This is a genomic window from Vibrio sp. V43_P6S15P86, from assembly GCF_009904725.1.
Lineage (GTDB): Bacteria > Pseudomonadota > Gammaproteobacteria > Enterobacterales > Vibrionaceae > Vibrio > Vibrio diabolicus.
On the sequence record NZ_WXWT01000233.1, the window covers coordinates 1 to 54,868 of the forward strand.

General features: G+C 45.7%; 54 protein-coding genes. 19 read left to right on the plus strand and 35 right to left on the minus strand.

Going from position 1 to position 54,868, the window contains the following annotated elements; translation table 11 throughout:
* Positions 1-106 precede the first annotated feature (106 nt).
* From CAG69_RS10150 to CAG69_RS10170, 5 genes are all read left to right on the plus strand, one after another.
* Positions 107-1,111 carry an ornithine carbamoyltransferase gene (locus tag CAG69_RS10150; RefSeq protein ID WP_012841385.1) on the plus strand — a complete coding sequence of 335 codons (1,005 nt, stop codon included), beginning with the start codon at positions 107-109 and terminating at the stop codon, positions 1,109-1,111.
* Positions 1,112-1,210: 99 nt separating this feature from the next.
* Entirely contained in the window at positions 1,211-1,306 is a 96-nt protein-coding gene (locus tag CAG69_RS10155; protein ID WP_031780631.1) for a hypothetical protein, read from the plus strand.
* Positions 1,307-1,393: 87 nt separating this feature from the next.
* Positions 1,394-2,323 (plus strand): aspartate carbamoyltransferase, encoded by a 930-nt coding sequence (gene pyrB, locus CAG69_RS10160; protein ID WP_005397473.1) that lies wholly within the window; start codon positions 1,394-1,396, stop codon positions 2,321-2,323.
* Between the two features lie 15 nt (positions 2,324-2,338).
* A complete protein-coding gene (gene pyrI, locus CAG69_RS10165; protein WP_005381086.1) occupies positions 2,339-2,800 on the plus strand; it encodes an aspartate carbamoyltransferase regulatory subunit in 462 nt (153 codons plus the stop codon).
* Between the two features lie 128 nt (positions 2,801-2,928).
* The gene (locus CAG69_RS10170) at positions 2,929-3,318 is read left to right on the plus strand and encodes a RidA family protein (RefSeq protein ID WP_005381087.1); all 390 of its coding nucleotides are present in this window, start codon (positions 2,929-2,931) and stop codon (positions 3,316-3,318) included.
* 85 nt (positions 3,319-3,403) lie between these two features.
* On the opposite strand, the gene CAG69_RS10175 is transcribed toward CAG69_RS10170, so the two are convergent.
* The 8 genes from CAG69_RS10175 to mlaF all read right to left on the minus strand — a co-directional run bounded on the left by CAG69_RS10175 (position 3,404) and on the right by mlaF (position 8,845).
* Positions 3,404-4,129 (minus strand): 1-acylglycerol-3-phosphate O-acyltransferase, encoded by a 726-nt coding sequence (locus tag CAG69_RS10175; protein WP_005381088.1) that lies wholly within the window; start codon positions 4,127-4,129, stop codon positions 3,404-3,406.
* Between the two features lie 146 nt (positions 4,130-4,275).
* Complete coding sequence (gene murA, locus CAG69_RS10180) at positions 4,276-5,541, minus strand: UDP-N-acetylglucosamine 1-carboxyvinyltransferase (protein WP_046873610.1); 1,266 nt, start codon at positions 5,539-5,541, stop codon at positions 4,276-4,278.
* A gap of 9 nt (positions 5,542-5,550) precedes the next feature.
* A complete protein-coding gene (gene ibaG, locus CAG69_RS10185) occupies positions 5,551-5,805 on the minus strand; it encodes a BolA family iron metabolism protein IbaG (protein ID WP_005396230.1) in 255 nt (84 codons plus the stop codon).
* Between the two features lie 3 nt (positions 5,806-5,808).
* The gene (locus CAG69_RS10190; protein ID WP_005396231.1) at positions 5,809-6,129 is read right to left on the minus strand and encodes an STAS domain-containing protein; all 321 of its coding nucleotides are present in this window, start codon (positions 6,127-6,129) and stop codon (positions 5,809-5,811) included.
* Positions 6,129-6,767, minus strand: a complete 639-nt coding sequence (gene mlaC / locus CAG69_RS10195) for a phospholipid-binding protein MlaC (RefSeq protein WP_161444059.1) — start codon at positions 6,765-6,767, stop codon at positions 6,129-6,131. Before mlaC ends, CAG69_RS10190 begins: the two co-directional genes overlap by 1 nt.
* 2 nt (positions 6,768-6,769) lie before the next feature.
* Entirely contained in the window at positions 6,770-7,258 is a 489-nt protein-coding gene (gene mlaD / locus CAG69_RS10200; RefSeq protein WP_005381099.1) for an outer membrane lipid asymmetry maintenance protein MlaD, read from the minus strand.
* A gap of 2 nt (positions 7,259-7,260) precedes the next feature.
* Positions 7,261-8,052, minus strand: coding sequence for a lipid asymmetry maintenance ABC transporter permease subunit MlaE (mlaE, locus tag CAG69_RS10205; protein ID WP_005396234.1), 792 nt, complete (start codon positions 8,050-8,052; stop codon positions 7,261-7,263).
* Positions 8,042-8,845, minus strand: a complete 804-nt coding sequence (mlaF, locus tag CAG69_RS10210; protein WP_005396235.1) for a phospholipid ABC transporter ATP-binding protein MlaF — start codon at positions 8,843-8,845, stop codon at positions 8,042-8,044. The genes mlaE and mlaF overlap by 11 nt, the downstream gene beginning before the upstream one ends.
* A 358-nt stretch (positions 8,846-9,203) precedes the next feature.
* On the opposite strand from mlaF, the gene CAG69_RS10215 reads away from it, so the two are divergent.
* From CAG69_RS10215 to mgtE, 11 genes are all read left to right on the plus strand, one after another.
* Positions 9,204-10,184: a calcium/sodium antiporter gene (locus tag CAG69_RS10215; protein ID WP_161444093.1), complete on the plus strand. Its 981-nt coding sequence runs from the start codon at positions 9,204-9,206 to the stop codon at positions 10,182-10,184.
* Positions 10,185-10,213: 29 nt separating this feature from the next.
* Complete coding sequence (kdsD, locus tag CAG69_RS10220) at positions 10,214-11,185, plus strand: arabinose-5-phosphate isomerase KdsD (RefSeq protein ID WP_161444061.1); 972 nt, start codon at positions 10,214-10,216, stop codon at positions 11,183-11,185.
* Between the two features lie 86 nt (positions 11,186-11,271).
* Positions 11,272-11,835 (plus strand): LPS export ABC transporter periplasmic protein LptC, encoded by a 564-nt coding sequence (lptC, locus tag CAG69_RS10225; RefSeq protein ID WP_005381106.1) that lies wholly within the window; start codon positions 11,272-11,274, stop codon positions 11,833-11,835.
* Complete coding sequence (lptA, locus tag CAG69_RS10230; protein ID WP_005381109.1) at positions 11,816-12,310, plus strand: lipopolysaccharide transport periplasmic protein LptA; 495 nt, start codon at positions 11,816-11,818, stop codon at positions 12,308-12,310. Before lptC ends, lptA begins: the two co-directional genes overlap by 20 nt.
* A 1-nt stretch (position 12,311) precedes the next feature.
* Complete coding sequence (gene lptB, locus CAG69_RS10235; RefSeq protein WP_005381111.1) at positions 12,312-13,037, plus strand: LPS export ABC transporter ATP-binding protein; 726 nt, start codon at positions 12,312-12,314, stop codon at positions 13,035-13,037.
* A 50-nt stretch (positions 13,038-13,087) separates the two neighbouring features.
* Entirely contained in the window at positions 13,088-14,557 is a 1,470-nt protein-coding gene (locus CAG69_RS10240; RefSeq protein ID WP_005396241.1) for an RNA polymerase factor sigma-54, read from the plus strand.
* 24 nt (positions 14,558-14,581) lie between these two features.
* Positions 14,582-14,869 (plus strand): ribosome hibernation promoting factor, encoded by a 288-nt coding sequence (hpf, locus tag CAG69_RS10245; RefSeq protein WP_005381114.1) that lies wholly within the window; start codon positions 14,582-14,584, stop codon positions 14,867-14,869.
* Between the two features lie 2 nt (positions 14,870-14,871).
* Positions 14,872-15,318, plus strand: a complete 447-nt coding sequence (gene ptsN, locus CAG69_RS10250) for a PTS IIA-like nitrogen regulatory protein PtsN (protein ID WP_005381116.1) — start codon at positions 14,872-14,874, stop codon at positions 15,316-15,318.
* A 14-nt stretch (positions 15,319-15,332) separates the two neighbouring features.
* Entirely contained in the window at positions 15,333-16,196 is an 864-nt protein-coding gene (rapZ, locus tag CAG69_RS10255; protein WP_109170274.1) for an RNase adapter RapZ, read from the plus strand.
* 2 nt (positions 16,197-16,198) lie between these two features.
* Complete coding sequence (locus CAG69_RS10260) at positions 16,199-16,474, plus strand: HPr family phosphocarrier protein (RefSeq protein WP_005396244.1); 276 nt, start codon at positions 16,199-16,201, stop codon at positions 16,472-16,474.
* A 148-nt stretch (positions 16,475-16,622) separates the two neighbouring features.
* Positions 16,623-17,981, plus strand: coding sequence for a magnesium transporter (gene mgtE, locus CAG69_RS10265; RefSeq protein ID WP_006742352.1), 1,359 nt, complete (start codon positions 16,623-16,625; stop codon positions 17,979-17,981).
* A gap of 61 nt (positions 17,982-18,042) precedes the next feature.
* Here the strand turns inward: mgtE and pmbA are convergent, their stop codons facing one another.
* Positions 18,043-19,386 (minus strand): metalloprotease PmbA, encoded by a 1,344-nt coding sequence (gene pmbA / locus CAG69_RS10270; RefSeq protein WP_005396252.1) that lies wholly within the window; start codon positions 19,384-19,386, stop codon positions 18,043-18,045.
* 110 nt (positions 19,387-19,496) lie between these two features.
* On the opposite strand from pmbA, the gene yjgA reads away from it, so the two are divergent.
* Entirely contained in the window at positions 19,497-20,024 is a 528-nt protein-coding gene (yjgA, locus tag CAG69_RS10275) for a ribosome biogenesis factor YjgA (protein WP_005396253.1), read from the plus strand.
* Between the two features lie 87 nt (positions 20,025-20,111).
* Here the strand turns inward: yjgA and CAG69_RS10280 are convergent, their stop codons facing one another.
* Positions 20,112-21,074, minus strand: coding sequence for a D-2-hydroxyacid dehydrogenase (locus tag CAG69_RS10280; RefSeq protein WP_161444063.1), 963 nt, complete (start codon positions 21,072-21,074; stop codon positions 20,112-20,114).
* 93 nt (positions 21,075-21,167) lie between these two features.
* Positions 21,168-21,920 carry a bifunctional tRNA pseudouridine(32) synthase/23S rRNA pseudouridine(746) synthase RluA gene (gene rluA / locus CAG69_RS10285; RefSeq protein WP_161444065.1) on the minus strand — a complete coding sequence of 251 codons (753 nt, stop codon included), beginning with the start codon at positions 21,918-21,920 and terminating at the stop codon, positions 21,168-21,170.
* Between the two features lie 342 nt (positions 21,921-22,262).
* Between rluA and CAG69_RS10290 the strand changes: the two genes are divergently transcribed.
* Positions 22,263-23,528 (plus strand): NRAMP family divalent metal transporter, encoded by a 1,266-nt coding sequence (locus tag CAG69_RS10290; RefSeq protein WP_031780527.1) that lies wholly within the window; start codon positions 22,263-22,265, stop codon positions 23,526-23,528.
* 108 nt (positions 23,529-23,636) lie between these two features.
* Here the strand turns inward: CAG69_RS10290 and rapA are convergent, their stop codons facing one another.
* Positions 23,637-26,546, minus strand: a complete 2,910-nt coding sequence (rapA, locus tag CAG69_RS10295) for an RNA polymerase-associated protein RapA (RefSeq protein ID WP_161444067.1) — start codon at positions 26,544-26,546, stop codon at positions 23,637-23,639.
* Between the two features lie 561 nt (positions 26,547-27,107).
* Here rapA and CAG69_RS10300 point away from each other — a divergent pair.
* Positions 27,108-28,484, plus strand: a complete 1,377-nt coding sequence (locus tag CAG69_RS10300; RefSeq protein ID WP_006742346.1) for a PhoH family protein — start codon at positions 27,108-27,110, stop codon at positions 28,482-28,484.
* A 66-nt stretch (positions 28,485-28,550) separates the two neighbouring features.
* On the opposite strand, the gene tldD is transcribed toward CAG69_RS10300, so the two are convergent.
* From tldD to pilO, 23 genes are all read right to left on the minus strand, one after another.
* Complete coding sequence (gene tldD / locus CAG69_RS10305; RefSeq protein WP_047009150.1) at positions 28,551-29,996, minus strand: metalloprotease TldD; 1,446 nt, start codon at positions 29,994-29,996, stop codon at positions 28,551-28,553.
* Between the two features lie 11 nt (positions 29,997-30,007).
* Positions 30,008-30,829 carry a carbon-nitrogen hydrolase family protein gene (locus tag CAG69_RS10310; protein WP_161444069.1) on the minus strand — a complete coding sequence of 274 codons (822 nt, stop codon included), beginning with the start codon at positions 30,827-30,829 and terminating at the stop codon, positions 30,008-30,010.
* Positions 30,830-30,862: 33 nt separating this feature from the next.
* Positions 30,863-34,744, minus strand: a complete 3,882-nt coding sequence (locus CAG69_RS10315; RefSeq protein WP_161444071.1) for a YhdP family protein — start codon at positions 34,742-34,744, stop codon at positions 30,863-30,865.
* A gap of 12 nt (positions 34,745-34,756) precedes the next feature.
* Positions 34,757-36,226 carry a ribonuclease G gene (gene rng / locus CAG69_RS10320; protein ID WP_005381138.1) on the minus strand — a complete coding sequence of 490 codons (1,470 nt, stop codon included), beginning with the start codon at positions 36,224-36,226 and terminating at the stop codon, positions 34,757-34,759.
* Positions 36,227-36,244: 18 nt separating this feature from the next.
* Complete coding sequence (locus tag CAG69_RS10325) at positions 36,245-36,814, minus strand: Maf family nucleotide pyrophosphatase (protein WP_161444073.1); 570 nt, start codon at positions 36,812-36,814, stop codon at positions 36,245-36,247.
* Positions 36,815-36,818: 4 nt separating this feature from the next.
* Positions 36,819-37,307 carry a rod shape-determining protein MreD gene (gene mreD / locus CAG69_RS10330; protein ID WP_161444075.1) on the minus strand — a complete coding sequence of 163 codons (489 nt, stop codon included), beginning with the start codon at positions 37,305-37,307 and terminating at the stop codon, positions 36,819-36,821.
* Positions 37,297-38,196, minus strand: coding sequence for a rod shape-determining protein MreC (mreC, locus tag CAG69_RS10335; protein ID WP_005396268.1), 900 nt, complete (start codon positions 38,194-38,196; stop codon positions 37,297-37,299). Before mreC ends, mreD begins: the two co-directional genes overlap by 11 nt.
* A 150-nt stretch (positions 38,197-38,346) precedes the next feature.
* Positions 38,347-39,390 carry a rod shape-determining protein gene (locus tag CAG69_RS10340; protein ID WP_005381144.1) on the minus strand — a complete coding sequence of 348 codons (1,044 nt, stop codon included), beginning with the start codon at positions 39,388-39,390 and terminating at the stop codon, positions 38,347-38,349.
* Positions 39,391-39,541: 151 nt separating this feature from the next.
* On the minus strand, positions 39,542-43,597 hold the full coding sequence (locus tag CAG69_RS10345; RefSeq protein WP_237668063.1) for a DUF6701 domain-containing protein: 4,056 nt from the start codon (positions 43,595-43,597) through the stop codon (positions 39,542-39,544).
* An 8-nt stretch (positions 43,598-43,605) separates the two neighbouring features.
* Complete coding sequence (locus tag CAG69_RS10350; RefSeq protein WP_161444077.1) at positions 43,606-44,040, minus strand: MSHA biogenesis protein MshP; 435 nt, start codon at positions 44,038-44,040, stop codon at positions 43,606-43,608.
* Positions 44,030-44,791 (minus strand): PilW family protein, encoded by a 762-nt coding sequence (locus tag CAG69_RS10355; protein WP_161444079.1) that lies wholly within the window; start codon positions 44,789-44,791, stop codon positions 44,030-44,032. Before CAG69_RS10355 ends, CAG69_RS10350 begins: the two co-directional genes overlap by 11 nt.
* Positions 44,791-45,366 (minus strand): type II secretion system protein, encoded by a 576-nt coding sequence (locus CAG69_RS10360; protein WP_161444081.1) that lies wholly within the window; start codon positions 45,364-45,366, stop codon positions 44,791-44,793. The genes CAG69_RS10355 and CAG69_RS10360 overlap by 1 nt, the downstream gene beginning before the upstream one ends.
* Complete coding sequence (locus CAG69_RS10365) at positions 45,363-45,842, minus strand: type II secretion system protein (RefSeq protein ID WP_048626843.1); 480 nt, start codon at positions 45,840-45,842, stop codon at positions 45,363-45,365. Before CAG69_RS10365 ends, CAG69_RS10360 begins: the two co-directional genes overlap by 4 nt.
* Positions 45,843-45,957: 115 nt before the next feature.
* Positions 45,958-46,191: an MSHA biogenesis protein MshA gene (locus CAG69_RS10370; RefSeq protein ID WP_161444083.1), complete on the minus strand. Its 234-nt coding sequence runs from the start codon at positions 46,189-46,191 to the stop codon at positions 45,958-45,960.
* A 67-nt stretch (positions 46,192-46,258) separates the two neighbouring features.
* The gene (locus CAG69_RS10375; RefSeq protein WP_161444085.1) at positions 46,259-46,759 is read right to left on the minus strand and encodes a type II secretion system protein; all 501 of its coding nucleotides are present in this window, start codon (positions 46,757-46,759) and stop codon (positions 46,259-46,261) included.
* 291 nt (positions 46,760-47,050) lie between these two features.
* Positions 47,051-47,512, minus strand: coding sequence for an MSHA biogenesis protein MshF (locus CAG69_RS10380; protein ID WP_161444087.1), 462 nt, complete (start codon positions 47,510-47,512; stop codon positions 47,051-47,053).
* A 3-nt stretch (positions 47,513-47,515) separates the two neighbouring features.
* Positions 47,516-48,739: a type II secretion system F family protein gene (locus CAG69_RS10385; RefSeq protein WP_005397400.1), complete on the minus strand. Its 1,224-nt coding sequence runs from the start codon at positions 48,737-48,739 to the stop codon at positions 47,516-47,518.
* Positions 48,740-48,747: 8 nt separating this feature from the next.
* Complete coding sequence (locus CAG69_RS10390; protein WP_005397401.1) at positions 48,748-50,472, minus strand: GspE/PulE family protein; 1,725 nt, start codon at positions 50,470-50,472, stop codon at positions 48,748-48,750.
* A complete protein-coding gene (locus CAG69_RS10395) occupies positions 50,469-51,563 on the minus strand; it encodes a tetratricopeptide repeat protein (RefSeq protein WP_202600750.1) in 1,095 nt (364 codons plus the stop codon). Before CAG69_RS10395 ends, CAG69_RS10390 begins: the two co-directional genes overlap by 4 nt.
* A complete protein-coding gene (locus CAG69_RS10400; protein ID WP_124009113.1) occupies positions 51,560-52,405 on the minus strand; it encodes an ExeA family protein in 846 nt (281 codons plus the stop codon). Before CAG69_RS10400 ends, CAG69_RS10395 begins: the two co-directional genes overlap by 4 nt.
* Positions 52,406-52,449: 44 nt before the next feature.
* The gene (gene mshL, locus CAG69_RS10405) at positions 52,450-54,093 is read right to left on the minus strand and encodes a pilus (MSHA type) biogenesis protein MshL (protein ID WP_046873589.1); all 1,644 of its coding nucleotides are present in this window, start codon (positions 54,091-54,093) and stop codon (positions 52,450-52,452) included.
* Positions 54,094-54,113: 20 nt separating this feature from the next.
* Complete coding sequence (locus tag CAG69_RS10410) at positions 54,114-54,446, minus strand: hypothetical protein (RefSeq protein WP_046873588.1); 333 nt, start codon at positions 54,444-54,446, stop codon at positions 54,114-54,116.
* The coding region (gene pilO, locus CAG69_RS10415; RefSeq protein WP_161444091.1) for a type 4a pilus biogenesis protein PilO at positions 54,439-54,868 on the minus strand (430 nt) is incomplete at its 5' end. The genes pilO and CAG69_RS10410, both read right to left, overlap by 8 nt.

The window sequence follows — 54,868 nt, forward strand, 5'->3', positions numbered from 1 at the left end:
GCATCAACCTTTTTTAGTTTTACATAAAAATAATTATTCACAAATAAAGCATTTATATGTTTTAATGCATTCTATTAATTCAATCACACGTACTAAGGGACGAGCTATGGCTTTCAATTTACGTAACCGCAACTTTTTGAAGCTATTGGATTTCTCAACCAAAGAAATCCAGTTCTTGCTCGAACTGTCTGCAGAGCTAAAAAAAGCAAAATATGCAGGAACAGAGCAGAAGACACTTCAAGGTAAAAACATTGCACTCATCTTTGAGAAATCTTCGACTCGTACCCGATGTGCGTTTGAAGTCGCAGCTTTTGATCAAGGCGCTCAAGTCTCTTACATCGGCCCTTCTGGTTCTCAGATTGGCCATAAAGAATCAATGAAAGACACCGCACGCGTCTTAGGTCGCATGTATGACGGCATCGAATATCGCGGCTTTGGCCAATCCATTGTTGAAGAGCTTGGCACTTATGCTGGTGTTCCAGTGTGGAATGGTTTGACTGATGAGTTCCACCCAACCCAAATCCTTGCCGATTTCCTTACCATGCAAGAGCACGGACGCGGTAAGCAGCTGCATGAAATGACCTTCGCTTACCTAGGCGATGCACGCAACAATATGGGCAACTCGCTCATGGTGGGTGCCGCTAAAATGGGCATGGATATTCGCCTTGTCGCGCCAAAAGCGTTCTGGCCTGAAGAAGATTTGGTGGCAACTTGCCAAACTATCGCGCAGCAAACTGGTGCAAAAATCACATTAACTGAAAGCGTGGAGGAAGGCGTGAAGGGTTGTGACTTCCTTTACACCGATGTTTGGGTATCTATGGGTGAATCCGCTGAGGCATGGGATGAACGTGTGGCTTTAATGACACCATATCAAATCAATATGGACGTGATTAAGCAAACGGGTAATCCACATGTGAAATTCATGCACTGTCTTCCGGCTTTCCACAATGATGAGACCACCGTCGGCAAAGAAGTCGCTGAAAAATACGGCATGAAAGGCCTTGAAGTAACAGAAGAGGTATTTGAGTCAGAATACTCCATCGTATTCGACGAAGCTGAAAACCGTATGCACACTATCAAAGCCGTGATGGTAGCAACATTAGGAAGCTAAACTAGCAAGCCAAAACAGCCGCTAAAAACCATGATGTAATCGCTTGCGCTCACGAAAGTTAAGCGTATAATGCTCGGCAATTTGTCTGAGGATTAAGAAATGACCAAGCTAATTGCCGACATGAAAACGCGATTTGCTCTAGCTAAGCGACTACGCTTACGTGGTGTTATTTTCGTTAATTCTATTGAATTTTAAAACCTCCCCATTTGGGGAGGTTTTTTTATGTCCAAAATTCCTTTAGGCAATTTGGATGTAGTCATCAATGTTATAGGGAAGAAGATCATGGCGAACTCGCTTTACCAGAAGCACATCATCTCTATTCCAGAGCTTTCACGCGAAGAACTGGAACTTATCGTAGAAACAGCAGGTAGCCTTAAAAAAGCACCTCGACCAGAACTGATTAAAAACAAAGTCGTTGCCAGTTGTTTCTTTGAACCATCAACACGTACACGTTTATCGTTTGAAACAGCGATTCAACGCATTGGTGGTGACGTGATTGGCTTTGATAATGATGGTAATACCTCTCTGGCGAAAAAAGGCGAAACACTCGCAGATTCAGTACAAGTCATCTCTTCTTACGTCGATGCCTTTGTGATGCGTCATCCACAAGAAGGCGCCGCTCGCTTGGCCTCTGAATTTTCAAATGGCGTGCCAGTGATCAACGCGGGCGACGGTGCAAACCAACACCCAACTCAAACGCTACTCGACCTATACACCATCGCGGAAACACAAGGACGTCTAGACAACCTGAACGTCGCATTCGTCGGTGACCTAAAATATGGCCGCACAGTGCACTCATTGACTCAAGCCTTAGCAAAGTTTAACAACATCCGCTTCTTCTTTGTTGCACCAGAAGCATTGGCAATGCCAGATTACATCTGCGAAGAGCTAGACGAAGCTGGCATTCAATATAGCCTGCACACGGACATGGAGAGTGTGATTCCTGAACTGGATATTCTGTACATGACGCGCGTACAGAAAGAACGTTTTGACGAATCGGAGTACGCGCACATTAAATCGGCGTATATTTTGACAGCTGCATTACTCGAAGGGGCGCGCGAAAATCTAAAAGTACTCCACCCACTACCACGTGTGGATGAAATCACAACCGATGTTGATAAAACGCCTCATGCTTACTTCTTCCAGCAAGCTCAAAATGGCGTATACGCTCGCCAAGCACTGTTGGCGCTTGTTCTAAACGAAACACTGTAATCGAGGAGAAAACCCATGGCTAAAGAAACTCAATTGCAGGTAGAAGCAATCAAAAATGGCACGGTCATCGACCACATCCCTGCGCAAATCGGCATTAAAGTATTAAGACTGTTCGATATGCACAATTCATCACAGCGCGTTACGATTGGTCTGAACTTGCCATCATCGGCACTCGGTCATAAAGATCTACTGAAAATAGAAAATGTGTTTATTAATGAAGAGCAAGCGAGCAAGTTGGCGCTGTATGCTCCTCACGCGACCGTGAACCAAATCGAAAACTATGAAGTGGTGAAAAAGCTCGCGTTAGAGCTTCCAGAGCGCATCAATGATGTCTTCGAATGCCCAAATTCAAACTGTATTTCTCACAATGAGCCAGTAGAAAGCAGCTTTAGCGTATTCGAAAAGAAACAAGAAATCCGCTTAAAGTGTAAGTACTGCGAGAAAGTCTTCTCACGTGAGATCGTAACCGAACGATAAACACACCGTACGACTAGGCGTGATACGTTTAAAATACCCCGCAATGTCGGGGTATTTTACTCTTTACCTACCACGGGTTTAGAGGCAAACTGAGAATCTTTATTCCCTACAACTGATGGAAAAATCAAATGACGAAAGTACTTCACACTGAATCTGCACCAGCAGCAATCGGTCCTTACGTTCAAGGCGTAGATCTAGGTAACATGGTTCTTACTTCAGGCCAAATCCCAGTAAACCCAGCGACAGGTGAAGTGTCTGCTGATATCGCAGAGCAAGCTCGTCAGTCTCTAGAAAACGTAAAGGCTGTGGTTGAATCTTCAGGCCTTAAAGTGTCAGATATCGTGAAGCTAACGGTTTTTGTTAAAGACCTAAACGACTTTGGCACGGTGAACGAAGTTTACGGCAAGTTCTTTGATGAGCACGGCGTAGCAAACTACCCTGCACGCTCTTGTGTAGAAGTGGCTCGCCTACCAAAAGATGTTGGCATCGAAATTGAAGCAATTGCAGTTCGCAAATAATTGCACTTGCTGACAAACATAAAAAAACGGGTAGCTCAGGCTACCCGTTTTTTATTGTCTTTTCGTGATGATATCGCAGTAAAACTTAAGCAGCATTACGCTGTTTGACTTCTTCATCTAACGATTCAAGCTTCTCTTTCATCTGTTCACGACAGATATTCGCTAGCTCGCGAATGCCCTCTTTACCATAGCCTTCTGTACTGATTGGAGGTAGCATTTCAACAATCACATGACCATTGTTCCAACGGTTCAGCTTAATTTTATTCGTCGAGCTACATACGATAGGAATGATTGGTACGCCTGCTCCAATTGCCGCATGAAAAGCACCTGTTTTGAATGGCAGCAAACCACGCCCACGAGAACGCGTGCCTTCAGGGAACATCCACACCGAAACATCACTTTCTTTCATGCTGCTCACTACCTGATCGATAGTACCTTTTGCTTTCGAGCGATTCGCTCTGTCAATCAGGATGTTACCCGTAAGCCAGTAAAGCTGACCAAACAGTGGCATCCAAGCCAAGCTCTTTTTACCTACTGTCACAACTTTCGGGGTCACAGCAGCAGAAACAGTAAACATGTCCCAGTTGTTCTGGTGGTTAGCAATGTAAACATGTTGGCCGCGTGAATACGCATCTTCAGGGATACGCAGCTCTAACTTAATCCCAAATACACGAGACATCTTGGCAAACAAGCGGCCAAAAGTGAAAACGTGCTTAGGGTTTCGGGGGCTTAATAGGCAGTAACCACAACCACCAATAAACATAACAATCGCAAAGATAGCGACAGCAAATACACGTAACAGTGCAATCATTCTTGTTCTCCAGGAACCGGCTTTTGCCAGATACAGCTATTAATTTCTCTCTTTCCATAAAGGATAACTATGGTCATGAGAGTGATATAAAAAAGCCGAAACTCAGGTTTCGGCTCTCTTGATATCCAAGTTACCTGCGGTGCAGTTTAACTTGCCTCGCTCACTCGCTCAATATTTGCGCCAAGTGCAGCCAGTTTATTTTCGATTTTGTCGTAACCGCGGTCGATATGGTAAATACGATCAACGATGGTTTCGCCTTTAGCAATACAGCCCGCAATTACCAAACTAGCCGAAGCTCGTAGGTCGGTTGCCATGACTTGCGCACCACTTAATGACTCAACATCACCACAGATAACGGTGTTGCCTTCAATCTCGGCTTTCGCGCCCATACGCATCAATTCTGGTACGTGCATAAAGCGGTTTTCAAAGATAGTCTCAGTGATCACGCCGCCGCCTTTCGCCATCATGTTCAGTAGCGTAAATTGCGCTTGCATATCGGTCGGGAAGCCTGGATGCGGCGCTGTACGTACACTCACTGCTTTCAGCTCGCGATCAGTCATATCAACTGAAATCCAATCTTCACCCGTTTCGACAAGCGCGCCAGCTTCTTCTAGCTTGGCTAAAACCGCTTCAAGCAAATGAGCGTTAGTGTTACGACATACCACTTTACCGCCAGATACCGCGGCAGCGACAAGGAATGTTCCCGTCTCAATACGGTCGGCGACCACGTTGTGCTTACAACCACCTAGGCGCTCAACACCTTCAATTGTGATCGTATCTGTACCTGCACCAGAAATTTTTGCACCAAGCTTATTTAGGAAATCCGCTGTGTCTACAATTTCAGGTTCACGCGCCGCGTTGTCTAACGTTGTAGTGCCTTCAGCAAGTGCTGCAGCACACATGATGGTGATCGTCGCGCCTACGCTGACTTTATCCATCACGATGTGCGCACCTTTTAGACGACCATCAACCTCAGCTTTAACGTAACCATCTTCAAGCGTAATCGTTGCGCCAAGCTGCTCTAGGCCAGAAATATGCAGATCAACAGGACGAGCACCGATAGCACAACCGCCAGGTAGAGAAACCTGACCTTGACCAAATCGCGCTACGAGCGGACCCAAAGCCCAAATAGAAGCACGCATGGTTTTCACCAAATCATACGGTGCGCAGTATTCAGTAATGCTACTTGGATCGACGTGAACAGAACCATTACGGCTTACTTTCGCGCCTAAACGCTTAAGCAGTTCCATGGTTGTATCGATATCACGAAGGTGTGGCACGTTTGCCACTTCTACAGGCTCTTCCGCCAAGATAGACGCAAATAAAATCGGCAGTGCTGCGTTTTTTGCACCGGAAATGGTCACTTCACCAACGAGTGGTTTATCTGACCCAATAACTCGAAACTTTTCCATCAATAAACCTTAAAGCGACATCAGTTTCTTATCACGAGCCCACTCTTCTGGTGTGAACGCTTTAATTGATAATGCGTGAATGTCGTTACGCTGGATGTATTCCATCAGAGGACCATAAATTAACTGCTGCTTCTTAACGCGGCTCATTCCATCGAAACAAGCATCAACAGCAACCACCTCATAGTGGCTACCTTCACCTTTTACATGCACTTCTTGAAGGTTTAGTGCTTCTTCTAATAACTGTTGTACTTTTGCGCTATCCACAATTTACCCCTGATAATTCTGTATGTGTTTGGCCACTAAAGATTCAACATTGCTCAGTTGAAACAAAGTGCGCAGTTGCGCCGGCACGAAACTGAGCATTATATGACAGTTTTGCTTTTTTGCATGCTCTAATAAGTGGATTAACATCACCATTCCTGCAGAGTCGACGCGCTCTATCTCTTTTAACGAGCATTCCAGCTCAGCTTGAGCTGGTTGCCATTGCTGAGCATACGCCCACAATGAGGGTACTGTATCTCTATCAAGTGCCCCTGTTAGCTTAAGAATGTTTTGATCTAATTGCCACTGAGCGGGAGTCTGGGCCATTATTTCTTCGCCTCAAAGCGAACCGGCTCCGCAGCTAATTTTTCTAGATCTTTCGCGACAGATAAAATGCCTTCTTGACGAATTTTGCTATTCCATTCTGACTGTTTGCTAGAGAGTAAACTGATGCCTTCCGCAATCATATCGAACGCTTCCCACTCACCAGATTTGTTGTCTTTACGCAATTTGAACTCAAGTTTGATGTTTGGACGCGGAGTATCGATGATATCAACTTTAATGCTTGTAATACGCTTAGAGTCATCAATGCTAGGCTCAGGACCAAACTCAATTTTTTGGTCAGAGTATTGCGTCAACACTTGTGCATAAGACGCAATCAGGTACGCACGAAATGCATCGATAAACTCAAGTACATCTTCACGCTTAGCACCTTTTAAGTTTGGACCAAGAAGTTTTAACCCTGCATAGCGGTAGTTGACGTAAGGCATTAGCTCTTCTTCAACGATCACTTTAAGTAAATTTGGATCTTGTTTGATTTTCGGCTGTTCGGCTTTCAATCTTTCGAACGTGACTTCAGCTACCTGCTTCATCATCTTATAAGGTTCAGTTTTATCCACCTCTGCTGCTGTTGCTCCAAAAACGCTAAACACAGCACAAACTGAAAGTAGTAATCTCGCTAACATAGTTATTCCTTACTTGAGTCGTCTGAACCACCTACGCTGTATAGTACTTGGCCAATTAAGTCTTCAAGCACAAGCGCCGATTTGGTGTCTTCGATGGTATCACCATCCACCAGCATGACTTCATCATCAAAAACGAAGCCAGGTACTAAACCAATGTATTGCTCACCAATCAGGCCAGATGTCAAAATTTGTACGCTCGACGTCTCTGGGAACTGATTGTATTTGCTATTGATAGATAGTGTTACAACTGGCAATAAGTTGTCTGGGTTAAGCGAAATACTACTTACTCGACCAATCACAACGCCCCCCACTTTTACGGGCGAACGAACTTTTAAACTGCCAATATTATCGAACTCGGCTTTGAGGGTGTAAGTATCACCAGAGCCAATGCTTTTTACGTCAGCAACTTGAAAAATCATCACAAGAATCGCGCAAATTCCCGCTAATACAAAGCTGCCAACCCATAATTCAGTTTTACGTGTTTGTTGCATGATTAATTCCCAAACATCAATGCGGTCAGTACAAAGTCTAGTCCTAGTACTGCTAAAGAAGAATGCACAACAGTGCGCGTAGTTGCTCGGCTGATCCCTTCCGAAGTTGGAATAGCATCATAACCGTTAAATAGAGCGACCCAAGTAACCGTAATTGCAAACGCAAAGCACTTGATCATACTGTTACCAATATCCTGTCCTAGTTCAACTGAGGACTGCATCGCTGACCAAAAACTGCCATGGTCAACACCTTTCCAGTCAACACCAACAAGCTGGGCGCCCCAAATACCCACCGCCATGAAAATCATAGCCAGTAATGGCATTGAAATAGCACCAGCCCAAAAACGTGGCGCGATCACTCTTTTCAAAGGATCTACCGCCATCATTTCAAGGCTAGAAAGTTGCTCCGTCGCTTTCATCAAGCCTATTTCTGCAGTTAACGCAGAGCCTGCACGACCAGCAAACAGAAGTGCAGTGACAACGGGCCCTAATTCACGTAGCAATGAGAGCGCCACCATTTGCCCCAAACTGCCCTCTGCGCCGTAATCCACCAGCACAACATAGCCTTGTAGGCTCAAGACCATACCAATGAACAACCCAGATACGACGATAATCGCCAGAGACTGGACGCCTACGGAATAAAGTTGTTTAACGAGCAGAGGAAAGCTTTTGAGCGGTTGTGGCTTAGTAAACAGTGCCCCAATCAGCATGAAAGTCGCACGACCAAATGCTCCGCAGATGGAGAGCGTTCGTCTACCTAGTGAGGCGACAAAATGCATAAAGTTATCGACCATCAAATAAGTCCTTTTCGATACTTTGAGAAGGGAAGCGAAACGGCACAGGACCATCTGCATCACCTTGTAAGAACTGCTGAACGCGAGGGTCAGGATTCTGATTAAGCTCTTCTGGTGTGCCAAAAGCGATAATTTTGCCATCGGCCATCAGATAAACCCAATCGGCAATACTCATCACTTCAGGCACGTCGTGAGAAACGACTATCGAAGTTAAACCTAACGCTTGATTTAGATTACTAATGAGCTCAACCAAGACACCCATGGTGATTGGGTCTTGTCCGACAAATGGTTCATCGTACATGATTAAATCAGGATCCAGGGCGATCGCACGCGCCAATGCAGCGCGTCTTGCCATGCCACCCGATAGCTCGCTCGGCATCAATTGTGCCGCGCCGCGTAGACCGACGGCTTCAAGCTTAAGCAACACCATGGTACGAATCAGCTCTTCAGATAAATTCGTATGCTCTCGCAATGGGAAGGCGACGTTATCAAAGACATTCAAATCAGTGAATAAAGCTCCTGATTGAAACAACATGCTCATTTTCTTTCGAGCATGGTAGAGTTTTTTACGCGAGAGAGAGGGAATATTGTCGCCATCAAACCAGATCTCTCCTTGCTCGGGATACAACTGACCACCAATTAAACGCAGCAGTGTAGTTTTACCTATTCCCGATGGTCCCATAATGGCCGTCACTTTGCCCTCAGGAACATGCAGATCAATACCATCAAAGATCTTGCGCTCTCCCCGTGAAAAAGTGAGGTTGTTCACGGTGACTAAATCGTTGTTCGACATATCATCTCTTCTACTGTCGGAGCGTTGCAACTCACGGCATCATCAACCAGACACACAACGGAGTTGAATTTCACGTTTAATAAAGTAACGTCGGTACATTTATTAGGCTGCAATCATAAGCACATTGGCTTTGAATTTAAAGCACTGTTCAATTAAATAAAGTCGAGTATATACCTGCAATTTTTTGTGGATTACGATCAAATCAGCGCAAAGTGTTTAAATCCTAGACAAGAATTGCTGATTTAAATGAACGACATTTGCATACATTTTCGTTACTAACCTTTAATTTATTCGTCGTTTATCTTCCATTTTAGGCCGCAAAAGGTCAAAATTAGCGGTTATTCATTTTACTTATTTAATACTTAGGAATTCTCATGCTCGAGCCGTAGCGTTGCTTATAGTCGGTCTTGTTTTGCTCGTATGGAGTGCAGATAAACTTGTTTTTGGTTCTGCAGCGATAGCCCGCAACGTCGGTATTTCACCTCTTGTCATCGGCATGACAATCCTTGCGATGGGCTCTTCTGCGCCAGAGATGATGGTTTCTGCAACCGCAGCCTGGGACGGAAAAACCGATACTGCAGTGGGTAACGTTTTAGGCTCAAACATCGCGAACATCGCGTTAATCCTAGGTATTACAGCACTCATCAAGCCTCTGTCGATTAGCTCCGCGGTCATCCGCCGGGAACTGCCATTAATGATTGCTGTAACAGTACTCGCCGGTATTCTGCTTTGGAATAGCCATCTCGGTTTTTATGAAGGTGTCTTATTGTTTGTACTCTTTGGGGCATTTTTATTTGCTATGTTGCAGATCAGCCGCAAAGAACAAAAATCAGGTGATGTTTTTCTTGATGACCAAGAGTCAGAGATCCCAGAAGGCGTCAGCAACCCTAAAGCGATCATGTGGGTGGTTATTGGCCTGATACTGCTTCCTTTGGCAGCAAGCATGCTAGTGGATAACGCGGTGATTATTGCAAAGTATTTTGGCATGAGCGATCTTGTCATCGGTCTGACTATCATTGCCATCGGTACTAGTCTACCTGAGCTCGCAGCATCGCTTGCTGGTGTTTTAAAAGGTGAAGACGACATGGCCGTCGGTAACATTATTGGCTCGAATGTGTTTAATATTCTGGCCGTAATGGGCATTCCTGGCATCATTAATCCATCGGTACTGAGTGAGTACGCGATGGGACGTGACTTCTGGGTCATGTTAGGCGTTTCACTGTTACTTGTCGCGATGTGTTTGGGTAAATCACGCAGTATTAACCGTATTGAAGGTGCAATCTTGTTTGCATGCTTCCTAGGTTATCAAGTGTACTTATTCGCAAACATGGCCGCTTAATTACCACGATAAATAAGTAGAGAACTGATATGTCCAATCAATTTGATTTTCGCGCTGCTGCTAAACAAGTTCTTGATATCGAAGTTGCTGCTCTGCAAGAGCTGGATACCTACTTTGATGATCAATTTGAGAAAGCGTGCGAACTGATCCTTTCCAACAGCGGCAAAGTAGCCGTTATGGGTATTGGCAAGTCAGGCCACATTGGTAACAAGATTGCTGCGACTCTGGCAAGCACGGGGACTTCTGCGTTTTTCGTTCACCCTGGCGAAGCTGCACATGGCGACTTGGGCATGATCAGCCCTGGAGATATTGTGCTCGCAATTTCTAACTCTGGTGAGTCAAACGAAATTCTGTCTCTATTTCCGGTATTAAAACGCCTGAACATCAAGATAATTAGCATGACAGGCAAGCCAGAATCCAATATGGCAAAACTGTCTGACTTGCACCTGCAAATTACGGTACCTCAAGAAGCTTGTCCGTTAGGCCTGGCGCCAACTAGCAGTACGACTGCCACATTAGTGATGGGAGATGCATTAGCCGTAGCTCTGCTTCAAGCTCGTGGTTTTTCTGCCGAAGATTTTGCCCTATCTCACCCAGGTGGTGCACTGGGGAGAAAACTGCTACTTAAGTTGTCTGATATTATGCACTTTGGAGAAGCGTTACCTAAAGTTTCTCCTGACGCATTAATTCGCGATGCCCTGCTTGAAATTTCAGAAAAGGGGTTAGGCATGACAGCCATCGTCGATGAGCACGATGCTATGCTTGGTATATTCACCGATGGTGATTTACGTCGTACCTTAGACAAGCGTATCGATATTCATACGACGGCAATTGGCGAGGTCATGACGACAAACCCAACCACAGCACACCCTGATATGCTGGCGGTTGAAGGTTTGAACTTGATGCAGAATAAAAACATTAACGCTCTGATTTTATGTAAAGACGAAAAAATTGTGGGTGCACTGAACATGCACGATTTACTAAAAGCTGGCGTGATGTAATATCAGCACAAACATTTAAATCATTTATTAGACGAATAAAGGCAATGGTCAGGGAAGTACTGAGCTAAACGATAGGCCTTCATTATATGAGTTTTACTCGCCTTATTTATTTGCTCTTGATCTTCGTTGTAGCGTGGTGCGGTTATTACCTACTAACCCCTAAAGGCAACGACGCAATTCAAGTAGCACCAGATTCTGAACTGCCCATGTTCAGTGGTTCTGGATTAGAAAACATCACCTACGGTGAAGATGGTGTCCGCAGTTACATCATTCGCTCCACTAACTTAGACCATTATGCTAAGAGTGGAGATACTATTTTTAATAACCCGACTTTGATGGTTTACCGTGAAGGTAGCGTCATTGAATGGAAGGTGACTGCCACAAGAGCAGTGTTAGATGAAGACCAAGTTTTGACTTTATATGACAAAGTCTTAATGCAAAATCTTCTGCCTGGTGCGAGTTTTGATACCATGGCAACAGACAAATTGGTCATTAATCTAACCAATCGTGATTTTAAAGCTGACCAACAAGTGATGTTGGTTGGACCACAATTTGAAACTACTGGAGGCGCAATGCAAGGCAACTTAAAACAGCATACTGCGACTCTGACAGATGAAGTTCAAGGTCGATATGAAACCGTTACACCTTAGCCTACTGGCACTGGTATTGGCGGCGCCTCAAGCGCTGGCACTCAAGTCGGATACTCAACAGCCGGTTTACATAAACTCTGACACCCAACAGGTGGATATGAAGAGTAACCAGGTTGTTTTTGAAGGCGATGTATCTCTTAAGCAAGGGAGCATCAATATCGATGCTGATAGAATCGTGGTAACTCGCGATCCTAAAACCGAAGCAATTAAACAGATTCAAGCATTTGGTAAACCTGCGAAGTTTTCTCAGCTGATGGACGATGGTAAAACACTTAGTGGTCAAGCTACGGAGTTGGATTACCGTATTTCTACAGACGAACTGACCATGAAAGGTCAAGCGCAGCTGGCGCAAGACAACAACACCATCAAAGGTTCTTCGATTCGTTACCAAATTGGTAAACAAAAGCTAGTCGCAGATAGCTCTAAGGAAGAGCGCGTTACGACCATTTTGCAACCCAATCAGATAGAGAACTAATATGGCAGTACTGAGTGCGAAAAACTTGGCGAAAAGCTACAAAAAACGCAAAGTCGTCACTGATGTTAGCTTAGAAGTTGAATCTGGTCAGATTGTTGGGCTGCTCGGTCCAAACGGTGCGGGTAAAACCACCTCGTTTTACATGATTGTCGGCTTAGTACCTCGCGATGAAGGCACCATTACCATTGACGACAATGACATCAGTATTTTGCCGATGCATAGCCGTTCACGACTTGGCATTGGCTATCTTCCGCAAGAAGCGTCGATTTTCCGTAAGCTTTCAGTAGAAGATAACATCATGGCCGTACTTGAAACTCGTCAAGAAATGACGAGGGAAGAGCGCCAAGATAAACTGGAAGATTTGTTGGAAGAATTCCACATCCAGCACATCAGAACCAGTGCTGGTATGGCACTATCAGGGGGTGAGCGACGCAGGGTGGAAATCGCTCGCGCTTTAGCAGCCAACCCTCAATTCATTTTGTTGGATGAACCTTTCGCAGGTGTTGACCCAATATCGGTTAATGACATCAAGAAAATCATCGAGCATCTACGCGATCGCGGCCTCGGAGTGTTAATCACTGACCATAACGTGCGTGAAACACTGGACGTATGCGAAAAAGCCTATATCGTAAGCCAAGGGCACCTAATTGCATCGGGAACTCCGGCAGAAGTTCTCAATAATGAACAGGTGAAACAAGTTTATCTCGGCGAACAATTCCGTCTATGATTATATTAGGAACGGTAAGATTCTGAGCATTACAAGGTAAGTAACACTGAATGAAACCTTCATTACAACTCAAGCTAGGTCAACAGTTAGCCATGACGCCACAGTTGCAACAAGCGATTCGCTTACTGCAACTGTCGACACTCGATCTTCAACAGGAAATCCAAGAAGCCTTGGATTCAAACCCATTATTGGAAGTTGAAGAAGGCCAAGATGAGCCTCTAGCAAACGGTGAAGATAAATCAGCGGTCGAGGCTGCTGATAGCAACAGTGCTAACGAACCAGCAGACATTGACGTTCCAGACAGTTCAGACGTAATTGAGAAGTCAGAGATCAGCTCTGAACTTGAAATCGATACCACTTGGGATGACGTCTACAGCGCGAATACCGGTAGCACTGGCTTAGCTCTTGACGATGATATGCCCGTCTACCAAGGCGAAACCACGGAATCATTGCATGACTACCTAATGTGGCAGCTTGACCTGACACCATTCAGTGAAACCGATCGTACGATTGCATTAGCGATTATTGACGCTGTTGACGACTACGGTTACCTAACCCTATCTCCTGAAGAAATTCATGAGAGCTTCGATAACGAAGAGATTGAGTTAGACGAAGTAGAAGCCGTTCGTAAACGTATTCAGCAGTTCGATCCGCTCGGTGTGGCATCACGCAACTTACAAGAGTGCCTACTGCTACAGCTGGCGACTTTCCCAGAAGACACGCCATGGCTTGCTGAAGCCAAAATGATTCTTGCGGATCATATTGATCACCTGGGGAACCGTGATTACAAGCTCGTCATCAAAGAGACTAAGCTGAAAGAAGCCGATCTCCGTGAAGTCCTCAAACTTATCCAGCAGTTAGATCCTCGTCCCGGTAGCCGTATCACACCGGATGATACCGAGTACGTAATTCCAGATGTGTCCGTTTTTAAAGACAACGGCAAATGGACTGTTTCTATCAACCCAGATAGCGTTCCAAAATTAAAAGTTAATCAACAATATGCTCAATTGGGCAAAGGCAATAGCGCGGATAGCCAGTACATCCGCAGCAATTTGCAAGAGGCAAAATGGTTAATTAAGAGCTTAGAGAGTAGAAACGAGACGCTACTCAAAGTTGCAAGATGTATTGTTGAACATCAACAAGATTTCTTCGAGTATGGTGAGGAAGCCATGAAGCCAATGGTACTAAATGATGTAGCCTTGGCGGTGGACATGCATGAATCCACGATTTCTCGTGTAACAACACAAAAATTCATGCATACACCACGTGGCATTTTTGAATTGAAGTACTTCTTCTCTAGCCATGTTAGTACTGACAACGGCGGAGAATGTTCGTCAACAGCAATTCGCGCACTCATTAAAAAACTGGTCGCAGCAGAGAATACTGCTAAGCCATTGAGTGATAGCAAGATTGCTGCTCTTCTGGCTGACCAAGGGATTCAGGTCGCAAGACGTACGATAGCCAAATATCGAGAATCCTTGGGAATTGCCCCTTCAAGTCAGCGTAAACGCCTATTATAAGGCACTAACTGAAAAGGAAAGTCTATGCAAATCAATATTCAAGGCCATCACGTTGATCTTACCGATTCAATGCAAGACTATGTAAATTCTAAGTTTCAGAAGCTCGAAAGGTTCTTCGACCATATCAATCAAGTACATGTTGTACTAAAAGTTGAAAAAATCACTCAAATCGCGGAAGCTACGCTTCATATAAATCAAGGCGAAATCCACGCATCAGCTGATGACGAAAATATGTATGCCGCGATCGATTCGCTGGTAGATAAATTGGTTCGCCAACTCAATAAGCACAAAGAAAAACTAAACAGTCATTAATCATGCAACTGAGCGAAATACTGTCATTGGACTGCACCAAGAGTGCGGTCCACTGCACGAGTAAAAAACGCGCCCTTGAAATGATCAGCCGCATCGTGGCTGATCAAACGGGCCAAGATTCTACCGAACTGTTCGAGTGCATGCTCAACAGAGAGAAAATGGGCAGTACTGGTATCGGAAACGGTATTGCGATCCCACACGCTAGAATGCAATCGAGCGACAAGGCTATTGCTGTCTTGCTGCAATGTGATGAAGCAATTGAATTCGATGCGATTGATAATCGACCTGTCGACCTTCTTTTTGCGCTCCTTGTACCAGAAGAACAGTGCAAAGAGCACCTCAAGACTCTATCCTCTATGGCAGAACGTCTGAGCGATAAGCAAGTATTGAAACTACTGCGCAATGCTCAGAGTGATGAAGAACTTTACGACATCATGATTCACCAATAAGCAGGACGGACATCATGCGACTAATCGTGGTTAGCGGGCACTCAGGTGCCGGTAAGAGTATTGCGCTGCGCGTACTGGAAGACTTAGGTTATTACTGTGTTGATAACCTCCCAGTGAATTTGCTGGACGCATTTGTTCACTCTGTTGCTGACAGCAAGCAGAATGTTGCGGTAAGCATTGATATTCGCAATATCCCTAAAAAGCTAAAAGAACTGACTGGTACACTGGAGCAGTTGAAAACAGAGCTTGATGTGACCGTGCTTTTCTTGGACGCCAATAAGGAAACGCTACTCAAACGCTACAGCGAAACACGCCGAATCCACCCTTTATCTTTAGGTGGCACCTCTCTCTCCCTTGACCAAGCCATCGAGCGTGAGAAAGAAATTTTAACACCACTTAAAGCGCATGCCGATCTTGTACTGAACAGCAGCGGACAATCTTTGCATGAGTTGAGTGAAACCGTGCGTATGCGTGTTGAAGGCAGAGATCGCAAAGGGCTTGTTATGGTATTTGAGTCTTTTGGCTTCAAATATGGCCTGCCTTCCGATGCCGATTACGTATTCGACGTTCGCTTCTTGCCCAACCCACATTGGGAACCAGCGTTGCGCCCACTTACGGGTTTGGATGCCTCTATCGCCGCATTTTTGGAGCAGCACCAATCGGTGTTAAGTTTGAAATACCAAATTGAAAACTTTATAGAGAATTGGTTACCTCTGCTCGAGAAAAACAACCGCAGCTATTTGACCGTTGCAATAGGTTGTACCGGTGGTAAACACCGTTCGGTGTACTTAACTCAGCAAATCGGTGAGTACTTCGCCAATAAAGGACACCAAGTGCAAATTCGCCATACCTCACTAGAGAAAAACACTAAGGAGTAGCTGTGGAGTTAAGTCGTAAAGTATTGATTCAAAATCGCCTTGGCTTACATGCTCGCGCAGCCGTCAAACTGGTCGAACTGGCCCAGAGCTTTGAAGCGGTCATCACTATCGACAATGAAGAAGACAAAACCGCCACAGCAGACAGCGTAATGGGTTTATTAATGCTTGAGTCTGCTCAAGGACAGTACGTCACAATCCACGCTGCGGGTGAGCAAGCAGAAGAAGCACTGGATGCCGTTTGCCACTTAATCGAAGATAAATTTGATGAAGGCGAGTAATTTACTCGCTTTTTTATTACCTCTCACTCTCCTTCCCCTCACTGCTCCAAGAAATAAATTTGCTTAGTATCATAAGTTGTTATTAAAAGGCGCCTAGAATTAAGTTATTATTCAACGCATTGTAAATATCAGGAATTGGGAGGAATGAATGGCAGAGCAAATTGAATTCGACCAAGCTCACCAAGCCCTCCAAGAAGTCACAGAAGCGCTAGAAAATGGCCGCTTCGTCCATGTTCGTCGTCAGTTACAGGACATGGAACCTGAGGATATCGCTCACCTTTTAGAAGCCTCTCCACGCAAAAGCCGTGAAGTTCTCTGGCAACTCACCGACCCTGAAGACTACGGTGAAATCCTCGACGAACTGAACGAAGACGTCAAAGATAGTCTCGTATCCAAAATGGCACCAGAAGCGCTTGCAGAAGCGACAGAAGGCATGGATACCGATGACGTGGCTTATGTACTGCGTAGCTTGCCAGACAACCTGTCACGCGAAGTCCTGTCGCAAATGGACTCCTCTGACCGTCTGCGTGTCGAAACCGCCCTGTCCTACCCAGAAGACACTGCAGGTGGACTGATGAACACCGACGTTATCACGATTCGTGGTGACGTAGATGTGGACGTGGTTTTACGTTATCTGCGTATGAAAGGTGAACTACCAGAAGCAACGGATGCACTTTATGTCATTGATGAAGAAAGCAAACTGATTGGTGAACTACCCATTACTCTGCTGATCACGACCCAGCCTGATGTCAAAATTGTCGACATCATGGAAGATGCTGACGAAGCGATTACTGTCGATACCAGTGATTCAGATGTTGCTAGTCTGTTCGAACGTCGTAACTGGGTCTCTGCTCCTGTCGTAGACGAGAATCAGCATCTCGTTGGCCGTATCACTATCGATGACGTAGTTGACGTTATCCGTGAAGATGCCGAGCACTCGATGATGAGTATGGCAGGTATGGACGATGACGAAGATACCTTCGCCCCCGTTGTAAAATCAGCTCGCAAACGCAGTATCTGGCTTGGGGCCAACGTGTTGGCCGCACTCGCCGCCGCTTCTGTTTCTAACATGTTTGAAGCCACGCTAGACCAAATGGCTGCCATTGCCGTATTGATGACGATTGTTCCTTCCATGGGTGGTGTCGCTGGTAACCAAACCGTCGCACTAGTGATTCGTGGTCTTGCTCTTGGTCATATCGGTGACTCGAACAAACGAGAACTGTTGATGAAAGAAGCCTCGATCGGTTTACTCAACGGCATCATGTGGGCGCTGATTATTGGCGGCATTGTTGTCGCTTGGAAAGGTAACTGGATGCTAGGAGGAATCATTTCCGCCGCGATGCTGACTAACTTATTGGTCGCTGGGGTTGCCGGAGTAACGATTCCAATCCTCTTAAAGAAAATGAACATCGACCCAGCTTTAGCTGGTGGTATGGCGTTAACGACCGTAACGGATGTAATTGGTTTATCAGTATTCTTAGGGCTTGCCACAATACTGATTACCTAACTGCAAAAACTAAAAAGCCTGATGAACACATCAGGCTTTTTTAATTCTGAATTAGGAAAGCTTACTCACCCGCAACTTTCATCGCATCCAGTAAGATTGAACCCGTTTGAATTTGCGAGCGCGTTTCAACGTCGCTACCTACGGCAACAATCTTATTGAACATGTCTTTTAGATTACCAGCGATGGTAATTTCCGATACTGGGTATTGGATTTCGCCGTTCTCAACCCAAAAGCCTGCAGCACCGCGAGAGTAATCACCAGTTACCACGTTCACGCCTTGCCCCATAACTTCTGTCACTAACAAACCAGTGCCGAGCTCTTTGAGCATTTGTTCGAAGTTTTGACCAGTCGATTTCACGTACCAGTTATGGATGCCACCAGCGTGACCTGTCGGCGCCATCTTCATTTTACGTGCAGCATAACTGGTTAACAGGTAAGTCGCTAGCACACCGTCAGTGATGATCTCACGATCTTGAGTGTACACGCCTTCGCTATCGAAGGGGCTTGACGCCAAACCACGTAATACATGTGGACGCTCCGAGATATTGAACCACTCAGGAAGCACTTGCTTACCAAGGTGATCAAGTAGAAAAGAAGATTTACGGTACAGGTTACCACCGCTGATCGCCATAACAAGGTGACCAATCAAGCCAGTTGCAACATCAGCGGCAAACATGATTGGGTATTTACCTGTCTTTAAGCGCTGCGCATCTAAGCGGTTAATCGTATTCTCTGCCGCCTTACGACCCACTGTTTCTGGTGTCCATAAGTCATCGCGATGACGTGCCACTGTGTAGCTGTAATCACGCTCCATTTCGCCATTTTGACCAACGCCAATCACACAACAGCTGGTACTGTGGCGGCTAGACGCATAGCTTGCTAATAAGCCATGGCTGTTACCATACACTTTTACACCGTAGTGACTATCATAACTCGCGCCATCACTTTGCTTGATTGCACTGTCATAACTTAACGCTTCTTTCTCAGCGGCGATCGCCACATCGGCAGCATAATCGGGATCAGGGGCGTCTGGATGGAAAAGATCAAGCTCAGGGATCTCTTGAACCATGTATTCTTTGGCTGCGGGCCCTGCAAATGGATCTTCAGATGTGTAATGCGCAATATCCAGCGCCGCAATAACGGTTTGCTCGATAGCAGCTTCACTTAAATCAGACGTGGAAGCACTGCCTTTACGTTGACCTCGGTAAACGGTAATGCCCAGCGCACCATCGCTGTTGAACTCGACATTTTCTACCTCGCCCATGCGAGTAGATACACTTAAACCAGTGCTTTTGGTAATTGCGACTTCGGCGGCGTCAGATTTTGCCGATGCAAGCTTTAAGGCTCTTGCGACGGCTTGCTCTAGCTCGGTACGTTGCTCAGCAACCTGCTGTTTAATATCCATTGTCTTTCACATCTTGTCTTTGATGAACAATAGGATAACAAGAATTTCGCTTTCTCCCCACGATTCTTGTTAAAATAGTCATAATATTAATCAAAACACAGGCAACTGAAATGGCACGTAAGAATCAAAAAGCGCCATGGGAACCAGAAGAAGAGATCATCTGGGTAAGCAAATCCGAGATGAAGCGAGACATGGAAGAACTGCAAAAGCTAGGTGAGGAGCTTGTCGGCCTCAAACCTGCAGTTCTCGAAAAGTTTCCATTGAGCGAAGACCTGCGAGAAGCAATTGCAGACGCACAACGCTTTAAAAACGAAGCGCGTCGTCGCCAATTACAACGTATTGGTAAGTTGATGCGTTATGAAGATCCAGAGCCAATCCAAGCGGCGTTGGATAAGATTCGTAACAAGCACTCTCAATTAACGGCGGTATTCCACAAGCTTGAAGCTCTGCGTGATCGCGTGGTGGAAGAAGGCGACAAAGCCATTGATGACGTAATGGAAATGTACCCAGAAGCGGATCGTCAGCGTCTACGCCAATTGGCTCGCCAAGCAGCCAAAGAGAAAAAAGCAGGGAAACCAGCAAAAGCGTACCGCGAAATCTTCCAGATCCTAAAAGGTCTCAACGAAGAAGAGTTTTAATTCGACGGCTCGATTCCAACGAGCATTCAATTAACGAAAAAAGCAGACATGATGTCTGCTTTTTTATCTTTTACTTAAATGTCAGCGTTACACCAAGCGATTAATACGCTCTCCGCGATCGAAAGCGTTAATGTTCTCAATCAAGATTTCCACTAAACGTTGAATCGATGAGTCGCTGCCCCATGCAACATGCGGTGTAAGTAACAAATTAGGTAAACCCATATTGGCAATCAGCGGATTGCTCTCATCAGCTGGTTCTTGTGTAAAAACATCAAAACCAGCCGCAGCGATTTCTCCCTGTTTTAGGGCATCCACCAGCGCTTGCTCATTTACCAAGCCTCCACGCCCCGTATTAATTAGAATGGCATTAGGCTTCATTTGCTGTAATTCTGCTTGACCAATCAAATTCTGAGTATGCTTGTTGAGCGGACAGTGCAAAGTCAACGCATCAGAGCGTTTCAATACTTCCTCAAACGGCACATAACCAGGTCGGCATTCTGATGCACCTTTACGCTCAGCAAAGATCACCTGCATGCCTAGCGCATCAGCTAACTGTGCTGTCGCTTGCCCTAAAGCGCCGCTGCCAATAACACCTAGTGTGCTACCACCTATATCCCCGATTGGGTGCGTAAAAAAGCAGAACTGCTTATTACGCTGCCATTCGCCAGCGGCAATATCTTGATGGTAACCAAATAAGTTTCGGCGTAAAGCAAACAGCATCGCCATCACGTGCTCAGGTACCGAACGCGTCGCGTAACCACGTACATTGGCAACCGCAATATCATGCTTAGCACAGTAGTCCACATCGACGTTGTTAAAACCAGTTGCGGCAACCGCGATCATCCGCAATTGTGGTAGTTGCTCTAATATATTTTGGTCAAGCAGGACTTTATTGCTAATCACGATATCTGCATCTGCTAACCTTTCTATTACCTGCTCTGGCGTGGTTAAGTCGTACTCACGCCAGTGGTGCTGAAAGCTAGGTCGTGGGATCTCAATATGTTCTGGGATGGTCGCACGGTCCAAAAATACGATGGTCGGCAAAGACATAACAACTCCTTGTTCACGGCTGAAAGACAGGATACATCAACCACAGTAACGAAATAGCGAACTAGAAAGAACCGTTGTTGACTGCGGTTGGCATTAAGGGTGTGGCAACGTTTTATAATCAGGCAATGTACGTTCTGGCGAAAAATAGTTAAAGATCGCCGCCTCGGCTTCAGGATAAAAGTCACAGGGTACAAAAATACTGCTCAGCTGATCCGTAGCTGGATGATAAAAACTTAGCTCCGCAGCGTGCAACTCTAAACGTTCTGAAAACTGATACGCCTCTTCGCTTGCATAAAACTCATCACCCACAATCGCATGACCAATCGCCATCAAATGCACGCGCAACTGATGCGATCGACCAGTAATGGGCAGTAGTCGCACAACGGTCGTATGGGTGCCATCAGGGTGCACTTCACGCTTCACCACTTGGAATAAAGTTTGAGATGGTTTGCCGTCGTCGAAACATACTTTTTGTCGCGGACGATTTGGCCAATCACAAATTAGTGGAAGATCAATATTCCCTTCTTGCGGCTCAACATGCCCCCAAACACGTGCGTAATACACCTTGTGAGTGAGACGATATTGGAACTGCTTTTTTAATGCTCGCTCCGCAGGTTTGTTTTTCGCCAGCAGCATCAACCCTGATGTAGACATATCCAAGCGATGCACAACTTGGATTTCTGGATGCACTTCCTTGAGGCGGCTCCACATGCTGTCGTAATGCTCTGCAAGGCGACCAGGTACAGACAGTAACCCAGATGGCTTATTCACTGCCAGAATGTCGTCATCCTCAAAAACGATATCGACCCAAGGGTCGGTGGGAGGGGTATATTCAAGCATTGCCATGGGAGATCTCTACAAAATAAAAACGCCGCGATTATATAACCAAATAGCACCCAAATGCAGGGTTATGACGAAAAGTTCAAACCAATAAAACAAAGTCAATCCTTTAGCATAAAAACTAAAAATAGCACGTTGTAAATTTAGTTTGACAACAAGACGCATAACTGAATAGAGTGCTAGATGCACACAGCATGATATTCGCAAAGAATACTTAAAATAAATACATCAAAACACAGCATTTAAAAGACATTACCGTTGCGCAGTATAGGGCGAGCGCTCAGCTTGTCATGTACTGCGGTATGTATCTCTTTAGAAAGGTACATAAAATAAAAAGGACAATAAGCAATGGACTCCGCCGTTATAGATAAACCCCAATCCAAACTTTCCTTATTTTTTCGTTCGTTAGGCCCCGGCATATTAATGGCATCTGCTGCGGTGGGTGGCTCTCACCTCGTCGCATCAACCAAAGCTGGTGCGATTTATGGCTGGCAACTGGCGGCGCTGATTCTGCTCGTAAACCTGTTTAAATACCCTTTTTTCCGAGCGGGCGTACAGTACACCATGGGGACAGGGCTCACCTTGGTTGAGGGCTACGCGAAATTAGGTCGGCCTTATCTATGGCTATTTCTATTTCTGAGCGTGGTCTCAGCCGTAATCAATACCGCCGCTTTGTTGATGTTTAGCGCTAGCTTGCTGGGCTACTTCATTCCGTTTTCACTATCAATGGCATCACTCAGTATCATTGTGATTGTCACCTGCCTGATCATATTATTTGCTGGCCATTACAAAGCGCTCGATACGCTATCTAAGGTGATCATGTCGGTGTTAACCATCGCGACTTTACTTGCCGTTTCTATCGCCTTTGGTAACCCTGTTGAGCAAGTGGCCAACTTCGAGCCACCGTCACCTTGGTCGATTGCGGCAATTGGCTTTATCGTCGTAACAATGGGCTGGATGCCAGCACCGATAGAGATCTCCTGCTTGACCTCTGCGTGGTTAAAACGCCAATCAAGCCAGCAAGAAGTAACGTATCGCTCTGCTCTATTTGACTTTAATGTCGGTTACATTGGCACGGCTTTTCTTGCCATTATCTTTGTATCGTTAGGTTCTTTGATGCTCTATGGCTCTGGCGTTGCACTTGAAAGCTCAGGCGTTGGCTTCTCCCACCAATTGGTTGGCTTATATGCGGCAACAATTGGCGAATGGTCTCGTTATTTGATCGCGGTAATTGCGTTTTTCTGTATCTTTGGCAGCACGATTACCGTTATTGATGGCTACTCACGCGTTATTTCTGACTCTCAACGTCTACTGCGCTCACAACCAGACACTAACCCTAAAGCCACGTCAGCGATCATGCTGGTGGTCGCCTTACTTGCATTAGGTATTGTGGTTTTCTGGGCTTCTGCGTTATTGCCTATGCTGAACTTTGCGATGATCCTCGCCTTTATGACCACGCCATTCTTTGCTCTGCTAAATTACACATTAGTGAGCAAAACCGAGTTACCTGAACCTTTGGCTGTTGGACCTAAATTGAAGTGGTTGTCGATTGCAGGCCTGATTTACTTGTTTGGCTTCTTGGCTGTATTTATCTGGTGGAAATGGTTGATGTAAATGAGTTAGCTATGAGTGATTAGTGCATTCCGCATAAAGAAACTAAACCGCAAATAAAGAAAAAGGTCTTCAACTGAAGACCTTTTTTAATGAACAATAAATGCTTACTTAGTTGTGGCTCACCACAATCAAACGTAGCGAATCGAGCTGCACTTGAGCTTGGTTGATGTAACCAGTGAGCTCCTTAATTTGTGCATCAATGGCTTCAATTTCTTCATCACGAATATTTGGGTTTACCGCTTTCAGTGCTTGCAAACGCTCAAGTTCTGCATTCAAGCTATGCTGCATATCTTGATGAGCTTGCTTGCGTACTTCCTCAACCTTCGCTTCGATAAGACTATCCCCCGCTTCAATTAAGCGGTGTACGTCTTTCTGTACCGACGTGACCAACTTGCTACCTAAGTGACGGTTTACAGGGCTAAGCTGGCGGTTAAAGCTTTCAAATTCCACTTGAGCAGACAAATCATTACCACGCGAGTCCATCATCAAACGGATTGGCGTTTTCGGTAAGAAGCGCGCGATACCACTGCGTTTTGGCGCTTGCGCATCTACCGCATAAATCAGCTCAAGAAGAATGGTCCCGACTGGTAGCGCTTTGTTTTTCAAAAGAGATACCGCAGACGTGCCCACCCCTTCACTCATCAGAAGATCGATACCACCTTGGATCATTGGGTGCTCCCAACTGATAAAGTGCATGTCTTCACGAGATAAAGCCGTATCACGATCAAACGTGATCGTCGCTCCTTCGTATGGCAGACCTGGGTAGCTTGGTACCATCATGTGCTCAGATGGGGTCACAATCAGTGCGTTTTCACCTTTATCGTCTTGGTTCAAGCCAATCGTATCAAAAAGAGAAAGTGCGAAGGTGACCAGATTGGTATCGCCGTCGGTTGATTCAATTTTCTCAACGATTTGTTGTGCTTTTTCCCCGCCATTTGAATGCATTTCTAACAGGCGATCACGGCCTTGCTCCAATTGGGATTTCAGCTCTTTATTCATTTTTGCTGACGCTTCAATGATCTCATCTAGCGTGCTGGTGTCACCAGAAGCAAGGATTTCAATTAGATCATCAGAGTACTTATCGTAAACGGCACGGCCTGTTGGGCAAGTTTCTGCAAAAGCGTTCAGGCCTTCATCGAACCAACGCGCTAGGATCGCTTGCGAGGTACCTTTCAGGTAAGGAACATGAATGTCGATGTCGCGATTTTGACCGATACGGTCCAAACGACCGATACGTTGCTCAAGCAAGTCAGGGTTGAACGGCAAGTCAAACATGACTAATTGGTTGGCAAACTGGAAGTTACGGCCTTCAGAGCCGATTTCACTACAGATAAGAACCTGTGCACCACCTTCTTCTTGCGCAAAGTAAGCGGCTGCTTTGTCACGCTCAAGGATCGACATACCTTCATGGAAGACGGTCGCACGAATGCCTTCACGCTCACGCAGCGCTTGCTCCAATTGCAGAGCCGTACTTGCACGAGAGGCAATCACCAGAATTTTCTCGCTGCGCTTCTCTTTTACCTTTTCAAGTAACCAATTCACGCGCGAGTCAAACTGCCACCAGCTTGCATCATCGCCTTCAAATTCTTGGAAGATCTCTTCTGGGTAAAGGTTCTTCATTGCACGTGCTTCCGAACTCATCTTACCGCCGATCATCCCAGCAACACGCATTGACGTGGTGTATTGCGGTGGAATATCCATTGGCATCAGGTGCACGTTACGCGCAGGGAACCCTTTGATAGCCGCACGTGTGTTACGGAACAGAACTCGTCCCGTACCGTGACGATCCATCAAGTTGTCGATCAACTCTTGGCGCGCTGACGCTTTCGCTTCTTCGTCAGTCTCACTCTCGATTATGCGGAAAAGTGGTTCTACGTCTTGTTCAGACAACAATTCAGTAATCTGGTTTTTCGCTTCATCAGGCAGTTTTTCACCAGAGAAAAGTGAAGTAATCGCATCCGCTACAGGTGCGTATTGCTCTTCTTCCTCGACAAACGCTTCATAATCGTAGAAACGGTCAGGATCCAGCAAACGCAGACGAGCAAAGTGGCTTTCACGACCAAGCTGTTCTGGCGTTGCCGTCAGTAGCAGTACGCCCGGAGTGCGTTCAGCCAAGCCTTCCACTACTTGGTATTCACGGCTCGGTTTATCTTGGCTCCACTCAAGGTGATGCGCTTCATCGACAACCAGTAGGTCCCACTCACCTTCCAGTGCTTGTTCAAAACGCTTGCGGCTCTTGCGTAGGAAGTCCAAAGAACACAGCACGTATTGCTGGGTATCAAATGGGTTTTCTGCATCCGCGAATGCTTCGATACAACGCTCTTCGTCAAAGATAGAGAAATGCAGGTTGAAACGACGCATCATCTCAACCAACCATTGATGCTGCAGTGTTTCAGGCACCACAATCAAAATGCGTTCGGCACGACCAGACAGAACTTGCTGGTGGATGATCATGCCCGCTTCGATGGTTTTACCCAAACCTACCTCATCCGCCAACAAGACGCGTGGCGCGTGACGACGGCCAACTTCGTGCGCGATGTAAAGCTGATGAGGGATCAAACCTGCACGCATACCACATAGGCCACGCATTGGGCTCTTATGCTGCTCAAACTGGTTGGTTAGCGCACGGTAACGCAGAACAAAGTTGTCCATACGGTCGATTTGACCGGCGTACAACTTATCTTGAGGTTTGTTAAAACGAATTTGGTTGCTAAGGAAAATCTCACGCAGAACAACAGCGGTTTCTTGCGTGTCTTCACGAGTACCGAAATAGGTGTAAAGACCTTCATCTTCCAGTACTTCTTCTACTTTTAGAGACCAACCTTCTTGGCAATCGATGACATCCCCAACATTAAAGGTGACTCGGGTAACAGGTGCATCGTTACGTGCGTAAACTCGGTTTTCCTCTGACGCTGCAAACATCAATGTCACAGTACGAGCATCCATTGCTACAACGGTACCTAAACCTAAATCGCTTTCCGTATCGCTAATCCAGCGCTGCCCCAAAGCAAATGTCATGAATTGACTACCTCGTTATTAGTTCTTGATTCGTATTTCTTGTTGGTCTACTCATGCCCGTAGGCATGGATAATAGTTTAGATCTGATTCTGGCTTCTGCTATGCCGGTAGCATTCGTCATTCCAGTATGAGCTGAGTATTTTTTAAGCCAGCTCAACATGATAAATCGGACGTAGCCTATACGCAGAAAAAGGTCGCTAATCTTACTTGAAGCTGTGATTTAGGTCACGCCGAAACCGCATCAAGCGGAAACTTTTTTTCCCAAACTATAAATGCAATCAAATTGTAAAATACTCATGCCAATTATTAAGTTGTAGAACGTAAATATTACGTATACTTCTAGTGAGGGGCGTTTAAAACCATTGCATATGATTTAAGCGCGTTAGTACACGATTAGGATCAACACGGGTTTGCAGTAAGTTGTCTTGCTACTCGGTTGCACACTAACCGACATCAGCCCGACAACCTCTATTGCAAGCAATCAGAGTTAGGCCGCTTCACACCTATTTGAGAACGACCTAACCACTCGCATGCAGAGCCGTATTACGGCAAGGAGACGCTATGGGCGATACCGATCGGAAACTGTTTGTACTTGATACCAACATTCTTCTTCATGAACCCTTTGCCATCTTCTCTTTCCAAGAACACGATGTCGTTATCCCCATGACCGTGTTGGAAGAACTCGACCGAATCAAAGACAGCAAACGCGATGTCGCAAGAGACGCTCGCGTGGCTATTCGCGCTTTGGAAGATTTGTTTAAAGAAGCAACGCCCGATGAAATTTCTGAAGGTATTCCTGTTTCTAAAGACAGCCCCGACCAAGGCACCATTTCCATTTTGGCGGATTTTGAACTGCAGGAAACCGTCAAAGCCTTCGCCGACAAAGCCGGTGACAACCGCATACTCAATGCGGTGCTTTATCTGCAAAACAAACGAGCACCACGTGAAGTGGTACTGATCACGAAAGACATTAACATGCGTCTGCGCGCCAAAGGCGCTGGCGTACGTTTTGTTGAAGACTACCGAACCGATCAACTGATTGACGACATTCAATACCTCACCAAAGGCTTTCAACTGCGTGAGGGGGACTTCTGGAGTGATATTGAGGAAGTAGAAAGTTATGCGCTGGGCGGAAAAACCTATCACAAGCTCAGTCGTGAACCTTTTGAACCAACCTTTATTAACCAATATGTGATTGATGAAGACAGCGACTTTGCTGGCCGCGTGGAAACCATCAATGAAGACAAATTAACGCTACTCGACCTGAGCCGAGAACGCATGATGCACCGTAAGGCTTGGGACATCACACCAAAAAACATCTACCAAGGAATGGCGTTGGATGCCTTACTTGACCCGGATATTGACCTGGTGATTTTAACCGGTGCCGCTGGTAGTGGTAAAACGCTATTAGCCATGGCAGCAGCACTGGAGCAAACCATTGAAAAAGGCATGTTCGATAAAATTATCGTGACGCGTAACACGCCAGACATCGGTGAATCCATCGGCTTCCTACCCGGCTCAGAAGAGGAGAAAATGATGCCGTGGTTAGCGGCGGTGACCGATACCTTGGAAGCGCTACATAAACACGATCACTGCACTGAAGGCTCATTGAAGTACATCTGCGATAAAGCCAATATTCAGTTTAAATCGATCAACTTTATGCGTGGCCGTTCTATTCAAAATGCGTTTGTGCTGCTTGATGAGTGTCAAAACCTCACCGCTTCACAAATCAAAACCATCATCACCCGCTGCGGCGAAGGAACCAAGATCGTCTGCTCCGGTAACTTGGCGCAGATTGACTCCCATTACCTCACCCCTGTGACCTCTGGTTTGACCTACATGGTTGAACGCTTCAAGAACTTTGAAGGCAGCGCGAATATTCACCTTAACGGCGTGGTTCGTAGCCGCTTGGCAGAGTTTGCCGAAGAGAACCTGTAGTCGACATCGACTCACAAAACAAAAGAGCGCTCTAATGAGCGCTCTTTTTATAACGATTCGAATGAGTTACTCAGTGCCACCCACCGTCAGTGAGTCCAATTTCAAGGTCGGCTGACCAACGCCAACTGGCACACTTTGTCCAGCTTTACCACATACGCCAACGCCCTTGTCGATACTTAAGTCGTTACCAACCATCGACACTTGTTGCATGGCTTCAATACCAGAGCCAATCAACGTCGCACCTTTAACAGGGCGCGTAATTTTGCCGTTTTCAATTAAGTACGCTTCCGATGCGGAGAACACAAACTTACCCGAAGTAATGTCCACCTGACCGCCACCAAAGTTTGGCGCATACAACCCTTTCTCGACCGTCGAGATAATTTCTTCTGGCGTATGCTCACCTGGAAGCATGTAGGTGTTGGTCATACGAGGCATTGGCAAGTGTGCATACGATTCACGACGACCATTACCCGTTGGATTTACACCCATTAGCCGCGCATTTAGCTTGTCTTGCATGTAACCTTTCAGCACACCATTTTCGATAAGCGTGTTGTACTGGCCATTCACCCCTTCATCATCCACATTGAGTGAACCACGAAGGTCTTTTAATGTACCGTCATCAACAATGGTACACAGTGAAGACGTCACTTGTTGACCCATTTTGCCAGAGAAAACCGAAGATTCCTTACGGTTAAAGTCACCTTCTAGGCCATGACCTACCGCCTCATGTAGCAATACGCCTGGCCAACCTGAGCCCAATACCACTGGCATCATGCCTGCTGGTGCGGCTTCTGCTTCAAGGTTTACCAACGCCATGCGAATCGCTTCGTCTGCATAATGGAAAGCTTGTTTCACACCATTGCTTTCCGTTAAAAAGAAATCGTAACCAAAACGGCCACCGCCACCAGCGCTACCTCGTTCACGTCGTTCACCTTTTTGTGCAAGCACGCTAATAGACAAACGTACCAAAGGACGAATATCGCCTGCATAAGTACCGTCTGTTGCCGCAACAAGCATCTGCTCATGCACACCGCTGATGCTGATCGAGACTTCTTTAATCAATGGTTCTTTAGTGCGGATGTAAGCATCTAGAGACTTAAGTAATTCTGTTTTTTGCTGCTTTTCCCATTCAGCTAGTGGATTCACAGCCGCGTAGTACGCTTGGTTCTCCGTACGTTTAAACGCATGAACTTTGCCATTTTGCCCTTGCTGAGCAATACCGCGCGCCGCCATTGCACTCTGCTTCAGGCCTTCAGGCTGGATTTGATCAGAGTAGGCAAAGCCTGTTTTTTCGCCAGTTACGGCGCGGACACCAACACCACAATCAATGTTAAAAGAGCCATCTTTGATGATGCTGTCTTCTAGAACCAGAGACTCATGCCAGCTGGACTGAAAGTAAATGTCCGCATAATCGATCTGGCGTGTCGCAATGCTGGCAAGCGTGTCAGCAATGTCTTGCTCTGTCAGACCATTTGGGGCAAGGAGTGCCTGTTCTATTTGGTTTGTGCTCATAGTTAGCTCTTTTATTTCCGTCTCAATTCATTTTGAAAGCGACTGTGTTGAGTCAGCGGCATATTCTGCCTTACTTGTTGGCTCTGTGACAAATCTATCTCTGTCACCAATAAGCCTACTTCATCCTGAAGCTGTTTATGAATACGTCCCCAAGGGTCAACGACCATTGAGTGTCCCCATGTTTTTCGTCCACATGGATGCGTTCCAGTTTGGCCGCTCGCCAAAATCCAACATTGTGTCTCAATCGCTCTAGCTCGCAATAATACTTCCCAGTGAGCTTGCCCCGTCACAGCGGTAAACGCTGCAGGCACCACAATGATATCCGCGCCTTCTTGGCGTAATACTTTATAAAGCTCAGGAAAACGAAGATCGTAACAGATGCTCAATCCAACACTGCCGATATCGGTTTCCGCCACGACTATTTGATTACCCGCCATAAACGTATCCGATTCACGATAACTACCATAACCATCGGCTACGTCGACATCAAACATATGCAGTTTGTCATAGTGAGCAATGCATTTACCGTGCGGCGGCAATACAAGCGTTGTGGTCGTGACACCTTTTGCGGTTTGAATGGGCATGCTTCCGACAATCAGTGTTAACTGGTTCTTTCTTGCGATTTCAGAGAGCCGCTGTTGAATCACACTACTCCCAAGTGGCTCTGCATGTTGATGGTACGCTTCGCGGTTGGAAAACAGCACCGTATTTTCAGGGGTAAGGACAAGCTTGGCACCTTGCTTACTCGCCAAAGCACACTGTTTTTCAATAAAGTCCAGATTCGCAGTGATATCTGGACCCGATGTCATTTGAATAATGCCAACACGTTCCATGTGTTTCCTCCCTATTCCATTTTAGTCGGTGAGTTATTTCGCCTGTTCACGCAGCTTTTCTGGCAGTTTGTATTCACCTTTACTTCGAGAAATTTCTTTCACCGTTGGTGAATCTAGTGGGCCTTTCACTTCATAATTGACTTGAGTGAAGACCTCAACCACCGGAGAAATCACTGTTGAGATGGCTAAAACATACAACGCGGTTTGTGGCGCTACTGCAAACGCGGTCAGCATTGGTAGGCCTGATGTGATGTCTGGGGTGAACTTCACTTCCGCATCGACCATTCTGCTGTTCATATTGGCGATGCCGCGGATCTGCATTTCCCCTGCTAACGCATCCATCACGATATCGTTGGTGATAAATACGCCATCTTGGATTTTGCCCGTGCCTGTGATCGAGTTAAACGCCATGCCTTTGTCGAATACGTCGGTAAAGTCGAGCTGCATCTTACGGATGATAGAATCCAAACTGAACAAGCCTAACAAGCGTGCCGCACCACTGACTTCACTGATCACGCCTTTACCAAATTCCGTTGAGACATTCCCTTGCAAGGTTTGTGTCTTCATTGACCAAGGTGCGCCGTCCCATTCCATATTGGCATTGATCTCAAATGGTGCTTGTTGAATGCCTGATGTAATACCAAAGCGCTCCATAAGATCGGTGTTGTTATCACCTTTCATTTTCATGGTTAAGTTGGAATGGCTACTCTCTTTCGTCAGGTCCCACCAACCACTCATATCAATGCGGTTTTTGCCGCTACTAAAGGTGATATTTTTCCACTCCAAGCGGTTCTGGCGACGCTGCAAATCAACATTCACTTTGCCCACTTTGTAACCTTGCAACCAAAAATCATCGATGTTCAAAGTTAAGTTTGGCATCTCAGCGTGAAACTGGCGGTCAAAATTGGTAATCAAAGGTGCGTTTTGATCCTCACTGGCAAAGAGCGAGCTACGCTCTTTGGTCATCTCTTCAAACCCTGGAATATACAGGTGCAAGTGCTCCAAAGAGACCGATAAGTCATACGGTTTCAGATAGTTAGCCTTACCTTTAACCTCTTGACTGTCCACATCGAGTTGCCAGCTCAAATTCTTTTTGCTTGCGGAGAAGTCCACATCATGAAACTCAATCCCACCAAGCTGCAAGTTTGGCGTTTCAACATCAATACGTGTCGGCAATGGAATGGTCGGCGTTTTCATGCTTGCCAAAACAGATGAGGATTGCTTACCTTCCGAGCCCTGAAGCAGCTCTGCCCATTGGTCTAAATTGAGCTCACCGACACGCACTGATGCATCGTGTCCGACAATAGGGCTGATCCTGAAACCACCTTTGCCGACCATTAAATGAGTCGCCGTCAGAACAGGTACGTCGCCAGTTATATCTATCTCGGTTTGATACTTAGCATTTGGGATCTGTAGTCTTGCTGAAATACTTTCTTGGTTGCCGGATGCCTGCAGTTTTGCTTGCCCGGACTCGCCAACTTGTTTCGCTAGCGGATAGGGATATTGACTCGCTAAACGATTTAGCTGCGCCAACACATCAAGTTGATAGGTGAAGCCTACATCATTAAGTTGTAAGTCAATGTCCATTTGCCACGGCGCATGCCCAGAAACAAGCTTTAACCAACGCTCACCAACATAAGGTTTGAGAGGCTCAACGTCCCAATCCCCTAATGTGTTAATCGTCACATTGTAGCCCTGTTCCGCACTCTCACCACGAAAATCGAGGGAGATAGGCTGGGTAAGCAACTCTGCAGACAAACCCGATGTGGTGACCACATCATTATCGAAGTGGATACGCCCTGTGGCTTTCTCCAGCGTCATTGGCGGCGCTTCAATATCGACACGGTTTTCTGTTAAATCGGCATAACCCCAAGCACGGGACTCTTTTTCAAAATCAAACGGAATGTTGAGCTGGAACTCAGAGTAAACCGGACCACTCACTTGCAGCGCCGTCAACGCTGCCCCGACCGAGTCCACCAATGGCGTCGCCATCATGTAGTCACGAACTTCATTGCCCGGCGCGCTCGCTTTAGCTTCAATCTCAATGTGTCCACCTTCCGCCAACTCAGGGATTCGCCCAGTAATACGCTTGGCATGGACACCATTTAGCGTAGCGGACTTTGAATCCAAATACATTGCATCATTTTCAAACAGCAAGTCCAGCTGCAGATCAGTGATGGTTGGCCACGCCGTATCAAAGCTAAATTTCGCGTCTTTTAAACCGACCCACGCCTGAAACATGCCATTATGATCTTTGTAAGGAAAATCCCCTAACTCGCCATACCACAGCAGCTTAGCCGTATTCACTTTACCGCCTTGAATCGCAGTCGATAGGTAATCCGTTAAGTCTTGTCCTAGTGCCAGAGTCGGCAGGTAACGCCATGTTTCACCTGCGTTATAGAGATCTGCTTCAGCATAAAACGATAAAAATGGGCTTTGTTCTTTTGGAAAATCAAGACGGAATGCTCCTAGTACTTGAAGATCTGGTGTCGCTGCCGTCACTTTATCAGACCACAAGCGCCAGCCGCTCTCATCTTGTTGCCAGATAATATCGACTTCACCTTGTTTGATATTCAGCGGAGCTTGAAATACATCACCGTACGGAAATACATCATCAATGACGGTTACTTTCGCTTTTGCCTGATCTAAATCACCAGATACACTGCCCTGTACATGATGGAATCCTGGTAGCAGTTCCCATTGCGTCATCGCAAGTTCATCCAGTTCCGCGGAGTAGCGTAACGTGTCTAAGCCACCGTTCATGGACAAGCGAACATCTTCAACTCGGCCTTTCGGTGCCAGTTTGTTGATAAGATCACTGGTCGATTCCGACTCTGGAGCCAATTTGATGAGCGGAATAAGTGCTTCGATATCGAGTTGAGAAAGGTTGAGCGTCCAACCATTCGGTTGCCAATCAAACGCTGCGTCTAATTCCGGCCAAGGGGTGTTGTCGGTTCGGATCCGAAGTGAGTGACCATTTACTTTCCAACCTTGTTTATCTGGTCGAAGATTGAAAATACCTGACTCGATAAACAGCTCATGACGACCGTTTTCATTCCACACGAGCTCAGAAGGCAACAGTTCAACATACGCATCATTCGGTTGGCTGTGTTTCAGCGTCAGCCAAGTGTTTAAGCTGACCTTACCCGACTCAGCACCCGATTCTTCTTGCATGTAAGTGGTTAACCAAGGCGTCACCGAGACATCTTGGGCACTTACGTAAAACTCACCAGACACATCACGTAGCGAACCATGATCTTTAAAGTTAGCGCTCACTAACAATGAATTCAGACGAACATCGGCAATGTTCACGGTGCCTTCGGCTAAGTGGTGCTTGCCTTGGTTGCTCCAACGGAGCTGCTCGATATCCAAACGGCGAGTCTCACCAGATACCGATTTATACCAAATCCGTGAGTCGGTAATGGTGAAGTCTTCAAACTGACGTAAAAGAAGTGAGTCGAGTTGGTCGATGAGCTTCACTTCGCTCTTATCCACACTCGACTCCTGCTCTTGACGACTAGAGGTCGGCAGAATGTCTACGGTGTGAATATCCAGAGCGAGGTTATGGATGGTGAGGTCAGCGACCACCGGTTTGAGTTGCAAAAGAGATTGAATGAGATCGAATTCAATTTGGATTTCTTCAACGGCAAAGCGTGCATCCTGAATATTCGGCAGATTCGCTTCTAAACCGAGTAGCGCGATCGAGGGGTGATTATTGCGCCACGTCCCTGCGACGTTGGCGATAGAAAAGTCAAAACCTGTGTCCTGCTTGACCCAGGTTTTGATCTCATCTTGGAAGTGGTTAAGTTGTGGCAATGTGACGCGCAGTGTGGTTACTAATATGGCCAATAACACCAGTACAGTAACTAAACTCCACGCACAAAAACGCCCAAAACGGTTAACACCAGAATTCACAAATGTTCCAAATTACATCATTACGACGTCAAACTGTTCCTGAATGTACAGGGGCTCAGCCTGAACTCGCACTTGCTTGCCAATAAATACTTCGAGCTCAGCCAATGCATGAGACTCATCACCCAACAGCGCTTCAGCAACAAACGGCGATGCGTACACAACAAAATTATCGGCGTCGTAAGCACGGTTTACACGAGTAATCTCGCGTAATATCTCAAAGCACACGGTTTCAACCGTTTTCACACTGCCACGGCCCTCACAAGTAGGACAGCCAGAACACAAGATATGTTCAATACTTTCTCGTGTGCGCTTACGCGTCATCTCGACTAAGCCGAGCTGAGTAAAGCCGTTGATGTTGGTTTTTACTCGATCTTTAGCCAGTGCGGTTTCCAATGAGGTGAGCACTCGCTGACGGTGCTCTTCAGACGCCATATCGATAAAGTCGATGATGATGATGCCGCCAAGATTGCGCAAACGCAGCTGACGAGCAATAGCCTGAGTTGCCTCAATGTTGGTATTAAAGATGGTCTCTTCAAGATTACGACGACCAACAAATGCACCAGTGTTGATGTCGATAGTTGTCATAGCTTCAGTTTGATCGATGATCAAGTAGCCACCCGACTTTAGCTCAACCTTGCGCTCTAAAGAACGCTGAATTTCATTCTCGGTGTCGTACATGTCAAAGATTGGCTTGTCACCTTCGTAAAGCTCAAGCTTGTCTGTTAACTCAGGTACATACTCAGAAGTGAATTCTTTCAGGTTTTCATATTCGAGGCGGGAGTCGACCATGATTTTATCGAGCTCTGTGCCGACAAAATCACGCAGAATACGCTGGGCCAAACCAAGCTCACCGTAAAGCGTTGAACGCGTTTTGTATTTTGAACGACGCTCCATGACTTTTAGCCACAAGCGCTTAAGAAATGCCGCATCTTGAGAAAGCTCTTTTTCATCTGCGCCTTCCGCGGCGGTACGAATGATAAAACCACCATGCTCATCACAGTAATGATTCACCACTTTTTTCAGACGCTCGCGCTCTTTCTCACTCTCAATACGCTGCGAGACACCAACATGGCTGGCACCCGGCATAAAGACAAGATAACGTGAAGGTAAGGTGATATCCGTCGTTAAACGCGCGCCTTTCGTGCCGAGCGGATCTTTGACCACTTGTACAACTATGTCTTGTCCCTGACGTACCAGCTCAGAGATATCACGGACTTGAAACTGCTGTTTTTCGTTCTCTGCCACACATTCGGTATGCGGGACAATATCTGACGCATGTAAAAACGCCGCTTTATCTAAACCGATATCGACGAAAGCCGCTTGCATACCTGGCAGTACTCGGCTGACTTTGCCTTTGTATATATTGCCCACAATGCCGCGACGTGATTCGCGCTCGATATGTATTTCTTGTAGTACTCCACCTTCAATCATGGCCACACGAGTTTCACTCGGGGTCACGTTAAGCAGCAATTCTGCACTCATGTGCACACCTCAAAACAATTATAAAAATTCTTGAATTAGCTGATCGGTTTCGAACAAAGGTAAGCCTACTACAGCGTGATAACTGCCTTCGATTCGGGTGACAAATCGCCCTCCGAGTCCCTGAATACCATAACTTCCAGCTTTATCGCATGGCTCTCCTGACTGCCAATATTGTTCGATTTCTTCGTGAGTCAGTTGCTTGAACCACACGTCAGTGGTGACGACCACTGAATGTTGTTGTTCCGATGATACGACGCTCACCGCAGTCATCACTTGATGACGACGACCGGATAAGTCAGTAAGCATACGCTTTGAATCTTCAAAACTTTTTGGTTTTTCTAGCACACGGTCATCGCATACTACGACCGTGTCAGAGCCCAATACAACGGAATCAGGCTTAGCTAATGCTAAGCCTGCCTGAGCTTTTTCCAAAGAAAGACGCAGCACGTACTCTCGTGCCTGCTCATGAGCCTGTTTAGCTTCCTCAATATCAGGCAATATGATCTCAAAATCATAACCTAGTTGAGCAAGCAGCTCTTTTCTTCTCGGAGAACCCGAAGCGAGAACGAGAGATAAGCTTTTCTTCACCGCTTTACCTTACGTGCCATGCACGACGAACTCGTCGCATTAATAAAAACATCCATGGCCAAAGTATACAGTTTATTGCCGCCGTCCACAGAGATAATGGATTAAATACTACGTCCTGGTTCAAATATTCCCCACAGAATATCAAAACTTCCAATAACGCAGTAAAAAAGGCAATTAAAATCGACTGTTGCCACAATGCCATGTTACGAATCAACAGGAAATTCAACGCCACCAGATAGATGACAATCGACATCATCATGCCGCGAATTCCAAGCGTTGAACCGATCAAGATATCCCATAATAAGCCCAGCACTAGCGCGGTTCCAACGTTCACTCGGTGCGGCAGTGCCAACACCCAATAACACGTAACAAGGAACAACCATGATGGACGTAAAACATCTAACAAACCTGGCCACGGAATGGTTTGCAATACCAGCGCAACGAAGAAACTGACACCAATCACCATTCGGCTGCTCACTACATTATTGGCCATCAGTTACCTCTTGTTCTTCTTGCTCTAATCCTTCATCCACATTGGATCGAAGCACTTTGTGTTGACGATCTTCATTCGGCCAAATCAGCAGTAGGTAACGTAAACGATCAAACTCTACAACTGGCTCAGCCTTGATTGACGCAAATTCTTGGCGCGTATCGTGATCCACATTGGTAACCGTCGCGACTGGGTACCCTTCTGGGTAAATCCCACCTAGGCCGGATGTCACCAGTAGATCGCCAACCTGAATATCAGTACTAGTTGGAATGTGCTCCAGTTGGATTTCATCCATTTCACCATTGCCCGACGCGATCACTCGAATATCGTTACGGATCACCTGGACAGGAATCGCATTTTTCGCATCCGTTAACAACAGAACACGTGCGTTATGCGCTGCGACAAACGTGACTTGACCAACAATACCTTTTTCGTTGATCACTGGCTGTCCGACGTACACACCGTCTATTTGTCCTTTATCAATCACCACTTGATGACGATAAGGTGAAGTATCAACCGCCATCACTTCAGTTACGACTTTCTTTTCATCCCTGACAAATGAAGAGCCTAACAATTTGCGTAGACGTTGGTTTTCTTCTTTATATTGATCGAGCAAGATCAGCTCGCTTTTCAGGCGTAGCACTTCTCGCTTTAAGTTGCGATTGCCTTCAACTAATGCCTGACGAGTATTAAAACGTTCAAATACGCCATCGAACATGCTGCGAGGCAAATTGGCTGCGTATTGAATGGGCGCAACCATACTGTTCAATAAGTATCGGACGTTGGAAAACGTATCTAGACGACTATCAGCCAGCATTAAGCTCGCCGACACGATGACAGCAAAAAACAGACGTAATTGCAGAGACGGACCTCTGCCAAAAATCGGTTTCATCTTGTTTTTGACCTGATTGCTTCCATGATTATTGAGCCTTACTTGGCAACCTAAAAATACTTAAATAAATACTTTTAGGTATGGAGCATGTTTGAATTACAGAGAGAGCAGAAATGAAGGTGAAGCCCGACATGAGCTTCACCTAAACCTTTATTCTTCAGAGAACAGATCGCCACCGTGCATGTCGATCATTTCTAGTGCTTTACCGCCACCACGCGCAACACACGTTAGTGGATCTTCCGCGATAACCACAGGGATACCGGTTTCTTCCATTAATAGACGATCGAGATCTTTCAGTAGCGCGCCACCACCAGTCAGAACCATGCCGTTTTCGGAAATGTCTGAAGCAAGCTCTGGTGGACACTGTTCTAGTGCAACCATGACTGCTGAGACGATGCCAGATAGCGGCTCTTGAAGCGCTTCTAGGATCTCGTTTGAGTTCAAGCTAAAGCTGCGTGGCACACCCTCTGCAAGATTACGACCGCGAACTTCAATCTCTTGAACTTCATCGCCAGGGTAAGCAGAACCGATTTCATGTTTGATCTTTTCAGCCGTGGCTTCACCAATCAAGCTGCCGTAGTTACGACGTACGTAGTTAATTACCGCTTCATCAAAGCGGTCACCACCGATACGTACAGACGATGAGTAAACCACACCGTTTAGAGAGATAACGGCAACTTCAGTTGTACCACCACCGATATCAACCACCATTGAACCTGTCGGCTCAGACACGCGCAGACCAGCACCAATTGCTGCCGCCATTGGCTCGTCGATTAGGTAAACTTCACGCGCACCAGCACCGAGTGCTGATTCACGAATTGCGCGGCGCTCAACTTGGGTAGAACCGCAAGGAACACAAACAAGAACACGTGGGCTTGGCTTTAGGATGCTGTTGTCATGCACTTGTTTGATAAAGTGCTGAAGCATTTTTTCGGTTACGTAGAAATCAGCGATTACGCCGTCTTTCATTGGGCGGATAGCGGAAATGTTGCCAGGTGTACGACCAAGCATCTGTTTTGCTGCGTGACCGACTGCAGCAACGCTTTTTGCAGAACCTACACGATCTTGACGAATAGCAACTACAGAAGGTTCATCAAGGACAATACCTTGCCCTTTTACGTAAATTAGAGTGTTGGCTGTACCTAAATCGATAGATAGATCGTTAGAAAACATGCCACGAAGTTTCTTAAACATACTCTTCGCTCATCCTGCAAAAATATAGAAGACAAAAATTGCTCTAAATGTACCAATGCCTCGCTGTCACAGCAAGGTATTGGTACACAAACATGAGCAGAAAGCCTCAATTTCTTGCAGTTTCCTAACTTAAGGCCAAAAACCTAAGTTGTTACTGTCCGGTTAACCCAGGCTCACCACGGTAAATCACACGGTCATTACCACGATGAATACCAAAGGTGACGACTGAGGATGGGTTTTCTTCGGAGCCATCATTGTCCCAATCATATTTGAGCCAAGGTAAGCCATTTTCAGAGTCATCAAGATCTAACCAAACTTGTGATTGCTGTCGAACTTCATTATCACAACCTTGTACAGCGGTTAAACGCTCTCTATTTGCATTTGGTAATATGCCCCCGGTAACTTTAGCACTGGATGTTTCACTGTCTGCTGAATCAAGAACTTGAATATTGATATCACAGGCAGTAACACCATCTGGACTGCTCCAAATCAGTTTATCATCGCCTTGTTCTACAGCAGAAACGGCCGTTCGATTGTCCTCAGAATTGACAACAAATCGGTTCTTATTCCAGTACTCAACTTTAAGAGGAATGCTGAGTGTATCCCCTTGTCTTCCGCCAATATCATCTAAAACCATACGCCCATACCTAACATCAGGTTGAGATAACAGTTGTTGCTCTACGGTACGAGATTGTTTGCCATCATGACCTTCTGTCAGAAATAGAGTTGGGTCAATATGTGCTGTCTTCGTACTCGCTGTCTTATTAAGAGACAACGCAATTGATGACTCAGTAGAACTATCTGTTGATACTTTGGAGTTAAATGGACCATCTAAATTAGCAGCTTTGCTCCAATCAACAGAATTAACCCAGGTTTTACTCCAAATCGCACCAGACCAGTTTTTACTCGTTAGATCAGAGTCCAAGATACTCAGTCGGTCAGAAAAGCTTCCAGCTAAATACAAGTCTGCTTTCAAAGAATCGGCAAAACTACCATAGTTCTGCGTAGCATACCCATCAGCGTTATATGCGGTGACTTCAAACTTAACTGACGCAAAGTTTTGCCCCATATAAACAGAGTCATTCTGACTATCAGGATAAGTCCACTCGGTTCCTGTTACTTTAAAATAATCAGGATAGAAGCGACCAATTGTTGACTTGCCATCTGCAATTTTAAAAGCTTTGCTGCCAAGATACAGAGATGTCCCAATATCATCGCCATTTTCATCTTTAGCAACTGGTGCCTCAGCAATAAGCTCGAAAACACCGACTTCTGAAACCGATTGGTCAAACTTCACATTACCGCCAGACCATTTACTTGATTCTGGTAATCTCTCATTCAGAAGTTTGGCTAATGAACCATTAGACGGGTACTTCACTTTATTACTAACAGTAATAGTCTTCTCTTGATAGTTTTCAGCAACTGAACCGTCATCCTGCAGCGCGGAAATCGTTAGTTCAAAAACTTCACCAGCAGCAACAAACCCCGAAGAACAGCCATTTTCACTGTTAGTGCACTCTCCGCTCTTATCACCACTCTTTGCAGTTACTTTCAGTTTTGAAGGAAAACTAACGAAACTGCCGAATCCATCGGAGTCATCAACCCCCTCAACACTAGCTTTAAGTTTGACCTTTCCAGCTTCAGCGTATCTCAACTTAAAGAATGCTTTGCCTTCATCATCAAAATAAACATTAGGTAGGTATTTATTAGCTCTGGTTAGCTCGACATCTGAACTCCATTCCACAGCCTGATCTTTCACTTTTTTCTTGTAAGAAATCACGACAGGTTGAGAGCTATCGACCGGTGCCACTTCATAATCAATCGACATATTAACACCGCGAGATTCACCGCCGTCTTCTGTTCGAGTTGAGCAAAACGATAGGTAATCCTCACCCACAGTTTCGCGACTAGCAACTACATCATTAACATTCACCGCAAGCACATTTGAAGCGAAGGTTACATTACAGTTGTTAGCAGATAGTGGCCCGCCATTAATTCGACATCGTGCCCCTTCAAAGCCAAACTGTGGTACGGAACTTTGATCGATACCCAAAGTAACATCACCAGCTCTTGAACCTTGCAGCTCAAGCTGAGTTTCATTCTCAAACTGTACATTTGTACCACCAACCCAGTTGGCAACATTATTGCCAGTAGATGGAAGTAAAGTGACAGAGAGAGGCGTTAAGCTGCCATCATCGTATGCATCTCTAGGATATTGCTCAGAACAACTTTCATTCATACAAGCTCTAAGTGTCACATCAGAAGCCTGACACGTACTGCCTGAGCCTGAGTAGTCAAACTCGAAATGATGAATACCATCTGTTAATCGCGAGTACTTGTCCGCACAGACTTGGAAGTTATCCACTTCATGATAGTTCGTTGCAGCACCTGTTGATGCCGTTACTGACAAACGGAAGTTTGTTGGAGCTTGGCTAAAGTGCCCTTCTTTACGCACATCAAAGTCTGAAATAACCGTCTTCCAATTTTGATTATCTACCTTCCTCTCAACTTTAAGCATCAAACGCTGACCATCCCTTGAGTTCAGGGTGATCTTATACCGATGCAAGTTTTGGCGATTATCAATCGAACTTGAGAACTGTTTACCTTTTACATATCCGTAACCCTTCAGCCACTTGCCTTGATTGTCTTGAGAACCCGAGCCACGAATACCAACATTGTCCGGTTTACCGTTTCTATTTGGGATAGTTTCTCCACCTTCGCGATAGAAATTGCCGTACTCATCAATACCTATACCTAGCCAGCCACCAGCGAATCCTTCAACATCGCTGCTAACCTCACCACCATGATTTTTCTTGAGCTTCATCCCATAACCAAGGGGGCCACCAAAAGCACCAGTCTTAGGTGGCACATTAGCGTCAGAAATTACAAGGGCAATACCATCGCCTCCTCCGTTTCCACCACCATAAGCATAATGATCAAACTCAATTTCTAGGTAATTTTGATCTGATGGGAAAATATAGTTATATGCAGAAGCTGTAGCTTGACGTTGTCTGTTTGCATTCAGACGGAATCTATTGTTATGAATTTCAGGATCAATACTGTTACCGAATCCCATGACAGACCAGTTTGATAACGAACCTGAATTGAAGTTTTCTTCTGGCAATAATGAACATTGCTGTACAGGTGGTGGGGGGGCACATGAATAATCTGGCTTTTGTATTACAACGTTGTTCTTCATTGTTAAATTTTGAGATGTCACTGCACCATGTACTGTGATCGGATTTTCAAAACTCACCGTTTTACCCAGAACAAAACCATAAAAATTATCGTTAGCAGTAGAAAAATTAATATCACCTGTTGGAGCATATAACGTGACACTGTTCGTATTGGCAACTTTCATTTTATTTGCCATATTGAATGAATTCACAATATTTATTCTGGAGTTATTTCCAAAGAAATATACCGTCGCTCCAGTAGCTTCCTTCCAATTGCCAAAAGTAACCGTTGAGTTATTCAGTGTCTGAAAGATAACATTATCACCTCTAGAGATATTAACTGATTCAACTTGGACACCATCTGCAATGACAACCGTTAATTTATCAAACGAGGCACCATAGTTATTGATCGTCAAATTCTTCAAGCTGCTAAGAACTGTAACCTCTGCTTCTTTAGGGCGAAACCAACGAGATTCGTAACGACAGATACTTGGATTATCATCACAAAACTCTTCTATTTTATATTTTTTAAAAAACCAAGAATCCGTCTTGTCAGGATTTATATCTAACGAAAGGCTACCAAAATTCGGAGTAATATTTGTTGGCGTTTCGGCTTTACGGCTTTCAACCAAACCATCCTTACCGACTTCAACTCCATCGCCTGAAACACCATCTGCTGGGAAACAACCATAGCCATTACAACTTGATGCGGCAGGGTTTTTATATAGCTGCCAACTATTGCCTCCTTCGTCAAAACCAACACGAAGGTTATCCCAGTTAGCGCCTCCTTGCCAATTTTGTTGATAGTTATATATATTGGCGTTATCAGCTAGATATTCACTAGACCACCCTGTCGCATGAGCTGTATCGTTGGTGATATTTAACCTGCTGGTTGACCCCTTCCAACCTTGAATCGGTTCAGGAAAAAGCTGACAAACGTTTGCTGGAAGCTGACTTTCCAACGCGGTGACACCACTAGAAAAAAAAGTGGCTAGGGCAAGAGCCACAAATGTCGATTTTTTATTATTCATTTTCACACTTACTCCCGAACCCAAATCTCTTGCTGGCGCTGAACTTTTGATAAGCCCGAGCCACAAACGGCCGTAGCTTGCACCCTAAATAATGACTCTGCTGCAGACGTATCTTTGTTCAGAGTTCCTAAATATACACAACTCATTGATTTAAGCGTGCATCCTGTCCCTTGTGTGACATTAGGCGTTGCACCACTTACCTCGTCAGTACAGAGCGTCGACACGCTATCACTCGAACCGTTGAGTGGATATAACTTGGTCAGTGCCCATTCATTCGCTGATTGGGCCACAAACCAAGCTTGTGTGCCCAAAAATTCTCGGGTGACGCCACTTTGGTTGGACCAAGTCACACGCATTAGCGATGCGGCTAAATACCCCATCACAACGATGACGAACAACACGATGACTAAAACGTTTCCTTGTTGCTGTTTTTTACGGAACATTCAGCACCTGCACGTCTTGTTGGTAAGCACTGCGCTCTCCATCTTGTTCAAACACAAAGTCCATATGGACAATGCCACCCGATTGAAGGGCACGAAGCTGAAATTCAAAGGCAGTTGAGCTAACGTTGGCTGAAATGGTTTCCACATCGACCATATCATCATGACTGCTAACAGATATGTTGCCCCGCTCAATCACTTTATTTTGTTCATTCCAACAGTAACGAACACCAAGGTTTGGATGGAACAAATAAAAACGAGAACCAACAGAGTCACTACTGAATGCGCTTGCTTTGTTAATAGCAAAGGCACCAGTTGAACTGGATTTTTCTTCCCCCCCTACATCCATATCACTCGTAGAGTTATAAAAATCATCAGAGTAGGAAGGGTTGATAATCATTCTTAAACCATCAGGAACTCTATCGTAAGAAGAGCCATCTGCTTTTACATTTCCGACGATAAATTCAATATTGTCTACGCCTTGTCTACTATAGAAGCCAGCTAGTAAGGTAGGAAAAAAAGAAAGACAACGGCCTCCTTGTGTCACCTCAAAACTATTCGGCACTGCATGACGAATCTCTCGCGACATTTTCTCAATCACAAACTGGGCCTGAGTTTGTAATCGCTGTCTATCAATGGTATCAGAGTAACCTTTAAAGCCAAGGCGCACATAACCTGCAATCCCGAGCATAATCACACTACCAATCACAATAGTAATGATCATTTCCATTAAGGTAAAACCACGTATTTTCATTAGTAGTTACCTTTAATGGCAGTAAGTTTCAATGATTGCGTTCGCCCTGCGTGAATGGTCAATGTGACTCGTTTATAGTCTTCAATGTCGTTTGACACTGAACCACTCTCGTTAACATACACGACATCCACTTCAACTCTGAAGTTGGTGTAATCACTTTCAATCGACGTTCCAAGAACATTACTCAGTTCGTACTGTGGCGTCGAATTACAACTAGTATGCGTACTTTGGGTATACCAACAGCCAATATAATCATCAACGTCATCAAAGCTTGCAATCGACCCCTCTTCTGCACCTAAACTACCGCTTACGGTACATGTTTCTTGCTCACTACCCACTAACCCCTCACCACATCGGGTCTCGCCACCAGCCAAATCACTATTTTCATCAAAACCACGCGCTAGAATTTGCGACATAAAGCTTTGACTCAACGCGGCAGCGCGGGTTTGATAATGAGGGATGGCGGAATCTCGAATCTGAGGGACAAGAAAAGAAGTAAACGCCACCATCGCAATGCCCATTAAAACAATCGCGATGATCATTTCTATCAAAGTCATGCCACTAGATTTCTTCATGAGCATGTACCTTTTGAAACATAACCTTGAGTATTAATTTCAACTTGGCAGCGGCTTCGACCATGTTTATCTTCAATTAAGATGTTTACAGCCCCACTGACAGGATTGCCGAGAAGGTTAAAATTAATTGTATTTGCGGCACCGCTGATAACGGAAAACTTTGCGGACTTATCGATAACCACGTCACTACGGGCATCTTGTGCACTACCTATTAGTGCGCAGGCAGCAACTGAACCAACACATGAGCTAGAAACTTGCAAACGAAAGTTGTCATCAGGTTTCTCAACATTTGACTGCATACGATTCACCTGCACTTGGCGAATCACAGAAATCACACGTTCTTGTAATGCATATGCAGAGAAACTGCCAGAGCCCATAAAACGGCTGGCTGCAAAAAGTGAAAGGATAGAGAGGAGGACAATCACGAGGATTAACTCCATTAACGTGAACCCTAATGCAGAGCTGCGAATTTTCATAACCCAACCTTAGGCTTAGGACAAGCGAAATAAGTATACGATGAAATTATGAGAATAATGATAGATTTATAATTTTTCAATTCGAAGTGTGAACAGATGAACAAATAACCAATGTCTAGTTGTTTTGTCCCTTTGAACGACCAACCTCTTCTTCAATCCGATCGTAGGTTTCTTTGTTGCTTAGCGTCTCAGAAACATGCTCAGCGGTTTGCTTGGTTTGCTCCCACTTGGCTTCGTAAATTTCTGGTTCAAAGCTGATAAATCTTGGTAATACCACATAACCGATCACACCCAAGATAACCAGCACAACGACAAACTCTATTGCACTAAGACCTGATGATTTACGCATATGAAACATTCCGAGATTAATCAAAGCAAAGAGATAAAGGCCAGACTAGCTGGCCTTAGGAATTATATTAACAACCGCTGTTTTCAACAGATGTAGTTGCAACTGCACCAGAAGTTGCTTCTGTGTAAGTCACATAACAATTACCAGCTTTTACTTTCTCAACAGTGTTCTTTGTTTCATCAAAGCCAGCTGTAAGATCGCCACTAACGAAAGTAGCAACCAAAGTCTGAGGATCAGAGCCTTCATTTACTAGAGCCCAGTCAGCACTTAAGCCATTTACAGCATTATCTAGGCCACCGGGTTTAGCTGCTGGGTAACCATAGCCTACTAATACGTCTTCAACCTTAACAGTTGTGTCAGGAGCTTTAGTTTCGATTCCATCAATAGCCGCTTTACCAAATACAATACCAGAAGCACCATCGATCGCACCTTTTAGACCTTGAAGAGCTGATTCACGTGCATCAGATTGCAGGTTAAGGAAACGTGGTGCCGCTGTGACCGCTAGAATACCTAGGATTACAATTACCACTACCAATTCGATAAGGGTGAAACCACCTTGTCTTTTCATTGTTTACTCTCTCTATGTAAGCATGCAGTACAACTGCAAAGTTTTGTTTAGGTCACGCGACCATTTTGGATATTGTCAAAACGGTTTGGGGCAGCAACGTTCACTAAAACTGACCGTGAAGTGGATACTGTATCTACCGCTTGAGCAGAATGACGATTCGCCATTATTCAGTTCATGCTGCAATGAGAAAAACACATTATTGTTTACCCTCTATTACAGCCTGTTACTTATGGTAATGATTGCATTATACCGACTTTCATTACCAATTATAGTGATTAGGTGTCAAAAAATTCACTCCGCCGACATTTCGACGTCTATTTTCAGTTGATTAGCTGTTGAAATAACTACAATCGACTGACCATTTTCATAAGTATAGTGACAGACATAACGATCAGTTTTGATGGCTCCACTGATATCTATTAACTTATTGGTCATTATTTTACGTTGTGGATAATGCACTGCTAGCCAATAACCACAATCTAAAACACCTTGTTGAGTAAAGGGAGATACTAGCCCGCCCTCAGTCATGGTGAGATTAAAACCATCCATCAGCATATGTTCTGGCTCGCCTTTTACGAGCCAAGCTTGACGATAACGCTGAACACTATCTTGCATCCAAACTCTCGCCAACTTAGCCCCAGTTACTTGTGCTTGCTCGGTCACAGGACGTAATTTGACCGCCAAACCCACCGCCATAATCGTAGCTATAACCCCAAACACAATTAGCGTTGCTCGGCTTTGATTTTCAACCACCTATTAGCCGCCTTTGATGATGTCGAGCATTCCCCACATTGGTAAGAAGATACCCAATGCCAGCACCATGACCATGCCTGCGACAATCACCAAAAGTAGCGGTTCTATTCTTGCGGTCAGTGTTTTTAGATCGTAATCAACTTCTCGATCGTAAAAATCCGACACTTCTAGCAGCAGCTCATCAATACGACCGGTTTCTTCCCCTACTGCAATCATCTGAATCACCAAAGGGGTAAAGATTTTACTGTTGATAGCAGTCACTGAGATGGTGCTACCCGCTTCAATCGCGGATTTCATCTCAAGAATTCGATTTTCTAAAAAGCGGTTCCCCAGGGCTTCCCCGGCTAAAGCTAAAGACTGGTTAAGTGGAACGCCTGACTTCAGCATCAACGAGAAGGTTCTAGCAAAACGAGAAAGCTGCGCGCGATTAACGATATCGCCCACAATTGGAAGCCGAAGCCGAAACTTATCGAACTTTTCCCGACCATCTGCCGTCGCCACCCAAGCTCTGAAAACCGCGAACGCGCCAATCATTGCCACAATCAGTAGTACCCAATAATTAACAAAGAAATTAGAAGTAGCGATCAAAATACGCGTCGGCAATGGCAGCTCAACACCAAAGCGCGTAAACATCGATGCAAACTCAGGGATCACCAAGATATTCAATATAAACATGGCGATAGTGATAAAGATAATGACAAACGTCGGATAACGCATCGCCGCTTTGATGCGTTTACGAGTCTCGAGTTCCTGCTCGTAGTAATTCGCCAGTTGCAATAGTGCTTGATCGAGTCGACCCGTATTCTCACCTACGTTGATCATAGAAACGAACAGTGGGCTGAATACTTTGCTGTGTTGCTGCATCGCAGAAGACAAACCTCGGCCATTACTCAGTTCAGAAACGACATCTTCCAGTGCCTCTTTGAGCTGTTTGTTTTCACAATTTTGCAGCAGGCCACGCATAGAACGCAGCAACGGTACGCCCGCTTTAGTTAAGCTAAACAACTGGCGAGAGAAAAGAATGATCACTTCCAATGGAATGGCTGGCACAAATAGCTTAGACAAGCTCACTTGGCTTTTTGCCGACTCTTTCTCTAACCGCACATTGAGCGGGATGACCCCTTTATTCATCAATGCTTCCGCCGCAGCCTCTGAGTTCACTGCTTCGATTTTGCCGTTAGTGGATGAGCCGTCTAGCGTGCGGCCTTGATAACGAAAAGTTGGCATTCACTTACCTATATGAAAATGGGATCAGTCTTACCAGAAGCATCACCCTCACCTAGGGTCATCACTTCATCCAAACTGACGGTGCCTTGTAGCGCCAGTTCCATTGCAGAAGCAAGCAGTGGCTTATAGTTTTCTGAGCGACGCGCGGCTTGGGCAAAGCCAACCGCATCATTGGCGCGCAATTTATCCATCATTTCTTGCTCAAGTTCGAGCATTTCAAACACACCAATTCGGCCTCGATAGCCAGTCAAGTTACAGTTTTGACAGCCTGCACCTTTATAAAAAGTGGTGCCCACTTGATTTGGAAAACGCCCAGCTAACCACTGTTGGCGTGACTCGTCTAGATGGTCTTCTGTTTTGCAATCTGGACAAACACGGCGAACAAGACGCTGCGCCACCACGGCTCTGACCGCACTGGCAACCAAGTAACCCGGCGCGCCCATATCAATCATGCGTAAGGCACTGTCAACCGCGTCGTTAGTGTGAAGAGTGCTCAATACTAAGTGACCCGTTAGTGCAGCTCGCAGACCAATTTCTACCGTCTCTTGGTCACGCATCTCACCAACAAGAATAATGTCCGGGTCTTGACGTAAAAAGGTTCGAAGCACACGCGAGAAAGTCAGATCGATCTTACTGTTTACCTGTACCTGAGTGATGCGAGGCAGACGGTATTCGACCGGATCCTCTGCTGTAATGATCTTTTTCCCTGGCTCGTTGAGCTCACTTAATGCGCCGTAAAGCGTGGTGGTTTTACCTGAACCTGTCGGCCCCGTCACCAAGATCATGCCGTGCGGACGAGCCAACTGTCGACGTAAACGAGCAAGCAAATCTGGCGGCAAACCTGACTCTTCTAATGGACGCAAACCAGCAGACTGGTTAAGCAGACGCATTACCACGGACTCCCCGTATTGCGTTGGTAGCGTCGACATACGAATATCGATTGATTGACCACGCACTTTGATATTGAATCGGCCATCTTGTGGCAAGCGCTTCTCAGAGATGTCTAGGTGCGCCATCAACTTCAATCGAAGAACCAAAGCCGATGCGATATTCACTTCATTCAGGATGGTTTCATGCAGTACACCATCAATACGCTGACGTAAGCGCAATATCTGATCGTCTGGCTCAATATGAATATCCGATGCCCCGACTTGTACCGCATCTTCAAACATGGAATTAACCAGCTTTACAACGGTAACTTCCTCACTGTCGGTTCCATCAATACCGTAATCGAAGCTTTGCTCATCTTTATGCTCTTCATGCAACTGTTCCGCGAAAGAAGCGATTTCTTTGGTGCGGCGATAATAGCGGTCAAAGCTTGAAATGAGTTGGCGCTCTGAAGCCACGATGAACTCAAGGTTGTATTCACCTAGCAAATTCATCAATGATTCTTGGATGAACAAATCCGCAGGGTCACTCATAGCAACGCGCAACGTGTCCCCATTTCGAGCAACGACCATCGCACGTAAGCGACGTGCGTGTACCTCTGGTAGAATCTGTACCGCTTCCGCATCCACAGGGGCGCGACCAAGATCGATCAATGGCAAACCAAGTTGTTGGGACAAGAAGTCCAACATTTGCTTCTCAGTAATAAAGCCGAGATCAATTAACGCATCGCCTAGCTTCTGCCCGGTACTACGTTGTGCGTTTAGTGCTTGCTGGATTTGTTCTTCAGAGACGATGCCTTCTTCAACCAGAAGATCGCCTAAGCGTTTTCTCAACTGAATTTTCATTGTGCATTCTCCAGCTGTTTCAAGATGCTCAAACGGTCACGAATAAACGCTTGCGATTGATTCGAAATGCCAACTTTACCCAGAGCTTGGTTGTAAGAGTTGATCGCGGCGGTAAACGTCAGCGCGCGCTCTTGTTGAATCGCTAAACCTAGCCACCAGCGCGCATTTTCCGGCTCACGCTGAGTAAGGAGTTGATAACTCTCAAGCGCAATATCATTCTGCTTGTGTTTTTGTGCTAATGCCGCACGCATCGCCAAGTAATCTCGACTTGGTCTTGGAGGCAAATGCACAAGCGGACTCAGCGCCGCTTCAGGTTGATTGGCTTTCACTAACAACTTAGACAAGGCCAAGCGAAGTACTTGGTTGTTCGTGTCAAGGTTGATCCCTTCTTGGATAATCTCATACGCTTTACGCGTGTCGCCTTTGCCAAAGTACAACGCCGATAATTTTTGACGCGTGTCTGCATTCATTGGCTCATAACGTAACGCCTCAGCATAAGCTGACAACGCCGTTTGCATATCGTTAGCATCCAGTGCTTTTTCCGCTCGGCTAACCGCTTTAAGAGATAATTGGCGGTGAGTAAGCTCAACCTGCTCAATGCGCATTGAACTGTTGTCTGCTGTTGTGCGGGTTACGTGATTAGATTGCTCATCGCTTGGCATCGTTGCCACTTGCGCGAGTAGCACTGCATCTTCAGAGACCGCATTTACCTCCGCTGTTGGCGTGAACCTATCAGCCTCTGGCATATGAAGCTGTTGCGCAGCCGGTTGTGTCACTGGCTTCGTGTAAACCACATGGGCTGTCTCGGGCGTCATTTTACTCGTTGGCGAATGAGTACGCTCTGATGATGTGATTGACGAAGCATTCACTGACGACAATGGCATGGTTTCTGTTTGAGCAGGTGAAAGCTCGCCTGAAGGGATAGGACCGCGAGAGACCGCCCAGCCGCCCACCGCAAGGCTTAACGAGAAACCGGCAACGAGCCAAAGCCAAGGTTTACTGCGTGAAACGTTGGGAATGTCCGCACGAGTAAGCTCTGACGGTGATGTTTTTTCAGCGAGTTCTGATAATGCTTTATTGATGGCACTCAAGGTTGACTCCATCCCCAAAATACGGGTGTTTTAAACTTAGGTTTACGGGCATCAAACGTATCGTGCATAGCTGCGTAAACGTGATGATTTTTTAATAGTGTGCAACGATCATTAAATGCCGCAAGCAACGACTTGTGGCTAATTTGGTTGATCAAACGTGGAATCCCCATGGATGAACGCCAAATCGCTTTTTTCTGCTCAATAGAAAAAATGTGCGCTCCATTGCCTGCCTTCTCTAAACGATTATTGATGTAAGCCACGCCTTCATCGATAGAAAGAGGACGCAGCTGACAACTAAACGTAATACGTTGACGAAACTGCCTTAGCTCGTGGCTGGCTAACCGCTCATCCAACTCAGGTTGCCCGAATAATACCAGTTGAATGAGTTTATCTTGTTCCGTTTCTAGGTTACCGAACAGACGCAATGTTTCTAACGCTTGTGGAGAAAGAGCTTGCGCTTCATCGACGATCAAGACGGTTTTCTTTCCCGCAGAATGCACTTGAATCAGGTGTTCTTGAATGAGAGAAACAATACGTAGCGGGTCATCGTTCTCGATGCCTAACTCTCTGGCGACAGCAAACTGCAACTGCTCTCCATTCAAAACTGGATTAGGTAAGTAAATCAGCTCGACTTCAGATTCAATCTGCTCAATTAACTTACGACACACCATGGTTTTTCCGGTGCCGACTTCTCCCGTCACCTTAATCACCCCTTCTCCCATTTGCACAGCGGCTAAAATGGTTTGGATCGCCTCATAGTGAGGGACTAACCCCAAGAACATTTCTGTGTTTGGGGTTAACGAAAAAGGCTGAACTCGAAATCCAAAATGTGACAAGTACATACTCGAATCACAAACTCATTGAAAAACGGAACCTTTCCCCGCGCTTATTGCGCATCTGGGAACCACTCTTGCAGCAGATCACGAGAGCGCTCTAGCTCTTTCTGCCAAGAGTTCACACCAACTACGGTCGGTTTTAGCAAGATGACCAATTCTGTTTTCTCAGTCACGTTATTTACGTTGCGGAACAAATGCCCCAATGCGGGCACATCGCCTAAGAATGGGACTTTAGAAACAAGCTCACGATTTTGCTGTTTCATCAAACCGCCGATAACCACAACATCGCCATCTTTAGCACGAATAACCGAGTCAGATTCACGAATAGAGCTTTTTGCCAATGGCAATTGGATGTTTTGGAACTCACCGCCCAAGTTCAATTTCTTCACTTCTTCCGAGACTTCAATAACCGCAGGGTGAACATGCAGGAACACATTGCCTTTGTTATCAATTTGCGGAGTCACATCGAGAGAGATACCTGAGAAGAATGGTGTCAATTCCACTTCTGGAACAGCATTTGAGTTTTCACCGTTGCCTGCATTGCTCGATAACTCGGTAACAAAATACTCATCGGTACCCACTTTGATGACCGACTTTTGGTTGTTGGCTGCGGTAATACGAGGGCTCGAAAGAACGTTCAAGTCACCTTGCGTAGACATAAAACTCAACACAGCATTGAAGTTGCCATCAGAGATAGTCACGTTGGTTTGGCCGCCCAATAGCGTGCCAATCGCATCCAACGGTGGTAATGCCGACGCTGGACGGTTCACTACGACACTACCCGAGTTACCAATTGACGCCGATAAGTTCGACCAGTTGATGCCTTGTTGGTAGCCATCATTCAACGTCACTTCTAGAATTTTAGCTTCAAGAATGACCTGACGCTGCATGCGCTCCTGCGATACACCTAAGAACTCACGGACTTCTCGAATATCATCTGGAAACGCTCGAACCGTAATCACTCCTGCTTGTGGTGTTACGACAACGCTTTGTCCTTTGCCTGAACCAATTAGATTCGCAACGGCTTGCTGCAGCATCGGCCAGAAGTCACTTTCAGTGATGGTTTCGATGCGCGTACCGCCCGTAGAAGTCGTCGAGCTATCGCCGCTGTTACTTCCATTGTCAGAGTCTGATGAATCAGAACTGTCTGAGCTACCGCCAGAATTAGACGTACCAGCCGAGGTCACTGAGCCCGTGACAATGCTCGTCAATGATCGACCAGAGCGTTTGAACTGGAGGTAATCAACAGGAATGGTTACCGTACGCATACCTGCAGGGTAGATTTGAATAACTTTGCCAGACTTCACCACATCATAGCCATACATGTTCTGTACAACGCTCAGGACTTCATCCAACGTAACATCTGACAAGTTGACGGTGATATTACCTTGTACCGCTGGATGAATCGCCACGCTGTACTCAGTGCCTTTGACTAGCGAGGCAAAAAAGCTTCGTGCATCGACCGCATTCGCTTGAATACGGAAACGCTTCGAGGTGCCTTGCTCTGAAGCAACATTCGAGTCTAAGTTAGGCATCAGGTCCGCTTCGACAGAAGAAGGAATTTCTTCTAACGTGCGGCTGTTCGCTTGATTGATAGATTCATTGAGTGCTTCTTTGACTTCCACGGGGTCACGGTGACCCATTGAACATCCCATTAAAGAAGCAATCGTTATTCCTACAACTAATTTGCGCATATCTGATCAGGCTCTGGTTATTATTTTTTTACGTTTAAACCAAAAAGCTCTAGGTCCCACTGACGGTTACCACGCTTTAAAGTTACAAATTCACTATTAATGCTCGCGACGCGATAACCCTTAAATAGCTCGCCTTTTTCAACAAGCTTGTTATCCATAATCGCGACACAAGCAGTACTTGGCTTACACACAATACTGTTGAGCGTAGGCAGTCGGTACTGTTTTGCTTTTGGTTTCGCTGACGTTTCAACCGCAGGCTTTTCCCAGCCAAGTGGTGCCGTTGGATCTTGGTTCGCCCAAGCGGTTCCTGCCGCAGCCATGACAAGCAATGAGATGATGAGTTTTTTAACCACCAATAAACTCCTCTCGAGATCCTAGTGTGTAGACTTCCAACACAAGCTTCGCTTTCGGGTACTCTTCGACTTTGTAACTAAAGCTGCGCCAATAATAACTGGCAGGAAGGCTCTCCAACTTATTTAGGTAATTGGCAATAGAAAAGTAGTCGCCAGTCAGCTCCATACGTACAGGGTGTACGTAGTAACCAGAGTATTGCGATGCTTCTTTATCTTCCGTAATTGGCTCAGATGGCAAAGTTTGCAAAGACAAAAGGTGAATGCCACTTTGCTGCTCTAATACATTTTCCAGCAGCTCAGCCATTTGCGAAGGTGTAATAAGGTGTTCGATGATCTCCGCTAGCTGCATCGAAAGGTGCTGACTTTCTGTTAGCAGGTTAGATATCGAGCGATCAATCTCAGCGTTTGGATCTTTCTTCAGC

Excerpts from the sequence above, each read along its gene's own strand:
- CAG69_RS10150 (WP_012841385.1), top strand. The coding sequence starts at position 107 with ATGGCTTTCAATTTACGTAACCGCAACTTTTTGAAGCTATTGGATTTC.
- CAG69_RS10155 (WP_031780631.1), top strand. The coding sequence starts at position 1,211 with ATGACCAAGCTAATTGCCGACATGAAAACGCGATTTGCTCTAGCTAAG.
- pyrB (WP_005397473.1), top strand. The coding sequence starts at position 1,394 with ATGGCGAACTCGCTTTACCAGAAGCACATCATCTCTATTCCAGAGCTT.
- pyrI (WP_005381086.1), top strand. The coding sequence starts at position 2,339 with ATGGCTAAAGAAACTCAATTGCAGGTAGAAGCAATCAAAAATGGCACG.
- CAG69_RS10170 (WP_005381087.1), top strand. The coding sequence starts at position 2,929 with ATGACGAAAGTACTTCACACTGAATCTGCACCAGCAGCAATCGGTCCT.
- CAG69_RS10175 (WP_005381088.1), bottom strand. The coding sequence starts at position 4,129 with ATGATTGCACTGTTACGTGTATTTGCTGTCGCTATCTTTGCGATTGTT.
- murA (WP_046873610.1), bottom strand. The coding sequence starts at position 5,541 with ATGGAAAAGTTTCGAGTTATTGGGTCAGATAAACCACTCGTTGGTGAA.
- CAG69_RS10190 (WP_005396231.1), bottom strand. The coding sequence starts at position 6,129 with ATGGCCCAGACTCCCGCTCAGTGGCAATTAGATCAAAACATTCTTAAG.
- mlaC (WP_161444059.1), bottom strand. The coding sequence starts at position 6,767 with ATGTTAGCGAGATTACTACTTTCAGTTTGTGCTGTGTTTAGCGTTTTT.
- mlaD (WP_005381099.1), bottom strand. The coding sequence starts at position 7,258 with ATGCAACAAACACGTAAAACTGAATTATGGGTTGGCAGCTTTGTATTA.
- mlaE (WP_005396234.1), bottom strand. The coding sequence starts at position 8,052 with ATGGTCGATAACTTTATGCATTTTGTCGCCTCACTAGGTAGACGAACG.
- mlaF (WP_005396235.1), bottom strand. The coding sequence starts at position 8,845 with ATGTCGAACAACGATTTAGTCACCGTGAACAACCTCACTTTTTCACGG.
- kdsD (WP_161444061.1), top strand. The coding sequence starts at position 10,214 with ATGTCCAATCAATTTGATTTTCGCGCTGCTGCTAAACAAGTTCTTGAT.
- lptC (WP_005381106.1), top strand. The coding sequence starts at position 11,272 with ATGAGTTTTACTCGCCTTATTTATTTGCTCTTGATCTTCGTTGTAGCG.
- lptA (WP_005381109.1), top strand. The coding sequence starts at position 11,816 with ATGAAACCGTTACACCTTAGCCTACTGGCACTGGTATTGGCGGCGCCT.
- lptB (WP_005381111.1), top strand. The coding sequence starts at position 12,312 with ATGGCAGTACTGAGTGCGAAAAACTTGGCGAAAAGCTACAAAAAACGC.
- CAG69_RS10240 (WP_005396241.1), top strand. The coding sequence starts at position 13,088 with ATGAAACCTTCATTACAACTCAAGCTAGGTCAACAGTTAGCCATGACG.
- hpf (WP_005381114.1), top strand. The coding sequence starts at position 14,582 with ATGCAAATCAATATTCAAGGCCATCACGTTGATCTTACCGATTCAATG.
- ptsN (WP_005381116.1), top strand. The coding sequence starts at position 14,872 with ATGCAACTGAGCGAAATACTGTCATTGGACTGCACCAAGAGTGCGGTC.
- rapZ (WP_109170274.1), top strand. The coding sequence starts at position 15,333 with ATGCGACTAATCGTGGTTAGCGGGCACTCAGGTGCCGGTAAGAGTATT.
- mgtE (WP_006742352.1), top strand. The coding sequence starts at position 16,623 with ATGGCAGAGCAAATTGAATTCGACCAAGCTCACCAAGCCCTCCAAGAA.
- pmbA (WP_005396252.1), bottom strand. The coding sequence starts at position 19,386 with ATGGATATTAAACAGCAGGTTGCTGAGCAACGTACCGAGCTAGAGCAA.
- yjgA (WP_005396253.1), top strand. The coding sequence starts at position 19,497 with ATGGCACGTAAGAATCAAAAAGCGCCATGGGAACCAGAAGAAGAGATC.
- CAG69_RS10280 (WP_161444063.1), bottom strand. The coding sequence starts at position 21,074 with ATGTCTTTGCCGACCATCGTATTTTTGGACCGTGCGACCATCCCAGAA.
- rluA (WP_161444065.1), bottom strand. The coding sequence starts at position 21,920 with ATGGCAATGCTTGAATATACCCCTCCCACCGACCCTTGGGTCGATATC.
- CAG69_RS10290 (WP_031780527.1), top strand. The coding sequence starts at position 22,263 with ATGGACTCCGCCGTTATAGATAAACCCCAATCCAAACTTTCCTTATTT.
- rapA (WP_161444067.1), bottom strand. The coding sequence starts at position 26,546 with ATGACATTTGCTTTGGGGCAGCGCTGGATTAGCGATACGGAAAGCGAT.
- CAG69_RS10300 (WP_006742346.1), top strand. The coding sequence starts at position 27,108 with ATGGGCGATACCGATCGGAAACTGTTTGTACTTGATACCAACATTCTT.
- tldD (WP_047009150.1), bottom strand. The coding sequence starts at position 29,996 with ATGAGCACAAACCAAATAGAACAGGCACTCCTTGCCCCAAATGGTCTG.
- CAG69_RS10310 (WP_161444069.1), bottom strand. The coding sequence starts at position 30,829 with ATGGAACGTGTTGGCATTATTCAAATGACATCGGGTCCAGATATCACT.
- rng (WP_005381138.1), bottom strand. The coding sequence starts at position 36,226 with ATGAGTGCAGAATTGCTGCTTAACGTGACCCCGAGTGAAACTCGTGTG.
- mreD (WP_161444075.1), bottom strand. The coding sequence starts at position 37,307 with ATGGCCAATAATGTAGTGAGCAGCCGAATGGTGATTGGTGTCAGTTTC.
- mreC (WP_005396268.1), bottom strand. The coding sequence starts at position 38,196 with ATGAAACCGATTTTTGGCAGAGGTCCGTCTCTGCAATTACGTCTGTTT.
- CAG69_RS10340 (WP_005381144.1), bottom strand. The coding sequence starts at position 39,390 with ATGTTTAAGAAACTTCGTGGCATGTTTTCTAACGATCTATCTATCGAT.
- CAG69_RS10345 (WP_237668063.1), bottom strand. The coding sequence starts at position 43,597 with ATGAATAATAAAAAATCGACATTTGTGGCTCTTGCCCTAGCCACTTTT.
- CAG69_RS10350 (WP_161444077.1), bottom strand. The coding sequence starts at position 44,040 with ATGTTCCGTAAAAAACAGCAACAAGGAAACGTTTTAGTCATCGTGTTG.
- CAG69_RS10355 (WP_161444079.1), bottom strand. The coding sequence starts at position 44,791 with ATGAAAATACGTGGTTTTACCTTAATGGAAATGATCATTACTATTGTG.
- CAG69_RS10360 (WP_161444081.1), bottom strand. The coding sequence starts at position 45,366 with ATGAAGAAATCTAGTGGCATGACTTTGATAGAAATGATCATCGCGATT.
- CAG69_RS10365 (WP_048626843.1), bottom strand. The coding sequence starts at position 45,842 with ATGAAAATTCGCAGCTCTGCATTAGGGTTCACGTTAATGGAGTTAATC.
- CAG69_RS10370 (WP_161444083.1), bottom strand. The coding sequence starts at position 46,191 with ATGCGTAAATCATCAGGTCTTAGTGCAATAGAGTTTGTCGTTGTGCTG.
- CAG69_RS10375 (WP_161444085.1), bottom strand. The coding sequence starts at position 46,759 with ATGAAAAGACAAGGTGGTTTCACCCTTATCGAATTGGTAGTGGTAATT.
- CAG69_RS10385 (WP_005397400.1), bottom strand. The coding sequence starts at position 48,739 with ATGCCAACTTTTCGTTATCAAGGCCGCACGCTAGACGGCTCATCCACT.
- CAG69_RS10390 (WP_005397401.1), bottom strand. The coding sequence starts at position 50,472 with ATGAAAATTCAGTTGAGAAAACGCTTAGGCGATCTTCTGGTTGAAGAA.
- CAG69_RS10400 (WP_124009113.1), bottom strand. The coding sequence starts at position 52,405 with ATGTACTTGTCACATTTTGGATTTCGAGTTCAGCCTTTTTCGTTAACC.
- mshL (WP_046873589.1), bottom strand. The coding sequence starts at position 54,093 with ATGCGCAAATTAGTTGTAGGAATAACGATTGCTTCTTTAATGGGATGT.